This is a genomic window from Amphritea sp. 1_MG-2023 (assembly GCF_030547545.1).
Classification (GTDB): Bacteria; Pseudomonadota; Gammaproteobacteria; order Pseudomonadales; family Balneatricaceae; genus Amphritea.
Map to the genome: position 1 here is coordinate 57,672 of NZ_JAUOQE010000003.1, position 57,671 is coordinate 115,342.

Annotated in this window: 47 protein-coding genes (2 of these 47 cut by a window edge); 34 read left to right on the forward strand and 13 right to left on the reverse strand. The window is 46.9% G+C overall.

The features are described 5' to 3' along the window. The 5 genes in view from def to Q4488_RS03075 are tightly spaced (at most 41 nt apart) and all read left to right on the forward strand, a layout consistent with a single transcriptional unit that may run on beyond the window. Positions 1-370, forward strand: partial view of a peptide deformylase gene (def, locus tag Q4488_RS03055; protein ID WP_303579084.1) — the 3' portion only. 137 nt of this gene lie to the left of the window's left edge; the window shows 370 of its 507 coding nt (coding positions 138-507); the start codon falls outside the window, past its left edge; the stop codon is at positions 368-370. Between the two features lie 3 nt (positions 371-373). Continuing rightward, positions 374-1,339 carry a methionyl-tRNA formyltransferase gene (gene fmt, locus Q4488_RS03060; RefSeq protein WP_303578988.1) on the forward strand — a complete coding sequence of 322 codons (966 nt, stop codon included), beginning with the start codon at positions 374-376 and terminating at the stop codon, positions 1,337-1,339. After that, a complete protein-coding gene (gene rsmB / locus Q4488_RS03065; protein ID WP_303578989.1) occupies positions 1,336-2,634 on the forward strand; it encodes a 16S rRNA (cytosine(967)-C(5))-methyltransferase RsmB in 1,299 nt (432 codons plus the stop codon). The genes fmt and rsmB overlap by 4 nt, the downstream gene beginning before the upstream one ends. 41 nt (positions 2,635-2,675) lie before the next feature. Further along, entirely contained in the window at positions 2,676-4,052 is a 1,377-nt protein-coding gene (gene trkA, locus Q4488_RS03070) for a Trk system potassium transporter TrkA (protein WP_303578990.1), read from the forward strand. Between the two features lie 12 nt (positions 4,053-4,064). Further along, a complete protein-coding gene (locus Q4488_RS03075) occupies positions 4,065-5,513 on the forward strand; it encodes a TrkH family potassium uptake protein (RefSeq protein WP_303578991.1) in 1,449 nt (482 codons plus the stop codon). Positions 5,514-5,574: 61 nt separating this feature from the next. Here Q4488_RS03075 and Q4488_RS03080 read toward each other — a convergent pair whose 3' ends face one another. Continuing rightward, positions 5,575-6,459, reverse strand: coding sequence for a lysophospholipid acyltransferase family protein (locus Q4488_RS03080; protein WP_303578992.1), 885 nt, complete (start codon positions 6,457-6,459; stop codon positions 5,575-5,577). A 210-nt stretch (positions 6,460-6,669) separates the two neighbouring features. On the opposite strand from Q4488_RS03080, the gene glyQ reads away from it, so the two are divergent. The 5 genes from glyQ (at position 6,670) to Q4488_RS03105 (ending at position 17,389) form a co-directional block, all read left to right on the forward strand. Continuing rightward, a complete protein-coding gene (glyQ, locus tag Q4488_RS03085) occupies positions 6,670-7,644 on the forward strand; it encodes a glycine--tRNA ligase subunit alpha (protein WP_303578993.1) in 975 nt (324 codons plus the stop codon). Then, the gene (gene glyS / locus Q4488_RS03090; RefSeq protein WP_303578994.1) at positions 7,644-9,734 is read left to right on the forward strand and encodes a glycine--tRNA ligase subunit beta; all 2,091 of its coding nucleotides are present in this window, start codon (positions 7,644-7,646) and stop codon (positions 9,732-9,734) included. Before glyQ ends, glyS begins: the two co-directional genes overlap by 1 nt. A 108-nt stretch (positions 9,735-9,842) precedes the next feature. Further along, on the forward strand, positions 9,843-10,403 hold the full coding sequence (gene gmhB / locus Q4488_RS03095) for a D-glycero-beta-D-manno-heptose 1,7-bisphosphate 7-phosphatase (protein WP_303578995.1): 561 nt from the start codon (positions 9,843-9,845) through the stop codon (positions 10,401-10,403). A 24-nt stretch (positions 10,404-10,427) separates the two neighbouring features. Further along, entirely contained in the window at positions 10,428-10,712 is a 285-nt protein-coding gene (locus Q4488_RS03100) for a hypothetical protein (protein WP_303578996.1), read from the forward strand. Positions 10,713-16,417: 5,705 nt separating this feature from the next. Further along, positions 16,418-17,389 (forward strand): zinc transporter ZntB, encoded by a 972-nt coding sequence (locus tag Q4488_RS03105; protein ID WP_303578997.1) that lies wholly within the window; start codon positions 16,418-16,420, stop codon positions 17,387-17,389. On the opposite strand, the gene Q4488_RS03110 is transcribed toward Q4488_RS03105, so the two are convergent. Both Q4488_RS03110 and Q4488_RS03115 read right to left on the reverse strand, forming a co-directional pair. Continuing rightward, positions 17,386-18,540, reverse strand: a complete 1,155-nt coding sequence (locus tag Q4488_RS03110; RefSeq protein WP_303578998.1) for a DUF3095 family protein — start codon at positions 18,538-18,540, stop codon at positions 17,386-17,388. The genes Q4488_RS03105 and Q4488_RS03110 overlap by 4 nt on opposite strands. 242 nt (positions 18,541-18,782) lie before the next feature. Continuing rightward, entirely contained in the window at positions 18,783-19,535 is a 753-nt protein-coding gene (locus tag Q4488_RS03115; protein ID WP_303578999.1) for a zinc ribbon domain-containing protein, read from the reverse strand. 374 nt (positions 19,536-19,909) lie between these two features. Here Q4488_RS03115 and Q4488_RS03120 point away from each other — a divergent pair, with 374 nt between their 5' ends. Next, positions 19,910-20,656 carry an MBL fold metallo-hydrolase gene (locus Q4488_RS03120; protein ID WP_303579000.1) on the forward strand — a complete coding sequence of 249 codons (747 nt, stop codon included), beginning with the start codon at positions 19,910-19,912 and terminating at the stop codon, positions 20,654-20,656. 1 nt (position 20,657) lies between these two features. Next, entirely contained in the window at positions 20,658-21,290 is a 633-nt protein-coding gene (locus tag Q4488_RS03125) for a hypothetical protein (RefSeq protein WP_303579001.1), read from the forward strand. A gap of 116 nt (positions 21,291-21,406) precedes the next feature. Here Q4488_RS03125 and gyrB read toward each other — a convergent pair whose 3' ends face one another. The 4 genes from gyrB to dnaA are packed head-to-tail and all read right to left on the reverse strand — an operon-like array spanning position 21,407 to position 27,670. Next, positions 21,407-23,833 (reverse strand): DNA topoisomerase (ATP-hydrolyzing) subunit B, encoded by a 2,427-nt coding sequence (gyrB, locus tag Q4488_RS03130; protein WP_303579002.1) that lies wholly within the window; start codon positions 23,831-23,833, stop codon positions 21,407-21,409. 19 nt (positions 23,834-23,852) lie between these two features. Then, positions 23,853-24,941, reverse strand: a complete 1,089-nt coding sequence (recF, locus tag Q4488_RS03135) for a DNA replication/repair protein RecF (RefSeq protein ID WP_303579003.1) — start codon at positions 24,939-24,941, stop codon at positions 23,853-23,855. A 42-nt stretch (positions 24,942-24,983) separates the two neighbouring features. Beyond that, the gene (dnaN, locus tag Q4488_RS03140; RefSeq protein WP_303579004.1) at positions 24,984-26,087 is read right to left on the reverse strand and encodes a DNA polymerase III subunit beta; all 1,104 of its coding nucleotides are present in this window, start codon (positions 26,085-26,087) and stop codon (positions 24,984-24,986) included. A gap of 29 nt (positions 26,088-26,116) precedes the next feature. Continuing rightward, the gene (dnaA, locus tag Q4488_RS03145) at positions 26,117-27,670 is read right to left on the reverse strand and encodes a chromosomal replication initiator protein DnaA (RefSeq protein WP_303579005.1); all 1,554 of its coding nucleotides are present in this window, start codon (positions 27,668-27,670) and stop codon (positions 26,117-26,119) included. Between the two features lie 525 nt (positions 27,671-28,195). Between dnaA and rpmH the strand changes: the two genes are divergently transcribed. The 5 genes from rpmH to Q4488_RS03170 all read left to right on the forward strand — a co-directional run bounded on the left by rpmH (position 28,196) and on the right by Q4488_RS03170 (position 33,960). Further along, a complete protein-coding gene (gene rpmH / locus Q4488_RS03150; RefSeq protein ID WP_215954020.1) occupies positions 28,196-28,330 on the forward strand; it encodes a 50S ribosomal protein L34 in 135 nt (44 codons plus the stop codon). Between the two features lie 22 nt (positions 28,331-28,352). Beyond that, the gene (gene rnpA / locus Q4488_RS03155; RefSeq protein ID WP_303579006.1) at positions 28,353-28,739 is read left to right on the forward strand and encodes a ribonuclease P protein component; all 387 of its coding nucleotides are present in this window, start codon (positions 28,353-28,355) and stop codon (positions 28,737-28,739) included. A 19-nt stretch (positions 28,740-28,758) separates the two neighbouring features. After that, the gene (gene yidC, locus Q4488_RS03160; protein ID WP_303579007.1) at positions 28,759-30,432 is read left to right on the forward strand and encodes a membrane protein insertase YidC; all 1,674 of its coding nucleotides are present in this window, start codon (positions 28,759-28,761) and stop codon (positions 30,430-30,432) included. 288 nt (positions 30,433-30,720) lie between these two features. Next, the gene (gene mnmE / locus Q4488_RS03165; protein WP_303579008.1) at positions 30,721-32,088 is read left to right on the forward strand and encodes a tRNA uridine-5-carboxymethylaminomethyl(34) synthesis GTPase MnmE; all 1,368 of its coding nucleotides are present in this window, start codon (positions 30,721-30,723) and stop codon (positions 32,086-32,088) included. Positions 32,089-32,784: 696 nt separating this feature from the next. Further along, the gene (locus Q4488_RS03170) at positions 32,785-33,960 is read left to right on the forward strand and encodes a TauD/TfdA family dioxygenase (RefSeq protein ID WP_303579009.1); all 1,176 of its coding nucleotides are present in this window, start codon (positions 32,785-32,787) and stop codon (positions 33,958-33,960) included. Between the two features lie 64 nt (positions 33,961-34,024). Here the strand turns inward: Q4488_RS03170 and Q4488_RS03175 are convergent, their stop codons facing one another. The 5 genes from Q4488_RS03175 to Q4488_RS03195 form a co-directional block, all read right to left on the reverse strand. After that, a complete protein-coding gene (locus Q4488_RS03175; protein WP_303579010.1) occupies positions 34,025-35,020 on the reverse strand; it encodes a GlxA family transcriptional regulator in 996 nt (331 codons plus the stop codon). Between the two features lie 78 nt (positions 35,021-35,098). Further along, positions 35,099-36,760 (reverse strand): BCCT family transporter, encoded by a 1,662-nt coding sequence (locus tag Q4488_RS03180; RefSeq protein WP_303579011.1) that lies wholly within the window; start codon positions 36,758-36,760, stop codon positions 35,099-35,101. Between the two features lie 120 nt (positions 36,761-36,880). Continuing rightward, positions 36,881-37,852, reverse strand: a complete 972-nt coding sequence (locus Q4488_RS03185; RefSeq protein WP_215954027.1) for a 3-hydroxyacyl-CoA dehydrogenase NAD-binding domain-containing protein — start codon at positions 37,850-37,852, stop codon at positions 36,881-36,883. A 21-nt stretch (positions 37,853-37,873) separates the two neighbouring features. Further along, positions 37,874-38,764, reverse strand: coding sequence for a 3-keto-5-aminohexanoate cleavage protein (locus Q4488_RS03190; RefSeq protein WP_215954100.1), 891 nt, complete (start codon positions 38,762-38,764; stop codon positions 37,874-37,876). Between the two features lie 221 nt (positions 38,765-38,985). Continuing rightward, positions 38,986-39,942 (reverse strand): GlxA family transcriptional regulator, encoded by a 957-nt coding sequence (locus Q4488_RS03195; RefSeq protein ID WP_303579012.1) that lies wholly within the window; start codon positions 39,940-39,942, stop codon positions 38,986-38,988. 139 nt (positions 39,943-40,081) lie between these two features. Here Q4488_RS03195 and Q4488_RS03200 point away from each other — a divergent pair, with 139 nt between their 5' ends. The 15 genes from Q4488_RS03200 (at position 40,082) to Q4488_RS03270 (ending at position 53,862) form a co-directional block, all read left to right on the forward strand. Continuing rightward, complete coding sequence (locus Q4488_RS03200) at positions 40,082-40,558, forward strand: thioesterase family protein (protein WP_303579013.1); 477 nt, start codon at positions 40,082-40,084, stop codon at positions 40,556-40,558. Between the two features lie 497 nt (positions 40,559-41,055). Then, the gene (trxC, locus tag Q4488_RS03205; RefSeq protein ID WP_303579014.1) at positions 41,056-41,493 is read left to right on the forward strand and encodes a thioredoxin TrxC; all 438 of its coding nucleotides are present in this window, start codon (positions 41,056-41,058) and stop codon (positions 41,491-41,493) included. Between the two features lie 969 nt (positions 41,494-42,462). Beyond that, positions 42,463-44,352 (forward strand): tRNA uridine-5-carboxymethylaminomethyl(34) synthesis enzyme MnmG, encoded by a 1,890-nt coding sequence (mnmG, locus tag Q4488_RS03210; RefSeq protein ID WP_303579015.1) that lies wholly within the window; start codon positions 42,463-42,465, stop codon positions 44,350-44,352. Further along, positions 44,352-44,978 carry a 16S rRNA (guanine(527)-N(7))-methyltransferase RsmG gene (gene rsmG, locus Q4488_RS03215; protein ID WP_303579016.1) on the forward strand — a complete coding sequence of 209 codons (627 nt, stop codon included), beginning with the start codon at positions 44,352-44,354 and terminating at the stop codon, positions 44,976-44,978. Before mnmG ends, rsmG begins: the two co-directional genes overlap by 1 nt. 2 nt (positions 44,979-44,980) lie before the next feature. Then, positions 44,981-45,787 (forward strand): ParA family protein, encoded by an 807-nt coding sequence (locus Q4488_RS03220; protein WP_303579017.1) that lies wholly within the window; start codon positions 44,981-44,983, stop codon positions 45,785-45,787. Positions 45,788-45,790: 3 nt separating this feature from the next. Then, positions 45,791-46,681, forward strand: coding sequence for a ParB/RepB/Spo0J family partition protein (locus tag Q4488_RS03225; RefSeq protein WP_303579018.1), 891 nt, complete (start codon positions 45,791-45,793; stop codon positions 46,679-46,681). Between the two features lie 155 nt (positions 46,682-46,836). Next, entirely contained in the window at positions 46,837-47,253 is a 417-nt protein-coding gene (locus Q4488_RS03230; RefSeq protein ID WP_303579019.1) for an ATP synthase subunit I, read from the forward strand. 16 nt (positions 47,254-47,269) lie between these two features. Further along, on the forward strand, positions 47,270-48,106 hold the full coding sequence (gene atpB / locus Q4488_RS03235; protein WP_303579020.1) for a F0F1 ATP synthase subunit A: 837 nt from the start codon (positions 47,270-47,272) through the stop codon (positions 48,104-48,106). Between the two features lie 61 nt (positions 48,107-48,167). Further along, complete coding sequence (gene atpE, locus Q4488_RS03240) at positions 48,168-48,404, forward strand: F0F1 ATP synthase subunit C (RefSeq protein ID WP_215954036.1); 237 nt, start codon at positions 48,168-48,170, stop codon at positions 48,402-48,404. Positions 48,405-48,467: 63 nt separating this feature from the next. Next, the gene (locus tag Q4488_RS03245) at positions 48,468-48,938 is read left to right on the forward strand and encodes a F0F1 ATP synthase subunit B (protein ID WP_303579021.1); all 471 of its coding nucleotides are present in this window, start codon (positions 48,468-48,470) and stop codon (positions 48,936-48,938) included. Positions 48,939-48,950: 12 nt separating this feature from the next. Continuing rightward, on the forward strand, positions 48,951-49,490 hold the full coding sequence (locus Q4488_RS03250) for a F0F1 ATP synthase subunit delta (protein WP_303579022.1): 540 nt from the start codon (positions 48,951-48,953) through the stop codon (positions 49,488-49,490). A gap of 15 nt (positions 49,491-49,505) precedes the next feature. Beyond that, positions 49,506-51,050, forward strand: coding sequence for a F0F1 ATP synthase subunit alpha (atpA, locus tag Q4488_RS03255; protein WP_303579023.1), 1,545 nt, complete (start codon positions 49,506-49,508; stop codon positions 51,048-51,050). A 74-nt stretch (positions 51,051-51,124) separates the two neighbouring features. Further along, positions 51,125-51,988 carry a F0F1 ATP synthase subunit gamma gene (atpG, locus tag Q4488_RS03260; RefSeq protein WP_303579024.1) on the forward strand — a complete coding sequence of 288 codons (864 nt, stop codon included), beginning with the start codon at positions 51,125-51,127 and terminating at the stop codon, positions 51,986-51,988. A gap of 37 nt (positions 51,989-52,025) precedes the next feature. Then, positions 52,026-53,402: a F0F1 ATP synthase subunit beta gene (atpD, locus tag Q4488_RS03265; protein ID WP_303579025.1), complete on the forward strand. Its 1,377-nt coding sequence runs from the start codon at positions 52,026-52,028 to the stop codon at positions 53,400-53,402. 34 nt (positions 53,403-53,436) lie between these two features. Beyond that, on the forward strand, positions 53,437-53,862 hold the full coding sequence (locus Q4488_RS03270) for a F0F1 ATP synthase subunit epsilon (RefSeq protein WP_303579026.1): 426 nt from the start codon (positions 53,437-53,439) through the stop codon (positions 53,860-53,862). A gap of 180 nt (positions 53,863-54,042) precedes the next feature. Here the strand turns inward: Q4488_RS03270 and Q4488_RS03275 are convergent, their stop codons facing one another. Beyond that, a complete protein-coding gene (locus tag Q4488_RS03275; RefSeq protein WP_303579085.1) occupies positions 54,043-54,783 on the reverse strand; it encodes a TrmB family transcriptional regulator in 741 nt (246 codons plus the stop codon). 138 nt (positions 54,784-54,921) lie between these two features. Between Q4488_RS03275 and glmU the strand changes: the two genes are divergently transcribed. Both glmU and glmS read left to right on the forward strand, forming a co-directional pair. Then, positions 54,922-56,289, forward strand: a complete 1,368-nt coding sequence (gene glmU / locus Q4488_RS03280) for a bifunctional UDP-N-acetylglucosamine diphosphorylase/glucosamine-1-phosphate N-acetyltransferase GlmU (protein ID WP_303579027.1) — start codon at positions 54,922-54,924, stop codon at positions 56,287-56,289. A gap of 12 nt (positions 56,290-56,301) precedes the next feature. Then, positions 56,302-57,671: the 5' portion of a glutamine--fructose-6-phosphate transaminase (isomerizing) gene (gene glmS, locus Q4488_RS03285; RefSeq protein WP_303579028.1), read on the forward strand. Its footprint extends 460 nt past the window's final position; the window shows 1,370 of its 1,830 coding nt (coding positions 1-1,370); its start codon is at positions 56,302-56,304; the stop codon falls past the right edge of the window.

Sequence of the window (57,671 nt, forward strand, 5' to 3'; positions counted from 1 at the left end):
CCTAGCTGCAACACAGGTTAATGTTCATCAGCGTATCATTACTATAGATACCTCTGAAGAGAAAGATAACCCTCTCGTGGTGATTAATCCGCAGATAGAGGTGCTAGCCGATGAAACAGAACGTATGCAAGAGGGCTGTTTATCGGTGCCTGGCTTCTACGAAGATGTGGTTCGGCCGAATAAAATTCGTCTCACCGCACAGAATGAGCGGGGTGAAGAATACACTTTAGAGGCAGACGATCTATTAGCCGTCTGTATTCAGCATGAGATTGATCATCTTGAAGGCAAGCTATTTGTCGATTATATCTCACCACTGAAACGTAACCGTATCCGCAGCAAATTGGATAAACTTCACCGACAGAAGGTCTGAAGCATGTCCGAAACAGCGAAACCATTGCGCATCCTGTTTGCCGGCACTCCCGATTTTGCCGCCGCCAGCTTACAAGCTCTTATTGACGCGGGTCATCAGGTGATCGGCGTCTATACACAGCCCGATCGTCCTGCTGGGCGAGGTCGAAAGCTCACCCCGAGTCCGGTTAAAAAAGTCGCCCTAGAAAACAACCTTGCCGTTTATCAGCCGCTTAACTTTAAACAGGCCGAAGACCGTCAGCAGCTCGCAGCGTTACAGGCAGACCTGATGGTGGTGGTTGCGTACGGCTTATTACTCCCCAAAGCCGTGCTCGAAGCCCCTCGATTAGGTTGTATCAACGTCCATGCTTCGTTATTACCTCGCTGGCGTGGAGCGGCTCCGATTCATCGTTCATTACTGGCAGGGGATAGTGAAACGGGCGTCACCATCATGCAAATGGATGAAGGCTTGGATACTGGTGCCATGCTCCTCAAGCGCACCTGTCCGATACACTCATCAGACACCAGCGGCGAACTGCATGATCGCTTAGCCATCATTGGCGCACAGGCTTTATTAGACAGCCTACCCGACATTAGTCATCAAACCATTACCCATGAGATTCAAGACGATAGTCAGGCTTGCTATGCGCATAAACTAGAAAAAGCCGAAGGCTTAATCGACTGGCAAGCATCGGCCAATGATATCGCGCGACATGTTAAAGGCCTGTCTCCTTGGCCCGTTGCTTTCACGACCCTTAATGGTGAAACCCTGCGCGTGTGGTATGCCGAAGCCACCGCTGAAACCAGTACCGCGACTCCCGGCAGCGTGATCGGCTGCGACAAAAAAGCGATTATGGTGGCGACTGGCAAAGGCACCGTCAGGCTCCTCAAGATTCAACTGCCTGGCAGTAAAGCGATGGACACTAGCGCGGTGCTCAACTCGAAAAAAGAATTATTTAGCAACGGCACTGTATTGGGTCTGGCTAAATGAATATTCGCGCGATTGCCGCTCGCGCCTTGGGGCCGGTTATTGGACGTAAAGAGTCGCTGAACACCGCGCTTCCTCGGGCGCTGCAGCACTGCCATGAGAATGACCGAGCACTGCTACAGCAGCTATGTTATGGCACCATGCGCTCGCTACCTAAGCTCGCCTGTTTAGCCGATAAGCTACTTAAAAAGCCCTTCAAACCTCAAGATCAAGACCTATACGCTCTGGTATTACTCGGCTTCTATCAGCTATTAGAGATGCGAGTACCGGCCCACGCAGCCATCAGCGAAACAGTGGAAGCGGCAGCCCAACTCAATAAAGGCTGGGCGAAAGGGTTGCTTAATGCATTGCTACGCACCTTACAACGGGAACAGGACACACTCTTTGAACAATTATCTGAGCAACCTGAGTTTCGTTATAATCACCCTCAGTGGATGATCGCCAAGCTACAGCATAATTGGCCCGATCAATGGCAAGAGGTTGTCACGCAAAATAATCAGCAGCCACCGATGACACTGCGGATTAATAAACGCAAAACCAACCGCGAAGCCTACCTGCAACAACTGCATGATGCCGATATAGCAGCATCCGCGACGCCTTATTCCAACGTCGGCATTCAATTGGCGTCACCGGTGGACGTCTCGATACTACCCGGCTTTGAATACGGTTTTGTCAGCGTTCAAGATGAAGCCGCTCAACTGAGCAGCACATTACTCGATCTTCAGCCCGGCCAACGCGTGTTAGATGCCTGCGCCGCCCCTGGGGGTAAGCTTTGTCATATCCTTGAACATGAGCCAGATCTGGCTCATGTGACCGCAATCGAGCTTGAAGAGAGCCGCGCATCAAGAATTCAGGAAAACCTACTACGGCTTAACCTAGATGCCGACGTCATTATTGACGATGCCGCCAGCCATACTTGGTGGGATGGCGCTCAATACGATCGCATTTTGGTTGATGCCCCCTGCTCAGCAGCAGGCGTTATCCGCCGCAACCCAGATATCAAACACTTACGTCAAAGCGAAGACATTAAAACGCTAACCGAGATACAACTATCTATTTTAGAAAATTGCTGGAAACTGCTAAAACCTAGCGGTCGACTACTGTATGCTACCTGCTCAGTGTTTCCTCAGGAAAATGAACGGGTGGTAGAACGCTTTACCAAAGCACACGCAGATGCATGTCACCTCCCAATCGTCGCAGAGTGGGGCATAGAACGACCATTTGGCCGTCAGCTTTTTCCACAGCCGCAGGGACATGATGGCTTTTATTATGCAGTACTTTTAAAAGATCAGAGTTAGGACAGGTGATCCCTGCCAACTGATCGGAGAGTTATTAATATATGAAAATTATTATTCTTGGAGCAGGCCAGGTCGGTGCCACATTGGCTGAAAATTTAGCCAGCGAAGCGAATGACATCACCATTGTTGATACTGACTTTAGCCGACTCAGAGAGCTTCAGGATCGCCTAGACATCAGTACCGTCGAAGGCAAAGCCTCGCATCCGTCTATTCTCGAACAAGCTGGGGCTCGCGATGCGGATATGCTGATCGCCGTCACTAATAGCGATGAAGTTAATATGATCGCTTGTCAGATCGCGCAGACCCTGTATAACACCCCGACCAAGATTGCGCGCGTTCGAGAACATGATTACCTGCTCAAAAACAAAGCAATTTTCACCGACAAATCCATTCCAATCGATGTCTTAATCAGTCCCGAAGAGCTAGTCACCAAGCATGTAAGGCGCTTAATCGAACACCCCGGCGCACTTCAGGTGCTCGATTTTACCGATGGTATTGCTCAGTTAGTGGCCGTTAAGGCTTACTACGGCGGCCCGCTGGTAGGCCGCGAAATATCCTATCTTCGTGCGCATATGCCTGCCGTGCAAACCCGCGTTGCGGCTATTTTTCGCAAAGATCGGCCTATTATTCCGAAGGGTGAAACCGTCATAGAGGCCGATGATGAAGTCTTCTTTATCGCAGCCAAAAAAGATATTCGCTCAGTGATGAGCGAACTGCGCCGACTCGATCGTCCCTATAAACGAATTATTATTGCTGGGGGCGGCAATATTGGAGCCCGCCTAGCGCAAAATATCGAAGCTAAATATCAGGTCAAAATTATTGAGCGCGACATTCGCCGCTGTAATAGCCTCGCCAAACGACTCGATAGCACCATCGTCTTGCAGGGTAGCGCCTCCGATAAAGAACTTTTGCTTGAAGAAAATATAGAAGACACCGATGTTTTTTGCGCGCTAACGAACGATGATGAAGCCAATATCATGGCCTCAATGCTCGCTAAACGCCTCGGCGCACGCACCGTGATGACACTGATTAATAACCCTGCCTATGTTGATCTAGTGCAGGGTGGGGTGATCGACATTGCGATTTCGCCGCAACAAACAACGATTGGCAGCCTCTTAACACACGTTCGCCGTGGTGATGTGGCTGCCGTCCACTCTCTGCGTCGCGGTGCAGCAGAGGCGCTTGAAGCCGTCGCGCACGGTGATAAACGTACGTCAAAGGTGGTTGGCAAGGCGATAGAAGATATTGATCTCCCCACCGGCACCACCATCGGCGCCATCGTCCGTAATGATCAATTTCTCATCGCGCACGACAACATCATCGTCGAAAATGGTGATCATGTTATTCTGTTCTTGGTTGATAAACGTAAGATCAGTGAAGTCGAACGTCTATTCCAAGTCGGCCTTGGCTTTTTCTGATCGGAGACAATAATGCATTACAGGGTAATTCTCCGAATTCTCGGCCTACTGCTGATGATATTCAGCATCACTATGCTGCCACCGCTCGCGATATCCTATGGTTATCAGGACGGCTCTCATTCAGCCTTTATTTTTGGTTTTATCATCACACTGCTGACCGGCTTCGTGATCTGGGCGCCGGTTTATCGGGTGAGAGAAGACCTACGTACTCGAGATGGCTTTCTGATTACCGTATTATTCTGGGTGGTACTTGGGTTGTTTGGTGCCATTCCGTTTATGCTGTCACACGACCCAGGATTATCGGTTGTTGATTCGGTCTTTGAATCACTCTCAGGGCTCACTACCACCGGCGCCACCGTCATAACCGGTATTGATGCGCTACCTGAATCGATCCTTTTTTACCGGCAGCAACTTCAATGGCTCGGCGGTATGGGTATTATCGTCTTGGCCGTTGCCATCCTGCCAATGCTCGGTATCGGTGGCATGCAGTTATACCGCGCCGAAACCCCGGGCCCCGTCAAAGATAGAAAGCTCACCCCCCGTATTACAGAAACAGCTAAAGCCCTCTGGTATATCTATCTATCGCTCACCGTCGCCTGTGCTGTCGGTTACTGGCTAGCCGGCATGACCGTATTTGATGCCATTAGTCATAGCTTTTCTACCGTCGCCATCGGTGGTTTCTCAACCCACGATGCCAGTATCGGCTACTTCGATAGCCCATTAATTGAAGCGATCTGTACGTTTTTCATGGTCATGTCGGCGGTCAACTTTGGCTTACATTTTTTTGCTTGGCGTCAGCGTACACTTAGCCATTATTTCAAAGACCCAGAGTTCAAGCTCTACCTAACGATTCTCTTCAGTATTACCTGTCTTTCAGCCGTGGTACTGATGACCACAAGCACCTATCCGCCGGGCGAATCGATTCGTAAAGCCATTTTTGAAGTCGTTTCAATTGCCACGACCACCGGCTTTGCGACAGCCGACTTTGCAAAATGGCCGGTCATGTTACCTTTTTTACTGTTCATGGCGGCCTTTGCCGGAGGCTGTGCGGCATCAACGGGCGGCGGTATGAAAGTCATCCGCGTCTTACTGATCTTGAAGCAAGGGCACCGAGAGATAAAACGACTGATACATCCAAACGCAGTGATACCCGTTAAGCTGGGTCGAGATCCTATTCCCGATAGAATCCTGGAGGCTGTTTGGGGATTCTTTTCAGTCTACCTAATCGTCTTTATTGTGATGCTGATTATTCTGCTCGGGACAGGACTCGATCAAGTAACCGCGTGGTCGGCTGTTGGCGCAACACTCAACAACCTCGGCCCCGGTCTTGGCGCAGTCGAAACGCATTACGGCGATCTTAACGAGCCCGCTAAATGGGTGCTCACCTTTGCCATGCTGCTAGGACGCTTAGAGGTATTTACATTACTGGTTTTATTCACGCCTTCTTTCTGGAAGCGCTAACCCTTCGAATAAAAAAGGGGCTCAATATAGGCCCCTTTTTTAACTCTCACACAGCCACTCTTCAATACAATCGAGAGCCATCCGAGCGATGTTGAAATCGCTTATATTCCCACTGATATTGCTCAGGCACTTGACGCACACATTGTTCTACCGCGGCATTCATGGCCGTGGCCGATACCGTTAGATCCTTGCTATTTATATCCTCGGAGACATTAGCGAAGAAAATCTCAAAGCCTTCAGCATTAGGTAAACGTTGCGCATAAGCAGCCACCACCACGGCCCCCGTTTGTGCAGCCAATTGTGGCAACAGTTTCATCGAATAAGCATCTTGACCAAAGAAGGGGACAAAAACCCCGCTGCCTTTATCGGCTTCTTGATCGGGCAACACGCCTAACACTTCGCCGGCCTTGAGCGCTTTCATCGCCATACGCACCCCCTTGATGTTGGCCGGAGCAAGTTTCGATCCCATCCGAGCGCGCTGCTTTTTAATCAACCGATCCATCAGCTCAATCTTCGGCGGACGATACATAGAGGTGAGGGGATAATGAATACTCAAATACAGCCCCAAGACCTCCCAGTTACCTAAGTGAGGTGCGATGAGGATCACCCCTCTACCCGCCGCTACCGCCTGAGTCATAATCTGCTCATTATGCACCGCGTGAATTTTCTTAATCACACGATCTGGGCTCCACATCCAAGCCATACCCATCTCGCCCGCGAGCTTGCCGGTTTCCAATAAGCTTTCTTTCACCAGCTGATCTTGCGCGGCACTCTCCAATTCAGAGAAACATAAGTTGATGTTCGCTTGCGTGATTCGATAGCTTTTTCCTTGTTTCCGATAAGCGCGTAAGCCGACCCATTCGCCCACCTTTTGCGCCAACGAAAAAGGAAGCATAGCAAGCAGATATAACACAGCGACAGAAAGCCAACCTTTGAGATGTTTCACGTGAAACCCTTCTATACAACAACATAATGAATTGAAAAATCATCGCCGCTAAAACAGATGATCATGAATCAATTATATAATGCCCACTGAACAAATGACTAACACCGACCAGTCTGCGCAGAAAAAACAGCGCTAATGCACTAACAGAGCGCTCTTACTGTTAGTAATTCGTGTATAATTTCGCTCTATTTTTGTACAAACAGATTCATAATGGTGATCTCAGTGACAGATAAAGCGAGACCGGATGCCAGCACCTTTCAAGGGCTGATCCTGGCACTGCAAGAGTATTGGTCAGAGCAGGGCTGTGTAGTAGTGCAACCACTGGATATGGAAGTTGGCGCAGGCACCTTCCATCCATCAACTTTTCTGCGCGCTATCGGTCCCGAAACATGGAACTCCGCATACGTGCAACCGAGCCGTCGCCCCACTGACGGACGCTATGGTGAGAACCCAAACCGCCTACAGCATTACTATCAATTCCAGGTAGTGATGAAGCCATCACCTGACAACCTTCAGGAACTCTACCTCGGCTCACTAGAGCGAATGGGCCTAGACTTGAATGTGCATGATGTCCGTTTTGTAGAAGACAACTGGGAATCGCCAACACTAGGTGCTTGGGGACTGGGCTGGGAAGTTTGGCTCAACGGCATGGAAGTCACACAGTTTACCTATTTCCAGCAAGCGGGCGGTCTTGAATGCTACCCTGTTACCGGTGAGATCACTTACGGCCTAGAACGTATTGCGATGTATCTGCAAGATGTCGATAGCGTGTACGATCTGGTTTGGTCATACAACCCAGACGGCAGCCCGGTGACCTACGGCGACGTATTCCATCAAAACGAAGTTGAACAATCAACGTATAACTTCGAACACGCCGATGTGCCACAACTGTTTAAAAGCTTCGATCATCACGAAGCCGAATGTAACAAGTTACTAGCACTGGACACACCGCTACCGTTACCGGCCTATGAGCAAGTATTGAAAGCCTCGCATACATTCAACCTGCTCGATGCTCGCCATGCGATCTCTGTCACCGAACGTCAACGCTACATCCTTCGAGTACGCACCTTGGCGCGCGGCGTTGCACAGGCCTATTTCAATACCCGTAAAGGGCTTGGCTTCCCACTGGCCGAAGAAAGTATTCGTAACGAAGTTTTAGCCGCCTGCGAAGAGGAGAGTAAGTAATGACCGATTCCGTTAACCGTCAGGACTTCCTGTTCGAACTGGGCACCGAAGAGCTCCCCCCTAAAGCGCTGAAGACATTATCTGCCGCATTGGAAAAAGAGATCATCGGCGGCATTAAAGAACTATTTGGCAAGCAAGCTGATGCGCTATTTAATGGCACAACGGTTCACTCCTATGCCGCACCTCGTCGCCTTGCTGTACTCATCAACAGCCTCACTGACGAAATCCCTAGCAGCACGTTTCAAATGCAAGGCCCGCCAGCACGCATCGCATTTGATGAGCAGGGTGCCCCCTCTAAAGCGCTATTGGGCTTTGCTCGTAAGTGCGGCACCGAGGTAGAAAACCTCGAAGAGATCGACGGCAAAATGTGCTTTAGCCGCTCACTGCCGGCCAAAGCCATTGCCAATGAGCTGCCTGCGATTATCGAACATGCGCTGAGCAAACTTCCCATTCCTAAGCGGATGCGTTGGGGTGCATCACACACGGAATTCGTTCGACCCGTGAAGTGGTTAGTCATGCTCATGGGCGATCAGGTTATCGAATGCGAGATTCTGGGCTTAAAAGCAGGCCGTAATACTCGCGGGCATCGCTTCCATTACAATCAGCAGATTGAACTGAATCAAGCTAGCGAATACCTGGAAAACCTCGAAAGTGTGGGCATGGTCATCGCCGATTTCGATGAACGCCGTGAAAAGATTCGCGCACAGGTTGAAGCTGAAGGAGAGGCTGTTCAGGGGATAGCACAAATTGATGAAGCACTGCTAGACGAAGTCACGGCTTTGAACGAGTGGCCGGTAGCGCTCACCGGACGCTTCGATGAGCGTTTCCTCGATGTGCCTGCTGAAGCATTGATCTCATCGATGAAAGAACATCAGAAGTATTTCCACCTGACTGACAACAATGGTCAGTTGATGCCTTTCTTTATCACCATCGCCAATATCGAATCGACCGACCCCGCGCAGGTTATTTCTGGCAACGAGAAGGTGATTCGACCACGCTTAGCGGATGCGGCGTTCTTCTTCGAGACCGATAAAAAGCGCACGCTTGAATCACGCATCGACGATTTAAAATCGATCGTTTTCCAAAAAGAGCTTGGCACCCTACATGACAAAGCCGTTCGCGTTGCGGTTTTGGCTAAGCACATTGCCGCTCAACTAGGACAAGATCAAGCGAAGGCCGAACGCGCCGCCATGCTGGCGAAAACGGATTTGATGACCGATATGGTCTACGAATTTACCGACCTTCAAGGCTTAATGGGCTACCACTATGCGCTGAATGATGGTGAAGATGAAGGCGTTGCTCTAGCACAAAACGAGCAATACATGCCACGCTTCGCTGGCGATGAACTGCCTCAGAGCGAACCAGGTATCGCGGTTGCATTGGCCGATCGTCTCGACACGCTGACCGGCCTATTCGGCATCAATCAACCGCCAACAGGTTCGAAAGATCCGTTCGCGCTTCGTCGTGCATCCCTAGGTGTTTTGCGTATTATTGTTGAGCGCCAACTCAATCTTGATCTAGAAGATCTGATTCAGGTAGCCGCCGATAACTATCGAGATCTACCCGCACAAGAGGGATTAGTGGCACGCATCACTGACTTCATGCTAGAACGATTCCGCGCTTGGTATGACGATGAAGGGATTGCGATTGAGGCTTACTTGGCGGTTCACGCACTGCGCCCAACTCGACCACTGGAGTTCAATCAGCGAGTACAAGCGGTAAGCCATTTCCGTACGCTGAACGAAGCTGGCGCGCTTGCTGCAGCCAATAAGCGTGTATCCAACATCTTGAGCAAGCAAACGACTGACGTTGCCGACAACGTCTCTGACGCACTACTGCACGAAGATGCCGAGAAAGCGCTGGCCTCTGCCGTTGCAGAGAAGAGCATTCAACTTGCGCCACTCTTTACTCAAGGCAACTTCAAAGAAGTGCTGGAGCAACTTGCCGAGCTACGTCCGGTAGTCGACAAGTTCTTTGACGAAGTCATGGTAATGGCGGATGATGAAGCAGTTAGAAATAACCGCTTGGCTCTGCTTAAACAATTGCGCAACCTGTTCCTCGGCGTTGCCGATATCTCAGCCCTTAGCTAAACACGCTTAGCTAAAGCGCAAGTCACTTAGCACAGTCAAAAAAGCCGGTTATTAAACCGGCTTTTTTATATCTATTTTTACATCGATAGCAGTGAGATTAATCAGATCGTGAACAAGTTAGTTATCTTAGATCGGGACGGCGTCATCAATTATGATTCCGACAACTACATCAAATCCGCAGAAGAGTGGCAACCATTACCCGGCAGTATCGAAGCGATCGCTCGACTCACTCAAGCCGGCTTTGATGTTTGTATCGCCACGAATCAGTCTGGCCTGGCGCGGGGCTATTTCGATATTACCGAACTTCACCGAATGCATCAAAAAATGGTTCAACTAATTGAAGAGCAGGGCGGACGCATTACCAAAATAGAATTCTGTCCCCATTCGCCAGATGATAATTGCTATTGCCGTAAGCCAAAGCCAGGGCTTTATCAGCATATCTTGAGCTGCTATCCAGATATCAACCCGGCCTATGTTTATACGGTTGGCGACTCGTTGCGCGATTTAGAGGCCTCGATTGAAGCCGGCTGCCCACCGATTTTAGTTCGCACCGGCAAAGGCGAACGCACCATCGCCAAAGGCGGGATACCGGAGAGCACCGTTATTGTCGATGACCTTGAAGCCGCCGCTTTACATATCATCTACGCTAACAACATAACCGAAGACTAAACGTTTCACGTGGAACATTGAGGCATGGTCAACAAACCTAACACTCAAATAGCGATGCGAGCACTGATAGCAGAGATCCGCACAGAGATCCCTTTCGATACGCCGGTAGAGCGATTATGTAACGGCCCCTGTACCGGCTGCGCCAAGAAACTGTTGGATTATCTCGATACTCAGCTCGAAGAAATAGAGGCTGACCTCCTTCATGAACACATACCGACACTAGGTGAAATCAATCGTTTGAGTAAAACCGCACGTAAAATCTACGCAGCGCTGAACAAGAATGGACTCATCTTTGACAACCATGCTTAGAGAAATACTTAGATGGATACTTAAATTAGATACTTCGAGAAATACTGAGAACAATACACCGAGCAACGCAGAATAAAACAGAAGCTAGATCAGAAAAAACTGAGCTAAGCGCGTAGAAAATATCACCCAACTCGTCAACCACCGTTAATTGAATCGGCCATCTTTCGAACAGCCTCCCGTGAAAAAACAGACAGCCAAAATGCAAATTGTGAGATGACTGAACGGTTCACTCTAGCGTATGGGTTTCAGATCTAAGCGTCGCTGAAGCCATTCAACATTAGCACCAGCGCGAACCCCTGACCCTCAATAACCGCTCAAGCATAAAAACAGTAAGCACATTAGAACAGTGCCGGTTAAGCATATTACAAAAGTAATGGTTATCTTTGCTATCGGAGTTTAAGAGCCGTTATTGAACACAGCAGCCAGATCGTTACACCAAGCGAACACCTCTTTCCCCTGAAGCTCAATCACAAAGTTCTAAAGATTATTCGCAACACGAACACTGCAGATACGCTAGGGCAGAATCGCAACGTCAACACGTTTTTGATGCTCAACTCAGTGACAATGAGATAGAAAAACAACCCCTGAGTAATCGCTACAATATAAGCGCCAGTATTCAATTACCACCAATCCACGATGAACATCACTAACGGTGGTGACGCTTAATTAGAATACAGCCCTGAATAAACCAACCCATTTAACGGGACCCAATCGCTCGGTTATGCGTATTAAGAATTGGGAATGTTCGGAATGTGAGGTTCGAGGTTATGACCCCTAGGCAATCTCAACTGATCTATATCGAGAACGCTTTTTTACAATCTACTTTAACCTACCTCAAGAGCAGACAACCGATTAATGAAGCAGCGTATAAAGCTCTAAATAAAAGCTCCGAATAAAAGCTTCGAATAAAGCAGTGAACCAAACATCTCATGGCGTACTAAATTAACTAGGGATAACATACCGGTCAACGCATCGAAGCGAAAAAATAAACTGTCGTCGTGCCTCTATGGAATGCCCCAGCAAAAGTTGATTCACTCAACGATGCTCAATGAGGCTAGGTCGGCATCACAAAGATCCACTGAATCCGATAATATCAGTGTCACAGGACAGCCTGATGCATCACTATCAGCACTCCATCTAAAGCCCGGCAGTGTACTTATAATCTTTCGATAAGCTAATCACTCAATAGACATTCAACGCGATGCCCCTGAAACGCACGCTCCGATTTAACCCCTCCATCATCTTCAATGATTAGCCTAAATCAATGTACTCAAGTCAGCACAGCCAATCCATTTATACTCAAGCTCAACCAGATCACTTGGGGTTAATGATGCCCCTTTGATACTAGACGACTTGTTTAGTCGAACACACTCTTTCACCGTTTTCCTGCACTGACTACCACGCCTCAGCAGACTAATATCAAACATTGACCTGAGCCAACTCATCACCCTATAACGCCCCCTATAGACTCGTTACAAACAACACTCATCGAACAGGCTAGCCAACTAATGTATTCGATTGCTGACTGACGAAGCGCCACTATGAGATCAAGAAAAACTATCCACATCTCGTATCATCGATAGTGCTTCACGTGAAACATAGTCAGCCGAGTTAAGAGCTTTGATCACTAATCGCGACGATATAAGTGGAGATCAAAAATAGTAGATGCATTAAGTATCGGCTCTAAGGGTCCGTATTAAAGGGTTCGCATTAAAGGGGCGGCTTTAAATAAAGAGTCATCTTAATCCAAGAGAAGAAGCCAATGATAAGGGGGGTACTACGAGCCAGCCTTGAATGCTTCATCGGCTAGAGCCTGGAGCAACAAAACAGCCCGATTATAGCAGGGCAATAAAAATGCCATAGCAGAGCAAGCCTTAAAGCAAAACGAGCCAGCGCAGGTTAGCTGTTCGCTAATATGAAGCTCTGCATTACCGAGAGAATAGGGCGCTGAATTTCGATTACCGGAATGCAGCAGCAACTGAATTTTGTTACGTCTGAATTAGAATGAAAGCGAGCAAGCACTCTGAGTATTTACTACATATCGGCTCGTCAAATGAACGAATTGAAGTGTGGCCATCGAATGAATGCCGCTAGTGAAAGGCGTCAACACCACCTTACCTTCAGCAGAAGGGACCACCATATCAGTCGACTTTTATGACTCCTGACATAGCATAGCCGTCAGACCTGTCTCATCCCACGTAGCCATCGTGGCAGCAAAACAAACCTAAGAGGCGAAGTCGGTAACTTATAGAACACCTGCCATATTGATATCAGTAACCTCTTTGAAGAGGGCATCGCATCAAAGTCTACTGCTGAAAAAGCCGCGCAAAATCACTCCGTTCGACCATACCTCTGTATGGTTAACCTAGTCCCTAAATAGAGCAAGGGTAGAGATGTAAATAAAAAAGACAATCGACAACCCTCCATTTCAAATCGCCAACAGATGTAATGAGAGAGATCACCCATCGCCACCTGTGACTCGTATCTGTGAACGAAACCGCTGCGCAGTGATACGTTATATCACTCGACTGGTAGCCACTTAAAATACGCCCGCCATTCAATTTTCTCGGCGTCAGCAGACTCGATAGAAAAGACCACCGTAAAACGCTTAAAAAAACCAGCGAAAAGCCCTGAGAAAAAGCCTAAAAAAACCTAAGCTAAACCATCAAGAAAAATAAAAGAGCGAGCTTTGCAGCAGCCGATTTGAGATTACACGGTCATCACTTGCCTCCTACAAACAGAAAAGCATTCACGATACGCTTCATGGTGAGTCAACCTAATATCCGAATAGGTGACCATTTCTAGGCTGGGTACGCTGTGATAACGGTTGAGTTTTTCCCGCTGTTTTTGATTCCACAGGCTAGAACATCGGTCGATCCCAGCGACAAAATCAGCGCAGCACCTGTCGATACCTTTCCCGAAACGTGACCCGTATCGGTTGTATACCATAACGCTGCTCATCACCAATTGAGAGCAAACGATACAGATTGAGCACGATGAAGAAACCCATACACTTGGCGTTCTTCGATGCAACCTGCATACAGATATCTAATAAATACCGTATTGGATAGCGTGACGACTGACGGGAAAACAACTCTCAAGACGATCCGTATTCAACTGCCGGATTTCTTGATACTGATTAAAGGCATCTTGTGTCGCGCCTTTTCACTCAGAATAAAGAGTAAAACGCTCTACATTGAAGCTCATTAAATATCACCCAAAGCAAAACCATAGCGCCAATACGTCGCCATAAAGTGTGTGACAAAGTACGAGGTGATCGATAGCTTAAATCTAGATTGCTGCATCACGCTAGCCTAAGGCTAGCCAAAATAATCGTCATCACAATCACGATCTAAAGCTCTACGGCTAAGCTCTGCGGTTAAGCTCTTCCGTTCGGCATTATCAATCGGCGAGTAGGCACGTAGCCTAGTTTACTGATTAAACCCAGACGAATATCAATCGCGGAGCACTGACATTCAGCCGATATATAGTGACGATGCTCTTCAATGCCTCCCGTTGCGGCAACGACAAGCTTGTGCTGAGCAGCAGCAAAAACTCGGCATATCTGCACAACGGTAACGTTATATCGCTGACCTTATCTGATGAATAAATCCATACGAGCTGCCCCTAGCCGCATCTACATATTCAGTCACCGAGCCCCTGACTCATGAGAACAATCGGGACAAGCCTGTCTGTGCTAAGCCTGCCTGTGCTAAGCCTGTTAGTGTTGAGAAGCCTCTGTTGCTATACAGGGCCGTTCTACGAACGGGTTATTCATTAGCATCAAACAGTTCGCTAACCTCTCCGCCTCTAACTGATGGCGAGTTGCATAAATAACCCAAGCATCCTTCTCGGGACGCCAAGCTTAGTTTCGAACCATACCGTTAACAATCGTTTTCGCTATCTTCACTCAGCACCGTTTTTGTCTTATCGACTTATCGACAATACTCAACTCGGCGTTGCTAATACAGGCTGACGCAGCAACCTGTCACAGTAGGCTGCATTGCCACAACCGGCAGATCCGATTGTCACGATGGATCATCAGTGCCTATTAGCAGCACGGCAAGATAAAGCCTGATTCTTTAGCCGCTGTTCTTTATCTCCTATTCTTAAGCTTCTCGTCTTAAGCTTCTCGTCTTTAGCTCCAATTATTTAGCATCTCGGCTTGAACATTGGCGTTTCTAAAATGACCTAAATACAGCGCCAGCATGAGACAACCTTTAGCGTTAACCGAAGCATACAAAACCCTAACAATAGCGGGCCGAAGAGGGGTTAAAATGAGGAGCATAATGAATGGTTTAATGAAGACCTTAATGAACAACCTAATGAAGCGTTAAAAATCGGCGACTCCCAGTCTGACAAAAAGAGCTGCTAATCCTGTGGAGCAGATCGCCTTTGAGTAAGCTTGAACGGCCTTACTGTTCTATTTTATTAGGTCTTTCAATCGATAATCTCATCAATACGGTGACCTCGTAGACAATAGGATCGCCGATCCTTAAGGCTAATCGCGCGGCCCATATTCACCCGATGCCAACACCACCTAAGTCGCCATCATCAGCTATCCCACTTCGGGGCTATGGAAGGTGCGAATAAGTCCGATATGCTCTCTGCGGACATTAGAATGGCCAGATACGCGAAAGCCAGTGCAGCGAAATGTCTGGACCTTTTCAAGCTGGCTGACAAAGTAGATGAGAGATCCTCTGTAAAAAGGCATAAAAGATCTCCGTGAACCTACCCATCGACGCGAAAATCTATCAGGCGAAATCGTTTAGTAACGACGAAAAGATACCTCGTCAATACGAGGAATAGATCACAACATCGGCGCAAACATCCCAGTGTGCTAAATCAGTCAGTACAGCATTCGCATCGAAAAGCGAAAAGAACAATGGCCTATAACGTCAGCAACCCTATAAATTTATTTGCTTCGAGCGATATCATCAAACAGCAAATCGCCATCAGCTGATGGCTTACATAGATGCTTTCAAATATTCGGCTCATCATATGGACGATCGCTTTCCTTCGATAAACATCGGATGAGGGCGCTACCGGCGTATTTTAAAACGCACCTCAGCAGCGCTAGCCACTCTTGCGATAGGAAAGACGCTATTGAGTCAGCACCACGACGAAAAAGGTTTAGCGAAATAAACAAATACTCACTCATTCATCGGTGACCGCCTTCGGTGACGACACTGATGACTAAGCTCGTTCGAATACAGCAATCGCGACAGTGAACCATCATGACAAGTCAGACTCACGGACCAATGAAGCCGTGAAGATTTTTGATGTTCGACTAATGATTGCAAAAGGCTAGCTATTGCAACCGACTAGTTATTTCAACTAACTCACAGTACATACCCCATGCAGCGTATTGAGACATCGAAACAACCGTTAATGATATATAAAAAAGCAGATTCACCTAAAAACTGAGGCTCTGAAATGCCATATAATCGCTTTTTAAGGTGATGCTAATGCAATTCAATGGCTTATCAATAAAACCCAACAGGGGCGATATTAAGCAGCTTAGAGAAGAGCCCTAAAATCAACAGTGTCATCCCTGGCTGAAATTTCACCCAAACGGCCGCGATTCAGGCCTTTTAAGCCAACATCCTATTAACCACTGGTATAAGCGACTTTAGCGCTGCTATTCTGTCAATCAAATACAAGGCGGCCTAATCACCGTCAAGCCTGCTGAGTTCGAGACGCTTATGAAAAATACCGGATTGGTTTATGGTTATTCTCTGGATGGAAAGGGTGGGGGGGAGATACTCACCGTTGACGATATTTATCACCCCTTACCCAACGATAGAGTGAACTGGCTTCATTTTGATTATACCCATGCTGAGACGCAACAATGGATCACCGAACACAGTCAGCTTGATCAAGTGGTCATTGATGCGCTACTCACCGAAGAGAGCCGGCCTCGCTCAACGCAGGTCGGTGATGGTTTATTGATCGCCTTACGGGGCGTTAATCTCAGCCCCGATTCTGATCCTGAAGATATGGTGGGCATTCGTATATGGATCGATAAGCATCGCATTATCAGTACACGTCGGCGACATATGTTGGCAGCCAAAGATATGACCGAGACTCTCGCGGCAGGAACGGGGCCAATCAGCTCGGGCGATTTTTTAGCGATGCTCTCGGCAGCGCTGATGGTACGTATGCAAGATACCATCAACGATACCGAAGATTCTGTCGACTCTATCGAAGAGGAGTTAGTCAGCTCCAGCAGCTACGATCTCAGAAACAAGATCTCAGCCGTGCGCCGCATTGTAATATCGCTACGGCGCTACCTCGCACCACAGCGCGATGCGCTCATACAAATGCATCAAACCCGCGTGTCATGGCTGACCGAAGCAGACAAACAACAACTGCGTGAAGTAACCGATACTCTCATCCGCTATATTGAAGATCTCGATTCCGCGAGGGATCGTGCCGCCGTCGCTCAGGAAGAGTTGACTAATCGGCTCGCCGAACAGATGAACAACCGCATGTATCTTCTCTCCTTGGTTGCGGCGGTGTTTTTACCACTCGGCTTCCTAACCGGCTTGCTGGGTATTAATGTCGGCGGTATGCCTGGAGCAGAAGACCCCTCAGCCTTCTGGATCGTCAGCGGCTTTATGTTCATTACCGTAGCGGTGCAGGTATGGTTATTTAAACGTAAAAACTGGTTTTAATCGGTCACTTTAGCGAGCCTAGCACTAAGGGCGTTCTTTAGTTTCTTAGCCGCTAGGGCATAACCACCATCCGTGCCATCGACAAAATGCAGATGTCCGCCATCGGTCATGCTTTCAACATAACAGGTCATCTGCGCAGCGTCAGAGACCTGTATGCCGTAGGAAACTTGATCTGCTAGACTCGCCGAATGCAGATACTGCTCTATTGCCTGATACTGATTTATGGAACAGTTAAGCACCATTCTCAGCGTGTCATCAAACTTTTTAAAATCGCAATGTAGCGGCGTGTGTTCGATATATTGCTTGACGCTAGGTATCAGCTTAAACAACCCCAAATTGAAGAATGGCACCGCCATGAAGATGGCAAAAATCTCTTTAATAAAAGCACGGTTAAAGCCACCATCAGAGATCTTAATCTGCCGCTTTAAGTTTTCCAATACGGAATAATAGCGTGCATTTTCCATCCGTACTGGGTTCGCATTTTCAAAAGAACCAAGAATACGCTTAAGCTGGGTAATAACTTCAGGTAGTACTCGATTGTCGTCCTCAACCGGCTGAATCAAGATCGACAACGTCACTCCTTTACCCGATGGGATCGGCTTCCAGCGGCAAGTCAAACCCGCAAAAATCTCAGTACTCTCAAAGCGTGCCGCAGGTTCACAACGATACATTGAATCGCTTTTCAGTAATGTTTCTGCCAGCGATATGCCACCACCTTTAAACATCGCCTGCGCGATCCCAATGCCCGATACGTATTTTGCAACCTGTAGCTCTTTACCCCTCGAACGCAGCTCTTTTACCGACACCATCCCCGTATGAAGTTCTAAATTAAAAATCTCTTTGGCGTAATAACTCAGTGACTGCAACACCTTAAGTGTTGCCTCGCGCAGGCTTTTGTTAATTAACACCACCGCGCCATCACCGCCAAAAATAAACGGCAGGTCATGATCAACTAAATTGAGATGAGCCGTAATCGCCGCCGCACCAATAAAATTAACATCGCGATAATTACCTTGCTCTATCGCTTCGGTTGACCCGCGCACATCGACCACTGATACATACCAATCATCGGGCACAGAACAATAGACGCTGTCATCAACAAGCTGAGAGATATCCGTAAAGCCGGATAACTGACAATAAAAGTCTTCCATCGGTGAGCGCCATTACATCATTAGAAGGCACCATCTTCGGTGAGAAGAGCAGGGCAGACAAGCGCTATACCCACCACTTTGTTGATTGCCGATAACAAACTGATAAAGAGCTTAGATTAGATGGGAATAACTTGAGGGGTATAAATGCAGCTAAATGAATCGCTGATTGGCATACGCGTAACGAAAAAACGCATACTTAAACTACTAGGCTAGGTATGCGCTTAGATACATTTAATCGATGTTTAGCAGTTTTCAATCGCGCTAGTTAGCTGCTGAATGACCTTTTTAATATCACCCGCTTTCGTATATAGCACCATCTTCGCACCACCCACTCCCGTAATGGTGAGTGCAGCCTTACGAGATAAAAAGCCCAAACACAGCAGTGCGCCTCCGACGATATAGAGTACAGGAACGTTGTACTGATCTGCTGCCACAAGCGCGCCGACGCCAATTAAATAGAGCCATATATGGCTGAAATATGACGCTTGGCTAAACTCAGCAATCCTTACTGGGTTAATAGAGAAGTGCATATCCTGGAAAAAATTGCGGCCTTGATACACCACTAATTTGTTAGGATCGACGACCTGATGATAACGCTGAGTCACCTTATCCATATCTTCATCAACGTCTGTTACATTACCCGTGCTCGCAATTCTTCCGGCATCCGTGTGAATAAAGGCCAGCACAAAGAAACCCACAACGGTAACCCCAACAGCTAAAGGCCACTCCATCTTTAACCAAGCATAAACAACCACAGCGAGTATCGGTACGCCAATTAAAAGATAAACCCAGTTACGGGTTTTTAAACAAGAGAGTGCGGCAATTTCAGCCAGCACTAAATTAGCGCCACCGGCTTTAAAGATCTCCGCTTTTTCTGTTTTAACCGCTTCAGTAACAACAGCCTGAGTGGCCGTTAGCGGATGACCGCAGGATGGACACGCAACAGCAGCATCTGAAATCTGTTTACCGCACTCGTAACAAGCGACTAAAGCCATAACTTTTCCTTAAAATAATGTTACCCAATGATGGGGATATAAACCTCATCAACGTAGCAGTTTGTGCACTGCGGAACAATATCCCGTGAAGGGGAGAACAAGATAAATTAGGAAGACTTACGCCTACTTGCGTTACGTCACTGTTTTTATAAGATCAAACCAAACAGGCGCAAAGGATAGCGGCAACAGCTGCCAGCGATTAAGTCATAACTTAACCGGACTGGCAGCCACCAATCTATGTTCGTTATTGCAATCAAAGCACCGATAGCGATAATCAAGTACAGATCTGACTGACTTAGGGCGGCCTCGATCTGCAGCTAAGTGCCTCTTTTCTTAATAGCCTCACCCATATAATTTCATAAACAGAAAAACAGATGACCAAGCAATCAGGATCAAACACACCGAATAGCTTCAGTCTACTGGTGCTAGGCGTTGCCGGCGGGGCAGGCCATATTTACAACGGCAGTTGCAGCAGTAGTTTTGTTATTCTAAAAAATGACCAACCTATTTGCCTTGTCGATCTAGGCTTGGGGGTTACCCGCACACTCAGTAGCTATGGCTACACACTGCCCGACACTCTCATTATCACCCATAACCACACCGACCATGCCGGTGAGTTACCCGTGGTTCTGCGAGTTGAAGCGGCACAAGATCGACTACTTAATATTGTCGCCGCCGCGCCGGTATCAGAAAGACTTCAACAGCACCGTATGGCCGAACACGCCGAACTTTTTCAACCGGCCGAATTGGCCAACTGGTTAACCGCTCAAGTCGAAACCCCGATACCATTGACCGATGGGCTGGATATTAGCTTTCATGCCGCCAAACACTCGGAGCTCTGTTATGGTTTCGTGATCTATCGTGATGGCACTCCGCTAATCGGCTATACCGGCGACAGTGGTTATTGCGCCGAGCTATATGAAACAGTAGCGGATTGTCGCGTTTCAATCTTTGATGCTCGCCCCAAAGGAAATCCCTGGCACGCAGGCCTTGATGAAGTAGCACCTTTTTTGACCGAACAGACTTATATTATCGGCCATGATCTCGATGCCGAGCAGACCCCAACAGACAGTCAACTGTTAAAGCCCGGCCAGCTAATTACAATCCCAGAGAGCGATTAAGATGCCATTTGCAGAACTTGTTAAGTTAATTATTCAAGGCATCTATATGCTGTCTCCCTATTTTTGGGTCGATAGTTATCTGAAAAAGCGCGAGTTCCAATTTCAGGAGGGCAGCGAGGAACAGAAAAAATGGCGCAGTTGGCGGTTACTGATTTCTGAAAAATACATTGTCTACTGGTTATTCGCCGCCATCGCACTGTTTATATTAACCCCGATATTGCCTCAGTGGACGGCAGGGTTATTACTGCTCAGAGCCTTAGGCATCATCAATAAAGAGCTCGGCGTAATTCTATTTGGCACCTGTAAGATAACCGAAGGCACAATGGTGGCTGCCTCGGGCAGAGTGATCGTGCTGGGATTGGTCAACTTTCTAACTGGCATGTTCCTCTTTGTTAGCGCCTATGCGCTGATCTGCTCGTTTGAAGCGATACCGGCCTACACCGAACTCAACCTGCCACTGTGGGCGCTCATACAGGGGATGAGTGTGCAATTTACCCTCTCCAACGCTTTCCCACCGGCCGATCTATTAACCTGGTTTATCACCTTATTCCACAGCGGTTTCTGCTTTATGTTTGGCACCATCGTGATCTCGATGTTCGTCTCACTGCTGAATATTCAGCCATTACAAAAGTAAGCGGCGATAGAAGAAGGGACTGCTCGTTTAAAGCGCATTGAGAATGAGTATCCAAAAAAAAGCAGCCAATTGGCTGCTTTTTAGTCTTAGTTCACACTAAATCAGGTAAAAACCTATCAAATATCCAAGTTGGATACGTTCAGCGCATTGGTCTCGATGAAATCACGGCGCGGTTCTACTTCATCGCCCATCAGGGTGGTGAAGAGCTGATCGGCGGCAATGGCATCATCGATAGTCACACGTAGCATACGGCGCTGTTCGGGATCCATGGTGGTTTCCCATAGCTGTTCTGGGTTCATCTCACCCAGTCCTTTATAGCGCTGAATGTAATAGCCGCGCTTAGACTGTTCCATCAACCAGTTTAGGCCGGTAGTAAACTCGGTAGTAGGGAGTGTCCGTTCACCGCGTTTAAAGTAGGCGGTTTCTTCTAGCAGACCCTCGAGAGTATCACCCAGATTGGTTAATGCGGTGTAATCTTTCGATTCAAAGAACGACTGATCGAAGGTGTAGTTGTGGCTAACACCGTGCTGCACTACATTCACACTCGGCAGGTAGGTGCCTTGACGTTCGGGATCTTCCGCCGCTGATGACGTAAACACATCACCGCCGTCGAGACTGTCACCGAGATCATCACACACTTTATCGATCCATTCGGCAACGGTCTGCTCATCGCTTAGCTGATCCAGCGTCAAGCGTGGGGTATAGATCATCTGTCGCAAAATTTGTTCAGGATAGAGACGTGACAAACGCGCCAGCATCTTATCAACCGCACGATAACGATTCACAATCTCTTCAAGGCCGGTGCCGCTAATCGCTGGCGCATCGGCATTCACATGCATCGATGCGTTTTCTAGCGCCCCTTGTAGAAGGTAGTTTTCCAACGCTTCATCATCCTTAAGGTATTGTTCTTGCTTACCTTTTTTGATTTTGTAGAGCGGTGGCTGAGCAATAAATACATGCCCACGTTCGATAATTTCTGGCATTTGCCGGAAGAAGAAGGTGAGCAGCAGGGTACGGATGTGTGAACCATCCACGTCGGCATCGGTCATGATGATGATGGAGTGGTAACGCAGCTTATCCGCATTAAACTCTTCGCGTCCAATGCCTGTACCTAGGGCCGTAATCAGGGTGCCAACTTCGGCGGAGGCCAGCATCTTATCGAAGCGGGCTTTTTCAACGTTAAGTATCTTACCTTTAAGCGGCAAAATCGCTTGAGATTTACGGTTACGACCTTGCTTAGCAGAACCGCCCGCAGAATCACCCTCCACCAAGTAAATTTCAGAGAGGGCGGGATCTTTCTCTTGGCAGTCGGCGAGTTTACCGGGCAGGCCGGCGATATCCAATGCCCCTTTACGACGCGTCATTTCACGGGCTTTACGCGCCGCTTCACGGGCACGGGCGGCATCGATCATCTTCGAGACGACGGCTTTAGCATCCTGTGGATTTTCTTGCAGGTAATCATTCAGCTGTTCATACATCGCTTGCTCTACCGCGGTTTTCACCTCGGAAGACACCAGCTTATCTTTGGTTTGCGATGAAAACTTAGGATCAGGCACTTTCACCGAAACAATAGCGGTCAAACCCTCACGGCAGTCATCACCGGTGGTGGCTCCCTTGGCGTTCTTGTTGAGCTTCTCTGCTTCAATGTAGTTGTTCAGGGCGCGAGTGAGGGCAGTACGAAAACCCGAGAGGTGAGTACCACCGTCACGCTGAGGAATGTTGTTAGTAAAGGAGTGAATATTCTCCTGATAGCTGTCGTTCCACTGCATCGCTACCTCAACACCCACACCATTTTCATGCATCACGTTGATATGAAACATTTTATTCACGGAGGTTTTATTGGTGTTAAGGAAATCTACAAACGAGCTCAGGCCGCCTTCATAGGCGAACAGTTCCTCTTCACCGCTGCGTTCATCTTTCAGACGAATAGCAACGCCGGAGTTGAGGAAGGAGAGTTCTCGCAGGCGTTTAGCCAGAATATCAAATTTGAATTCTAACTGATTGTGGAAGGTCTCTTCAGAGGGCCAGAAACGCACGGATGTACCTGATGTTTCGGTCTGACCGACCACTTTCAGAGCTTCATCCGGTACCCCGTGACGGTAAGTCTGCTCATATACATCACCTCTACGGCGAATCGTTAGCCTAAGTTCGGCGGAAAGAGCGTTAACCACTGACACACCCACACCGTGCAAACCACCGGACACTTTATAAGAGTTATCATCGAACTTACCGCCGGCATGTAGCACGGTCATAATAACTTCAGCCGCGGAGACACCTTCCTCTTCGTGCAATTCGGTGGGAATACCCCGACCATTATCGGAAACGGTGACACTGTTATCGGGGTGAATCACCACTTTAATTTCGCTACAGTGGCCAGCCAGGGCTTCATCGATTGAGTTATCCACAATCTCGAAAACCATATGATGCAGACCAGTACCATCGTCGGTGTCGCCTATATACATTCCCGGGCGCTTACGAACCGCATCCAGCCCTTTTAGGACTTTAATACTGGAAGAATCGTATTCCTGATTTTCGCCGCTCATTCAGATCTCCTGGCTGTACTTACTGAGTGCTAAACGCACCCTCTTGTATATTGAAAAAACGTAATTCGGCTTGGTTAGACCAATAACCGCTGAGCGCATCTTTATCCACACTGGTGATAAAGCATTGACTCGCCGCCTTCTCTAAATAATGACAGAACAATCGACTATGATGCTGATCTAGTTCTGACGGAAGGTCATCAATCAGATAGATGCAGGCCCGACTGTTCAACTTGTAAAACAAAACGCCCTGCGCTAGCTTGAGGCTGCTCACCACTATCTTCTTCTGTCCTCTTGAGAGACGTTCGGCAGCGGTGTGGCCATCAACTTTGAGGCGCAGGTCAGCCCGTTGTGGTCCAGCGCTGGTATATCCCTGACGCAGATCGCGTTCAAAGTTATCATCCAGCACCTGATCGAGGCCGCGTTTTTTGTCCCATCCGGAACTAAAACTAAGATCGATGCTAATGCCATCCAGCAGATCAGCAAGGATCACATCAAATTCGGGTTTCAACGCTTCAATATACTGTTCGCGAAGCGTATTTAGCTGTTCAGCATAGGTAATAAATTCTTGGTCCCAAACCGCCCGAATACGTTGCTCAATTTTACCATACTTCAGTAGAGAATTTCGTTGTTTTAATACCCGCCTAAAGCCCCGCCAAAGCCTTATAAATTCAGGATTTGAATGAAATGAGCCCCAATCTAAAAACTGTCGTCTAATCGCTGGGCTACCTTCCAAAATCATAAAGGTTTCGGCATTAATGACCTGAATCGGTAATAGCTCTGCCAAGGTAGTGATATCGATATTATTGCCGGCATAACGGATACGACAATCGCTCTCTAGAGTGCGCTCGACACCCAACGGCTGACTCATACCGATACCCATCGCATCGAGCTGAGCAAACACCGTGCATTGCTGTGCGCCACTCTGAATGAGGTGATTCAATTTATTGGTACGAAAAGAACGGCATAACCCCAACAGGTGAATCGCTTCCAAGACACTGCTTTTGCCGCTGCCATTGGGGCCGTGAATGATATTGATACCGGGTGAGGGCGATAGGCTCAGCTCGCTCAGATTGCGAACCGCTTGAATATTCAGTTGGGTTATTGGCATATAAAGGAGGGTAGAAGTAGGGGCCTAAGGCCCCTGACAGGATTACATCCGCATCGGCATGACAACATAGAGAGAGTTGGCATCATCGAGCCCCTCAATCAATGCACTGCTGTTTGAATCGGCTAACGTGAAACGCACCACCTCAGAACTCACGATCGATAACACATCCAGCAGATAATTTACGTTAAAACCGATCTCCAACGTGTCGCCTTCATAATCAACCGCAACGGTCTCTTCTGCTTCTTCTTGCTCTGGGTTATTCGCCATCACTTGCAGATAACCGTTAGTCAGAGACAAGCGCACGCCACGGTATTTTTCGTTCGATAGAATCGCGATACGGCTAAACACCTGACGCAGTTCTTGACGCGTACCCAACATAAACTTATCGCCACCTTGTGGGATAACGCGCTGATAATCGGGGAACTTGCCGTCAACCAGTTTAGAGGTAAAGGTAAAATCACCGGCATGCGCACGGATATGATTGGCACCCACCACCAGTTTTACTTCATCATCACCACTTTGCAGCAAACGCGCCAATTCAAGAATACCTTTACGTGGCACGATAAACTGATGATTCGCTGGACCATTGGTATCAACTTCCGCCACGCTAGTGGCTAGACGGTGGCCATCGGTTGAAACAGCGCGAAGGCTATTTTCAGTGATTTCCAGCAACATACCGTTAAGGTAGTAACGCACGTCTTGCTGCGCCATCGAAAAACCGGTCTGATCGATCAAATGACGTAACTGACTCTGCAGTACATTGAGCTCGAATGATTCAGGGCTATCCTCAACATTCGGGAACTCAGCCGCGGGCAGGGTAGAGAGAGTAAAACGGCTGCGACCCGCTTTAATGACCATCTTTTGGCCTGTCAGAGTCAACTCGATCTGGGCTGAATCTGGCAGAGATTTACAGATATCCATCAGTTTCCGAGCCGGCACAGTGATCGACCCCGCTTCAGCAGGCTCATCCAACTGCACCCGACCCACCAATTCGACTTCCAGATCGGTGCCAGTCATCGATAACTGATCACCTTCAGCAACCAGCAGGATATTGGAAAGCACTGGCAAAGTCTGACGACGTTCCACTACCCCTGCAACTAGCTGCAACGGTTTAATTAGCGCTTCTCGCGAAATAACAAATTTCATCTTTTGCTACCCTTAATTGATCAGACTCTTTACGCCGTCAGATGACGTAAAAGGTTCTGATAATCCTCTCTTATATCCGTATCGGTCTCACGCAGCGAAGCTACTTTACGACAACCATGCAATACTGTTGTGTGATCCCGTCCACCAAACGCATCACCAATCTCAGGTAAACTGTGATTGGTCAGCTCTTTCGACAAGGTCATAGCAACCTGTCGCGGTCGGGCTACAGAACGACTGCGCCGTTTCGAAAGTAGATCCGATACTTTGATCTTATAATAATCGGCGACAACCCGCTGAATATTATCAATACTAACCTGTTTATCCTGCAATGCCAGCAGGTCTTTGAGTGATTCTTTAATAAAAGGCGTGGTTATTGCGTTACCGGTGAAGTGAGCATTTGCAATCACTCGCTTCAATGCGCCTTCAAGCTCCCGTACGTTGGAGCGAATTTTTTGTGCTAAGAAGAAAGCAGAATCATCCGGCAGACGTACCTGCGCTTCTTCCGCTTTTTTCATCAGAATCGCCACGCGGGTTTCCAGCTCTGGCGGTTCAATGGCGACCGTTAAGCCCCAGCCAAAACGAGATTTGAGTCGTTCTTCAACACCATTAATCTCTTTTGGATAACGATCGCTGGTCAGAATCATCTGCTGCCCACCCTCTAACAACGCGTTAAAGGTGTGGAAAAACTCTTCCTGCGAACGCTCTTTACCGGCGAAAAACTGAATATCATCGATCAACAGCGCATCCACTGAACGATAATAGCGTTTAAAGTCATTAATCGCGTTCAGCTGCAACGCCTTCACCATATCGGCAACAAAGCGTTCGGAGTGCAGATAGACAATCTTCGCTTTCGGATTGCGCTGCAGCATCTCCATACCCACCGCATGCATCAAGTGGGTTTTACCTAAACCAACACCACCATAGATAAACAGTGGGTTATAAGAGCCACCTGGGTTATCCGCCACTTGCTGTGCCGCCGCCAGTGCCAACTGATTGGATTTACCCTGCACAAAAGAGTTAAACGTAAATGACTGATTCAGATTAGATTGATGTCGCACACTGCCTTCAACATTGACATTACGAGAAGGCGAGCCAGACATCGTCGTCGGTGGCGTTATAATTTCACGATGATTAATCGGCTGGAAACTACTGTCATCAATCGCCAGCTGATAAGGGGGATTTTCTTCTACTGGCGGATTTAGCGGCGCGACCGTTTGAGAATTGAGCGCTGCAGGGGACGAGGTAAAAGACTCTGCTGCCGCGAAATGGTTGTCTACCCGACGCGCTGGCGCTGGCGGAGGTGCAGGACGAGCCGGCCGTTGTGAAAAGCCCTTACCGCGTCCAGCAATATCAATACTAACCGTCGCCGAGATATTACCACTCACGGCATTAACGACTTCGCTAATGCGCTTGAGGTATTTATCACTCACCCAGTCTTTAACAAAACGATTAGGCGCTAGCAAAACTAAGCCAGCATCAGACTCCGAAGACACCTTAAGAGGCCTGATCCACGTATTGTATTGTTGTGAGGGGAACTCAGCCTGTAGATTTTGAAGACACTGTTCCCACAACTCAGCCGGCATCGCTAGTCCTTAAACATCCTTAATGATCACTCTATAGTAAGACGCGCTATATAAGTGATCTCAAGAATGAGATCATATACATAAAAATTATCAGCAGATAATACCTTGTAACAGCCTGCTTATCCACAGTTACAAGCAATCTGTTGCTAATTTCTTTTTATTCTTATTTTTCAGCAACTTAGAATAATAATTACATATTTTACCGGAAATCAGCCGAGCGTTTAAAAACTATCCATACCTTAAATACAGTTAATATTCAGACCTATCAACAGGCTATATAATTGATATTTATTTGATTTTTTAAGTTAATAACAATTATACCTACAGATTCAAATTAAAAATGACCTGTTTTTAGCTGCAGCCCAGACACCCTCTAATTTTCGCTGATTCAGCTTTTTTAAATTTATTGCCTGTTAAGGTTTGCAATACCAATATGTTTTCCCTATAATTTCGCGTCTGTTTTTGAGCGTGGGATTCAGCCAACCTTACTGATACCACCACACTGTAAGTAAGTAGGACTGACCAATGAAAAGAACATTTCAACCAAGCAACCTTAAGCGTAAACGCACTCACGGTTTTCGCGCTCGTATGGCAACTAAAAACGGCCGCGTTATTATTAACCGTCGTCGTGCTAAAGGCCGTAAGCGTCTGTCAGCGTAATCTTACCTGTCAGGCTCTCTGAATGAATGAATTCAGCTATCCCCGTCAGTTGAGACTTTTGACTGGTGGGGATTTTAAACAAGTATTCAGCCGAGCTAGTCTCAAGGTCTCAGATAAGCATCTGTTGATTCTTGCACGTCCAAACGAGCTAGAGCATTCCCGCGTTGGCTTTGTCTTCTCTAAAAAAAATATCCGTTTAGCTGTTAATCGTAACCGCGTTCGGCGTATTATTCGCGAGTCTTTCCGTCTCAATCAGCACAAGCTACCGAATGTTGATATCGTCATTCTCGCCAGACCGGGTCTGGGTAATCTCGATAACAGCGAAGTTCAGGCGCTTATTTCACGCAGCTGGAATAGATTGATTGGCCGGGCCAAGGCAAAATCCGACAAAACAAAATCAAACTCATAACTTGAATGGTCCAGAAACCATGGATGTACAGCGCATTATATTGATCGCAGCACTGGCAATAATCTCCTATATGCTGGTGCTCCAATGGAACCAAGATTACGGGGTCAAACCTGTACCGGTTGCTCAGGTCGAATCTGTTTCAGCTTACCAAGCAAAAGCTGAATCGGTCGGTACTCATGAAAGTAGTGACCTGCCAACCACAGAAAGTGCCACCTCTGCGAATACGGATCTGCCTGAAGCTAAAGCTCTGGCAACCTCAGCACAGCAGCAACTGGTTTCCATTAAGACCGATGTGCTTGAAGTGCTGATCGATACCAAGGGCGGCGATATCATCGAAGTGGCGCTGTTGAAGCACAAAGCCGCTTTAGATAATGATCAACCCTTTGTTTTGCTGGAACAGAATGGTAACCGAACCTACGTATCTCAAAGTGGTTTAATTGGTAAAAATGGCTTAGATGCAAGTCCTGATGGCCGGCCACAATACACCACAACCAGCAATAGTTATCAGCTAGAGGGCGATGAGCTGACCGTTGATCTGGTGCATACCGGCGATGATGGCGTGGTTGTTACCAAACGCTTCCGTTTTACTGCGGGTAGCTACACGGTGGCGCAAGATTTTCTCGTGAGTAACGGCTCAACGGAAAATTGGCAGGCTAAACTATTTGGTCAGATTAAACGCGATGGCTCTTCAGATCCTTCCCAGACCACCAGTATGGGTATGCAAGCCTTCCTCGGGGCCGTTTTCTCAACCACTGATGAGCATTATGAGAAAGTAACCTTCGATGATATGCAGGAAGAAAACATCAAGAAGGTCAGTCAAGATGGCTGGGTTGCGATGTCTCAGCACTACTTCCTCAGCGCTTGGATTCCAGCGGCTGGTGCCGAATATAGTTATAGCAGTCGCGTGAGCAAAGGTAACTATATTGCTGGTTTTGTCTCACCTGAATTTAGTGTAGCGCCAGGCGAAACGAAAACCGTGACCGCAGATTTTTATGCAGGCCCTAAAGATACCGATCTGTTAGAGCAAGCGGCACCTAACCTAGAGTTAACCGTTGATTACGGCATTCTCTGGTTCATCGCTTCACCACTCGCTTGGTTGCTAAAAGCCATTCATGGCTTTGTGGGTAACTGGGGTGTTGCAATCATCTTTATTACCATCGTTGTTAAAGCGCTGCTATTCCAAGTGAATGCCAAAGCGTTTAAATCAATGGCGAAGATGCGGAAATTTGGTCCAGAGATGACCCGTTTGAAAGAACTTCACGGCGATGACCGTCAGAAGATGTCTCAAGCGATGATGGAGCTCTACAAGAAAGAGAAGATCAACCCACTGGGCGGCTGTCTGCCAATTGTAGCGCAGATGCCGATCTTCATCGCTCTGTACTGGGTATTGATGGAATCAGTCGAACTCCGTCATGCGCCATTCGCATTATGGATCAATGACCTGTCAGTGATGGACCCATACTTCATGCTGCCGATTCTGATGGGCGCAACGATGTTTATTCAACAGTTGTTAAACCCAACGCCTCCAGACCCCATGCAGGCGAAGATTATGAAGATGCTTCCGATCGTCTTCACCTTCTTCTTCCTGTGGTTCCCTGCTGGTCTAGTACTGTATTGGTTGGTTAACAACATTTTGTCGATTACTCAGCAGTATATAATCAACAAGCAAATTGAAGGCGAAGGCAGTAAGTAAGCCTTCACTCACGATTAAAAAGGTCTCTTCGGAGGCCTTTTTTTTGCTTGACGCTAGGATTGTCGCCGTTACTCAATCTCATAACACAACGGCATACGACGCTCCTGCTTTTAATCGGCTTCGCTCACGAACACTTAACTGAAACACAGACAAGTAAATCGGTTTACAAAACTATTTCGAGCCATCAGCCGGTCACGCTTTTTGTAACTTTCGCACCACGAGCGACACTGCTTATATGCTAAAATTCCCAACTTCAACTATACCGTTCAAGCATCTTCCGAGGTTACGATGACGCTGATTAACCAAGACACAATCGCTGCCCAAGCGACGCCTCCCGGACGCGGTGGTGTCGGTATTGTTCGCGTTTCGGGTCCGCTAGCCGCCACCATTGCCGAACAGATCGTTGGCTTTATTCCACAGCCACGTTATGCTCACTATGGCCCGTTTTATGATACCGAGAAGCATGAGTTAGATCAGGGCCTGGCCCTCTATTTTCCCGGCCCCAACTCGTTTACCGGCGAAGATGTACTCGAACTTCAGGGCCATGGCGGGCCTATCATTATGGACTTTATTCTGCGTCGAGTAATTGAGTGTGGTGCCCGCCTAGCTAACCCCGGTGAATTTTCTGAACGCGCCTTTCTTAATGACAAACTTGATTTAACTCAAGCGGAAGCGATCGCCGATCTGATCGACTCAAGTTCTGAACAAGCCGCCCGCTGCGCACTCAAGTCACTGCAAGGCGCTTTTTCTGAACGCATCCATCAACTCGTTGAAACCCTCACTCGATTGCGTATCTATGTTGAAGCGGCGATCGACTTCCCCGAAGAAGAGATCGACTTTCTCGCCGATGGCAAAGTAGCGGGGGATCTACAACAGATCATCGATAAACTATGCGAAGTGAAACAGGAGGCAAGGCAGGGTAGTCTGATCCGCGAAGGCATGAACGTGGTCATCGCTGGACGGCCTAACGCGGGCAAATCCAGCCTCTTAAACGCCTTAGCGGGTAAGGAATCCGCCATCGTTACCGATATTGCCGGTACCACTCGAGATGTGTTGCGAGAGCACATCCATATTGATGGTATGCCGCTGCATATTATCGATACCGCCGGTTTACGGGATGCTCCTGATGAAGTCGAACGTATCGGTATCAGTCGAGCCTGGGATGAAATTCAGAAGGCCGATAGGGTACTATTGATGGTCGATGGCAGCACCACCGCCACCGACGATCCGCAACAGATATGGCCTGAGTTCGTTAGCCGCTTAGAAGATAAGAGCAAGATCACGGTTATCCGTAACAAGTGCGACCTCACCTCAGAACAACCGATTATCGGTGAGCATCATGGACATACATTGATATCGCTATCTGCCAAAGCCGATATCGGTGTTGATAACCTACGCCAACACCTAAAAGACTGCATGGGTTTTGCCAGCACCACCGAAGGTGGCTTCCTTGCCAGACGCCGTCATATCGATGCCCTTAACCGAGCTGAAAGCCTGCTATTAACCGGTCAAGAACAACTGATCTATGGCGGCGCAGGGGAGCTACTCGCCGAAGATCTACGTCAAGCGCAGCAGCACCTCAGTGAAATCACCGGTGAGTTTAGCTCTGATGATCTATTGGGAAGAATCTTTAGTTCGTTCTGTATCGGCAAGTAAACCGAACCAAGGCTTGTTTTAACGATCGATAACAAGGGAAAGTGCGAATAAGTCCGTTATGTTCTCTGCGGACATTAGAATGGCCAGATACGCGAAAGCCAGCGCAGCGAAATGTCTGGACCTTTTCAAGCTGGCTGACAAAGTAGATGACCATTCTAATATCCGCCCTTCGGGGCTTTCAGAGAAGCAGGATCTCAGCGTTAACATTTTTCGACGTACAACCAGTATGCCTGTAACTGTTGCCTTGATCTCCAGCTTCTCTGTCAGCCAGAGGCGTAATTGACTAATTCGCACCTTCCCAAGCCTTGAGGTTTAAAAACGTACCTGTCAATAACGACCAATAACAGTACGAAAACTCTTATCTCCAACGGTTTTCTGACTTTAAAACCCTATTAACCCACTCAATATCGTTATTTTTTGTCTACTCTGCGCAGCTGATTCTCTATTGAGAATAAATAAGAAGAGGGTCGTTAACAGCGATAGACTAATCAATATTCTCTGTGGCCGACTAAAACAAGGAAAAACATCACTTACCTTTTCTGCATAAGTACATTAAGCATGAATAAGTAACTTTGATCAAAACGCCGTTTATATATAAAAACAAGTCGATTGCGTATCACAGGCAATGCTTTACCTCAGTATAAGATGATTCCACGATTACATAAAAAAAACGTCGAATCTTATTAGGATAGTCTAATGCAATCACTTGATAACTCTTTAGAAATAGCATCCTTTACGCCCTATCATATTAAACAACTCCCTATCGACGTGAGCCTCAATGATGCGTCACTGACGATTACATGGGATGATGATCATAAGAGTGAGTTTCACTATTTATGGTTGCGTGATAACTGTCACTGTTCTAAATGCATTGCTCAACTCACCAGAGAGCAAATGTTTGAGATCTGTGATGTCCCACTAGAGATAAAACCGGCTGAAGCCTATATATCTGATGAACATCGGTTAGTTATTACATGGGATCATCAAGCGCATATCAGCCACTTCCACCCGGGTTGGTTACGCAGTCATTGCTATAGTGAAGCGAGCCTACAAGCCAAACAGTGGCAGCCAAAGATATGGGACAAAGCACGTATTCAGGCAGAACTGCCTAAGCATCAAGCCAAAGAGATCCTACAAGATGACGCATCGCTGCTTAACTGGTTAAGAGAGCTAAGAGATTACGGCCTGACGCTTGTCGAACAGGTCTCAACCGAACCCAATTCTTTAATTAACGTGGCTAACCGAATTTCATTTATTCGTGAAACTAATTTTGGCACCATTTTTAATGTGCAAGCAAAGGCCGATGCCAACAGTGCAGCTTATACGGATTTACGACTCCCCTTACACACCGACTTACCAACGAGAGAATTGCAACCCGGCCTACAGTTTCTGCATTGCTTAGTGAATGATGCTGAAGGAGGGGAGTCCATCCTGATTGATGGCTTCAAAATTGCTCAACACATGAAAGAACATTACTCAGATGACTTTCACAGCCTGAGCACCTTCCCGATGTCGTTTTACAATAAAGACAAGCTCACTGACTATCGCTTTCGAGGCACAGCCATTGTGACAGATAGTAATAATGAAGTCGTAGAGGTCCGCTTAGCCAACTTTTTGAGAGGCCCTATCGATGTGCCCGCCCATCAAACAGTTCCTCTCTATCAAGCTTACCGACGCTTCATTGCCTTAACTCGAGAGCCTCAGTTTCAATTCTTTTACCGCCTGAATGCCGGTGACCTCATTGTGTTTGATAACCGTCGTGTATTGCACGCGCGCAACGCCTTTAATTTAGAAAAAGGGCACCGACATCTGCAAGGTTGTTATGTTGATCGCGATGAATTGCTCTCGCGTATCCGTGTGCTAGAAAGATAATAACGGGCACAATAGCAATCAATCTTCAAGGTTGTTCCCAATTCTGGGAGCTCAACCTTGAAGATTATTTAATCATCGAACGATATTTAGACGCGGTCATGCCGTAACGCTCTTTGTAACGACAACTAAAATGAGCCGTTGAACTAAAACCTGTGGCCAACGCAATTTCTGTCACGCTTAAACTACTGTCTGACAGTAAATGTTTACCATGCTCAACACGTAAACCTAAATAGTAAGCAGCAGGGGTGCACTTAAAATATTGCATAAACAGACGCTCTAACTGCCGACTGGAAATACAGAGAAGAATCGATATCTCTTTCGTCGTCAGCGGGTTTTCAATATTTTCAGACATTAGCTTCAATGCCTTAAGAACTTTTGGATGATGAATATTCATTCTTTTCATCCAATCCATTTTTTGATTATCTGAACGATTGCGCATGCCATTCTTAATCAATTGATCGCATACTAATTTAGCTAAATCAGAGCCTCCGTATTCAGCAATTAGATACAGCACCATATCGCTGGCCGCCGTACCTCCAGCACAGGTAATGTAATTGCCATCGATCTCAAATAACTCATGGGTTACCTCAATTTGGGGATACCTTTCCTGAAATGAGGGTAGCGCCTCCCAATGGAGAGTGACTTTGCGATGATCTAACAATCTAGCCTTTGCTAATAGATAACAACCGGTATCTAAAGCGCCAATGATGCCACCTTGATGCTGTAGCGTTCTGAGCCATTGAATCGTTCTCTCATTGATATGGCGTTCCGGGTGAAAACTGGCATTAACAAACAGATTACGGGGTGCGCTAACTTGCTGAAAATGATGACTCGGTTGCAGCGCCATGCCATTGCTGGCCGTCACCACTTCGCCACCATCACTTAAACATTGCCAACGAAAAACCTCTTTTTCAAGTAAACGGTTAGCAATACGTAACGGCTCAATCGCCGATAATAAGGACACCATGGCGTACTCTGGTAAGAGCAAAAACGATAATGTAAAAACACCGTCATCATCAGCCACTAATGTCGATAGTGCGATTGGAGAATCACTACCCATAACTTTATCTCACATCAAAAAAAACGACACGTAAAAATCACGTGTCGTATTGGCAAAAACCGATCAAGCTCGATCTAATCAATCTAATACAGCTTGCGATTCCACTAGTTTTTTTGGCTCAGTCAGTAACGATTTTAAGACCCCTAACGTCATGATAATGATAATAAAACTTAAAGGTAGAGCAGCCGCTATATTAGCCGTTTGCAGGGCGCTTAGCCCTCCCGCCACCAACAAGGCAGCAGCCACAAAACCAATAACAATACCCCAAAAAATACGGAATGCTTTGGGTGGCTCTTCATTACCTAAAGACAGAATAGTCGTTAATACCAATGTACCGGAATCTGATGACGTTACGAACCAGCTCATTAACAAGAAGACCATCATCGCTGAGACAAGCCAACCCACCGATCCATCACCGAAAATACCATCGGAACTAGCAAATAAAGCCGCAGGCAAGTTCCACGCATTTACCAGATCAATAATCCCAGCGGTACCAACACCGTTATCGGCAGCCAACTCTTGATAGAGCGCTGTACCGCCAAAGATACCTAACCAGACAAAGATAATAACGGTCGGCACTAACAACACACCTATCACAAATTCTCTCATGGTACGGCCACGTGAAATACGCGCAATAAACAAACCAACAAAAGGAGCCCAAGCTAGCCACCAGCCCCAATAAAAGACAGTCCAGCCATTTTGCCACTTCGCTGGGCCTTCTTCTTCAGGAAACCAAAGCCCCATAGGCACAAAGTTAACTAAATAATCGCCCAAAGAATCCATAAAGATGCCGACTAACCAACTCGTTGGTCCTCCGAATAAGAAGAATGCGACCACCACAAGGGAGATAATAATGTTCCATTGGGAAATAATGCGAATACCTTTACCCACGCCCGATAAAGCAGACAGGATCGAGATAATGGAAATGATAACAATTAAAACCAACTGTGTGGTCAAGCCAGAATCAACGCCAATCAGTCGCTCTAAACCAACCGACATTTGACTGACGCCTAAGCCCAAAGATGTCGCGACACCAAAGACACAGCCTAATACGCCGAATATATCCACCGCATGGCCTATCGGCCCATAAATACGGTCGCCAATAAAGGGATACAAAGAAGAACGTAATGCGAGTGGTAGTTTTTTACGGTAGGCAAAGTAGGCTAACGACATTCCAACAATCACATAGACGGCCCAACCATGGAACCCCCAGTGAAAGAATGTCACTCTTAATGCATCGACAGCACGTTCATAACCCATTTCCCCAGCACCGGCTAGGTCGGCATAAGGATTATTGGGATAACCAAAAGCGCCGCTGTTATCGAGGTAAAAAATAGGTTCAGCGACACCAAAAAACAAGATACCGATACCGATACCCGCTGAAAATAACATTGAAAACCAAGCAAAATTACTAAAATCTGGACGACTGTCGTCGTCTCCTAAGCGAACACTACCGAAACGACTAAAGACAACAAACGCACACATGGCAATCAAGAAGACGATGGTTACCATGTAATACCAACCAAAAGTCACTTCAATCCATGTTCGAATCGTGCCAAAAAGCGATCCCGCTAGCTCCGTATTCGTTCCAGTAAACAGTACAAATAGCAGGACTAGCAGGGTAGACGAAATTGTCATACCTTTATGCATGCCTTTAAAAAGGCCATGTTTTGCTAATGTATCCGATTTAAACACCCCTGATTCAGATGATTCAAAACCGGATTTAAGATTAGACGACATAAGCGTATTCTCCGTTTTTATAGTGAGGCTTTTTGTGATTTATTTTCTGTTTATAACAACGCACCTTTGTCGAGAGCATCCTTGCTTGTAAAACATCCCATAACGGAAAAGTCCGCTAACTTAACGCTTAATACCTTTTTCTTCGCGGTATTCGTTGAGTGTCTGCATAATGCGAATTAAACAATCATCTCGTTCTTGAATAAGCTCATTAATCGAGGCACCGTTTGCCTGCGTTAAACAACCTTCAACCATGTCATCTTTGAGTTTTTGTGTTAATTTCGGCGCTTTCAGACGGGTCCAAGGCTCTTCTAAGGACTCTTCAAAATGATCCAATAAATGTGCCATCCCCCCCTGTCCACCACCGAGATGATACGTCAAACAATGGCCCATGATTGCCCAACGCAAGCCAGGCCCATAAGCGATCGCCTTATCGATGTCTTCCACGGAACATTCGTTATTCGCCACCATATGTAGTGCTTCTCGCCACAACGCTTCCTGTAGACGGTTACCAATGAAGCCCGGCAGCTCTTTATCCATTTTAGCGACTTGTTTTTCGGTGAATTCATAAAATTCAGCCGTCCAATCCACGACGTCCTGACTGGTGCGTTCGCCACCACAGACTTCACAAAAAGGCACTAAGTAGGGCGGGTTAAACGGGTGTCCAACCACAAAACGTTCTGGCTGAAGTTCAAGATTAACCGCCATATCCGTCATAGCAAAACCCGAGGTGCTCGAAATAATAACCACCTCCGGTGGCGCAATTCGATCAAGCTCGGCGAATAATTGCCGTTTCGCATCCAGTTTTTCTGGCGTACTTTCTTGAATCACTTGGACGCTGTTAGCCAGTTCTTCTAGTGAATCAACAAAGCGTAAATTCTGTTTACTGGCACCTTCACGAAGGCCTAATTTGGTGATGGTAGGCCAGATGTGGTCAACCATCGCTAATAGCTTTTCTTCGGAATTAGGGCCTGGATCATAAGCAACCACTTCCATGCCCATGCGTAAGTAATGCAGTGCCCACGCACCACCGATCACTCCCGTACCAATGACACCTACTTTTGTTACTTCGTTTGGATTAGGACGAGCCATCATTCATCTCCTACACTTTAAATATTATTGAATGCCACTTAGGCCAAGTTTTTCACGAGCTTCGGTCGGATTAAGAATACGAGCACCCATGTTTTCAATAATATTGACTGAACGTTCAACCAACTGACCGTTGGTCGCGAGCACGCCTTTTCCTAGATACAAATTATCTTCTAACCCAACGCGCACATGGCCACCTAATAACGCCGATTGTGCAACCCAAGGCAATTGGTTGCGGCCTAATGCAAAGGCGGTCCAATTTGTATTCGCCGGTAGCATATCAACCATCCCTTTTAGCAAAGCAAAGTTGGGTGGTGTTCCCCAAGGAATGCCTTGGCACAACTGGAACATAGCATTATCATCCAATAGGCCTTCTTTCATCATTTGTAGGGCGAACCAAAGGTTGCCGGTATCGAAAATTTCTAGCTCAACGGTGACCCCTAATTCTTGAATACGAGCGGCACCAATGCGCAGCATCTCGGGCGTCGACACATAGACTAGATTGCTATCACCAAAATTTAAGGAACCACAATCTAAGGTACAAATTTCAGGTTTCAACTGTTCGATATGTACCAAACGTTCATGAGCACCGACTAAATCAGTATCCTGAGTAAAAGCCGTCGGGTTCTCATCTGGGCCGATATAGAGATCACCACCCATGCCTGCCGTTAAGTTAATAACGATGTCGCAGCTAGAGGCTCTTAATCGCTCACAAACTTCGGCGTACAGCTCAACACGTCTAGAGCCTTGAGTCGTCTCAGGATCTCGTACATGGATATGAGCAATAGCCGCTCCGGCATTCCAAGCTTCAATAGCAGAATTGGCTATTTGCTCAGGCGTCACAGGGACATGTTTATTACGTTCTGCGGTATCCGCTGCACCATTTATAGCGCAAGTGATAATGACGTCTTGATTCATCATTCAAAGCTCTTTTATAAGTTCAATACACACTAAAGCGACGCTACTGTGATCGCTCTAACCATCAACAGTTATAAAAGTTACAGATTAAATGAGTTCAATTTTGTCTAAAGACGATGACTCTTAGCTTAAAAAAACAGCATTGACCAAGTAGCACGCTAAATAACACCTAAAGATAAAGCCCGAAGATCTCGCGGGTGAATAGGTGAATGAACAAACCGTTAGCGTTCATCGCTGGGTTTTTTACAAAAAGTCTGTTGATAGCTACGGGTAAAATGGGACAGCGAAATGAAGCCACATGCCATCGCAATCGAGGTCACACTGCTTCGGGTTTGCTGTAGCATCCAACGGGCTTTTTCTAGCCTTAGGTTGCGATAGAAAGACTTTGGCGTCTGCTGTAAATGACTCTTAAATAGACGCTCTAACTCCCGGCCCGAAATGCCGAGATGGTCGGCAAGCTCCGTTATTAACAGAGGCTCTTCAATATTTTGCTCCATGAGCTGAACCGCTTCTATTAAATGAGGATTGCGAGTGTCTAATCGTAATTGCATCGAACGGCGCTGCGGCTCCGTATGAGCTCTTTCATGGGTATAGACCAACGCATCCGCGACCTGTGAGGCTAACGCTTTACCATACTGAGTCGAGACCAAATAAAGCATCATATCCAATCCAGACAACGCCCCAGGGCAAGAAAAGCGTTTTCGGTCTATGACGAGTAACTCTTGAACAAAAGTTACTTTTGGAAAAGTCTGCGATGCACTTTCATGGTTCTCCCAATGGATAGTGGTTCGGTAACCATCTAATACACCCGCAGCCGCGGCAATATAAGCTCCCGTATCCTGGCAGCCAATGTCCGCACCAAAGTTATTCTGCTGTCGAATAAAACCGAGTAAAGCCGCCGTTTTCGATAACCAAGGATCACGTCCCGAGCAAATAATCAGCGTTTCACATTTATCGACATCCTTAATGCTCACATTGGTCATAATCTCTATATTGTCACTGCTACGAATTAAGCCTCCGGATTCAGACACGAGAAACCATTCGTACAGATCATCATCACTAGTCCCGTTCGCATGCCGTAAAGGACCTAACATGGAGGTTAGGCCAAACAATGAAAAACCCGGAAGCAATAAAAAATGAATTTTTTGTGGCCCAGCCTTTAATCGATCACCAAACACCTAGCCCCCTCGTATTTACAGACTGAGCTTAATTTCAGTCTATAAAAATCAATTAGTATGCGATTTTAGTCAATTCTATTTAACATTACATTTTATGATTGGCCACTGAACTCCCACTTCTTACTGTTTAGGAATCATAATGTCGCAACTAATAAATTTATTTGAAAGTGATGTACTCACGGATTGGATAGACTATAACGGTCATATGAACGATGCCTACTATGTCGTCGCTTTTAGTCAAGCTATTGACGCTTTTATGGTTCACATTGGCCTAGATGAACCTTTTCGAGCAGAGCATCAGGTTTCTATCTACACCCTACAAAGCATGGTGCAGTATTTAAAGGAAGTGAGTGAAGGTGAACCGCTTATCATCAAAGGCCAATTGCTCGAGAGTGACAACAAAAAACTGCGTCTCTATATGACCATGTTTCATGGCCAAACCCATGACGAACTAGCCACAATGGAAACCTTACTGCTTCACATGAATATGGAACTTCATCGAGCGGCACCGTTTCTAGCTAGCACCCAGGCCATTGTCGATAACATTCAAGCATCTCATAATGAACTGGAAACACCCGTCACAGCGGGCAAAGGAATTAGCTTAAAACGTAAGTGAGACCTCGGTATTAAAAGCGCTCAAAACACAAATGAGCGCTTTACTTGCTATACCGCTGAACAGTATCAGCTCTGAAACGCATACAATATTTCGCCTAATATAGGCGAACCCTTTTTACCTACTCGTCGAATGCAGCAGCTCAGGCTCAAATGACCCCGATATCACTAACCATAAGCCGTCTATGACTAGGGAATAACCGCTAGACTTAGCTGTCCATATCGCTAATGCATGCTGGTGGCTAATCCCGTCCACCTCTGATGGAAACAGAGTAAACTCACACAAAATAATCCAAAACGTTAATACTAATGCCAAGCAAACCGGTTGAACCCGATGCTTAGCATTTCTACGTTGGCTCTTTATCGATAAGAAATACGCTACCCTGATCTGACATTTCGGAGTAAAGTCTTATATAGCACATTGCTAATATGAGTAACCTATTGAGAAAAACCGCTCGATAGGCTAGATCACTAAGTACGTTTAGTTAGTAAGGACTCACTATGACTACCAGTATCTGTTGTCCCAACTGTTCAGCCACCAATAATGTTCCCACTGCACGACTCGGTGATGGTCCCAAATGCGGTAAGTGTAAACAACCGCTGTTTCAAGGAGCTACCACCGCTCTAACCGCCGCGAATTATCAGAGCATGATTAACCGCAATGATATTCCTGTGTTAGTCGATTGCTGGGCGAGTTGGTGCGGCCCCTGTCAGCAGTTTGGACCGACATTTGAACAGGCCGCAGGGCAGTTTGAACCCAAAATCCGATTAGTAAAACTCGATACCGAAGCAGAGCAGACCATCGGTGCTCAATTACAGATTCGTTCGATCCCAACATTGATTCTATTTAAACAAGGTAAAGAGACCGCGCGAGTCAGTGGTGCGTTACCCTTGAGTCAACTAAAGCAGTGGTTAATTCAAAATGGCGTCGATCTTTGAGCACCGCTGTATAACGTCAACTTATCCACCTGTAAAACATAGACTATAAGCTGTCGATAACGACCACAAGTTACGCACAGCTTATAATCAGTCTATCCCCTCGACTATCCTTCCTCTTTCTTCATTATTTTACCCACAACTCGAGCCGCACAACGACAAACGCATTAATCACTTATATATCAACAAGTTAAAAAAATAAAGCGAGTCTAACCTTTTTGTTTACTCACAAGCAACTGGGGATAACCTTGGGATTAAGCGTCTATAAAGTGTGAAGAAACAGTGTTTATTTTATTATTGATCAATACACCTTAATCGTCGTCGAATGACAGCTAATCGCAGGCACAATTGAGTTATACACCGATAAATAGCCATAAAAACTGTTTAAGTATCTGTTCTACTTGGATATTATAGCGCCGTGACTTTAACACACTGAAACGCGATCAGTTGTTTAGGTAAACTTCACTGAAAAAGTTATCCTCATAATGAAGATATCTAGGCGAAGAAGGTTAGTCACCATTGAGAGACTAAAATTTAACCTAAATTTTTATCCACTCAATCCTGTGTGTAAACTGTATAACAATGCATGAGCAACCGGTTGATGCTCCTGTGAATAAAAACACCTGTGTATAAGATGCCTAGTTACGCACAGCTCTGTGACACCCTATCCAGCGCTTAATCGCAGTTATACAACAGCCTTTTATGGCTTGTAAGTACATGAATTATATGAATATATACGTGTTATCAACTAAAAAGTGGCTGCTTAATAATAACCATAATCATAAAAAACATCTTTAAAGAACATATTTAATTAATAGTTAATAAGAAGTTAAAAAAAAAATCTTTAGTCAGTGTTCAAAGTTTAACCATTTCTATATTTGCCCCTTAGGTTTATACTTAGCGCCTTTTTCTGAGCCTCTGCCTATCGGCATAAAAATACAGGCTCTCTTTAATTAATGATGAGGTTAAACAGTGGACTATCCTGACCACTTTGATGTGATTGTAATTGGTGGAGGCCATGCCGGAACGGAAGCTGCTTTGGCTGCTGCACGTACGGGTGTTAAAACACTTCTGTTGACCCATAACATAGAAACCTTAGGGCAGATGTCTTGTAACCCTGCTATCGGTGGTATCGGTAAGAGTCATCTGGTTAAAGAGATCGATGCTTTAGGCGGCGCTATGGCTATCGCCACAGATAAAGGGGGGATTCAATTTCGTACCCTTAATTCCCGTAAAGGACCTGCTGTTAGAGCAACGCGTGCACAAGCCGATCGCATACTCTACAAAGCCGCCATTCGTGAAATTCTTGAAAATCAGCCAAATTTACAACTGTTTCAACAAGCCGCTGATGATCTGATTGTTGAAGGGGATTCTGTTAAAGGAGTGGTGACTCAGGCAGGTTTACGTTTCTTTGCCAATAATATTGTGTTGACGGTGGGTACGTTTCTCGGGGGTAAGATACATATTGGCCTAGATAACTATGCTGGAGGCCGCGCAGGTGATCCGCCATCGGTTGCTTTAGCCGATCGATTACGAGAATTACCATTACGGGTCGATCGATTAAAAACTGGCACACCACCGCGAATCGATGCTCGCAGTGTCGATTTCAGTTTAATGCAGGTACAACCCGGAGATACACCCACACCGGTGATGTCGTTTATGGGATCTCTCGCCGATCATCCTCGACAGATCAGTTGCTATATTACTCATACGAATGAACGCACCCATGATATCCTGCGTTCGGGTTTAGATCGCTCGCCGATGTATACCGGTGTCATTGATGGAGTAGGACCACGTTACTGTCCATCTGTTGAAGATAAAATAGTCCGCTTTGCCGATAAGACCAGTCATCAGGTGTTTGTCGAACCGGAAGGACTAACGACGCATGAGCTCTACCCAAATGGCATCTCGACCAGTTTGCCGTTTGATATTCAGTTAGCTGCAGTGCGATCTATCAAAGGCTTTGAACAGGCGTTTATTACGCGGCCGGGTTATGCCATCGAATATGATTACTTCGATCCGCAAGATCTTAAGCACACGTTAGAAACTAAAGTTATCAATGGTCTCTACTTTGCCGGTCAGATCAACGGTACGACCGGCTATGAAGAAGCTGGGGCTCAGGGGTTACTGGCGGGCGTTAACGCTTCTCTGCGCGCTCAGGAGAAGGATCAGTGGTATCCTCGCCGTGATGAAGCCTATATCGGTGTGTTGGTTGACGATCTGATTACCATGGGCACTTCAGAACCTTACCGTATGTTTACCAGCCGAGCGGAATACCGGTTGATTCTGCGTGAAGACAATGCGGATCTACGCCTGACTGAAAAAGGTCGTGAGCTTGGCCTCGTCGATGATGAGCGTTGGCAACGTTTCTGCGATAAACGCGAAGCCGTTGAGTTGGAAAATCAGCGCCTTAAAGAAACTTGGATACAGCCCGGCACGGCCGAAGCTGAACAGTTAAATACACAACTACAGCAGCCTATAAATCGGGAATATAACCTTCAAGACCTAGTGAAACGGCCTGAACTTAACTATGCCAAGGTTGCCGGTTTGAAAGGCACACCCGTTACCGATCCGCAGGTAGCTGAACAGGTTGAGATTCAGATTAAATATGCCGGTTATATTGACCGACAGAAAGGTGATATCGAAAAGGTTCGTCGTCAGGAAGACACGCTGTTACCGATCGATTTTGATTATGCGTCGGTGGGTGGTTTATCCAATGAGCTAACCGCTAAATTGGAACAGGTTAGGCCCGAAAGCATTGCCCAAGCAGCGCGGATTCAAGGGATGACACCCGCAGCGATCTCGTTGCTATTGATTCACCTGAAGAAGAAACAGATGACCGCTAAAAAGGCGCTGAATTGATGCAGCAGTACCGTAATCTACTTGAAAAACAGTGCCAACAGATCGATATCAAACTTAGCGATGAGCAGTATGATCAGTTGCTTAAGTACCATGCTTTGCTGATTAAATGGAATAAAGCTTTTAATCTCACGGCGGTTCGGTCACCTGAAGAGATGATTAGCCGACATCTCATCGATAGTTTGAGTGTCTTGCCTTATATTGAGGTAGAACGTTTGATTGATGTGGGTAGCGGTCCTGGATTACCGGGGATTCCGTTGGCTATTTGTCGGCCGGATCTGCCGATCACATTGCTCGATAGTAATATCAAAAAAAGCCGATTTCAGTTTCAAGCTAAAGCTGAATTAGGATTGGACAATATTGATGTGATTCATGATCGGGTTGAGAAGTACACGCCTGACGTCCTGTTCGATGGGGTGATCTCAAGGGCCTTTGCTTCCTTACAAGATATGCTCCATTGGACTTCACATCTGTGTGCTGAAGAGGGTGTTTTTCTTGCAATGAAAGGCATGTATCCTACTGAAGAAATTGAGTTATTACCTGAGTCCATAAATCTGCGCCAAAGTGTCCGGTTAAATGTACCCGGCACCGACGGCGAGCGGCATCTGTTGATGTTAGGGAGAACTTGAACGTGACCAAAATATTAACCATCACCAACCAGAAAGGTGGCGTAGGCAAAACAACGACCTGCGTTAATTTAGCTGCATCGTTAGCGGCTACCAAAAAACGGGTGCTGATGCTTGATATGGACCCTCAAGGCAACGCGACAATGGGCAGCGGCGTTGATAAGCATCATTTGAAAAACTCCGTGTATGAAGTGCTTATCGGTGAAGCCACGCTAGAAGAATCCATCATCAAAGGAGCTCCTGCTGGTTATGATTTAGTTGGTGCTAATGGCGATCTGACGGCCGCCGAAGTTGAACTGATACAGTTACCTCGACGCGAATTCAGAATGAAGATGGCGCTAGAAAAAGTAAAAGATAATTATGATTTTATTTTGATTGATAACCCGCCGTCGCTCAACTTACTTACCGTGAATGCCTTGGCTGCCTCGAGCGGTGTCATTATTCCGATGCAATGTGAATACTATGCCTTGGAAGGGATTAGTTCGTTGGTTGGAACGATCAATAAGATCAATAAACGCTTGAATCCGTCGCTCAAAATTGAGGGTATTTTGCGCACCATGTTTGACCCCCGAATGAGTCTGACCAAAGATGTGTCAGATCACTTAGTCGAATTTTTTGGTGATCAAGTTTATCGCACGGTTATTCCTCGTAACGTTCGCTTGGCCGAAGCGCCGAGCCATGGATTACCAGCATTGATGTATGATAAAAATTCGCGGGGGGCGGTGGCTTACCTCGCGTTGGCGGGTGAACTGATTCGTAAATCGAGTCAAGATGATAAACAACAGGCAGATAAACAGGAACAGGAAGACTGATTGATGGCGGCTAAAAAGCGTGGTTTAGGACGGGGACTGGATGCATTGTTATCAACCAGTACTAAATATGCAGAGGAAGCTGTAGTAACCGAGGTCAGCCAAGCGGGCAGTGATGGCTATTGTTTGATGCCTGTTGATCAGATTCAGCGAGGAAAATATCAGCCACGGCGGGATCTTGAGCCTCAAGCATTGGAAGAGTTGGCAAACTCTATCCTCGCTCAGGGGGTGATGCAACCGATTGTGGTGCGGCCTGTTGGCGACAATATTTATGAAATTATAGCGGGTGAACGTCGCTGGCGAGCCAGTCAGATGGCGGGCCTCGAGAGTATTCCAGCGGTGGTGCGTGATGTGCCGGATGAAGCCGCGATTGCGATGGCGCTGATTGAGAATATTCAACGTGAAAACCTGAATCCGATGGAAGAAGCGATTGCGCTGGATCGCTTGAAGATTGAATTCGATCTGACGCAGCAAGAAGTGGCTGATGCCGTTGGTAAATCCCGTTCAGCGGTGACTAACCTTCTGCGCTTGATGCACCTCAGTGAGGAAGTCAAAAGAATGCTTGAGTATGGTGATCTCGAAATGGGACATGCACGGGCGTTGTTGACTTTAGAAACAGACGAACAGCTAAAAGCGGCGAAACAGGTGGCGGGACAAGGACTTTCAGTCCGTCAAACTGAAGAATTAGTCCGTCAGTTACGCGAACCGGTGACGGACGTGAAGCCGGCTCCCGAGGCTAAGAAAACGAATCCTCAACTCGATCAACTGGCCAGCGAGCTATCGCAGCGCTTTGCCGCAAAAGTGGCAATCAATCAGAACCCTAAGGGCAAAGGTAAGATAACCATTAATTATGAATCTGCGGATGCTTTAACGGCCATTTTAGGTCACTTACGGTAATAAAGTATCAACTACTCACGATCTATTTAATACATTAGTGTAAAACCCTTATTGACTGGTTGAGTCTGAAGCCTTAACCCCATATAATCTGCTCGCTGATTAGGATGACCTATGCGAAATACGGCAGTTAAAGAGCGAAGAATTCGAACGTATCTGTGAAACAAGCAAAAAAAGCACGGCCTGGCGCGAAGTTTACTCAGTGGACACGAGCGAAGGTAAAAAGAGTTTTTCAGATACAGATAGTGGCGATAGTCGTTATCACGTTAGCAGCAATGTTACACAGTCTCGTTGCTGCTTACTCGGCTCTACTCGGTGGCATTGTTTATTTGCTGCCGAATGCGTTTTTTGCTTGGCGAGTCTTGGGTAGTCAGAGTGACACGCCTCGGGGTGTCCTGGCTGATATGTATATCGGTGAAATATGGAAAATGCTGATAACGATCCTCTGCTTTGCAGCGGTGTTTATCTTGGTTCAACCCCTGAGCCCATTTCCCTTATTTCTGACTTTTATTTTGCTTCAGATACTAAACTGGTATTTGCAAATGAAAGTCGATGACCGATTCCTGAAACTTTGAAACGAGAGAACTGAGAATGGCGAGTAGCGGTGACACATTAACATCCTCAGAGTATATATCCCACCACTTGACGAATCTGACTTTCGGCTACCATGAGGGTACCGATAGCTGGCGATTTGTTGATACCTCAAACGGTATCATGCCTGCAGATTTTGGCTTCTGGGCAATTCACGTGGATACAATGCTCTGGTCTATTGGACTGGGTTTGTTCTTTATCTGGCTGTTTAAGAAGGTTGCAAGTACAGCAACGTCTGGCGTACCGGGTAGTGTTCAAAACTTTGTCGAGTCGATTGTTGAATTCGTTGACGACAATGTAAACAGTATTTTTCATTACAAAAATGCGCTAATAGCCCCCTTAGCCTTGACCATCTTTATCTGGATATTCCTGATGAACTTGATGGATCTAGTGCCAGTCGATTGGGTGCCTTTCATCGCGCAAGAAATGGGCGTTGGTTACATGAAAATGGTACCGACAACCGATCCAAACGCAACGCTGGGTATGGCTTTCAGTGTCTTCTTCCTGATCGTTTACTACAGTATTAAGCAAAAGGGTGTTGGTGGATTTTTAGCAGAGCTGTCTTTCATGCCTCTGGGTAAATGGTTCTTACCATTTAACCTGTTCCTTGAGGTTGTCGGATTGTTAGCAAAACCGATCTCTCTGGCACTGCGTTTGTTCGGTAACATGTATGCAGGTGAAATGATCTTCATCCTAATTGCTATGTTACCTTTCTGGGCACAATGGTTGTTGTCTGTGCCTTGGGCTCTCTTTCATATTTTAGTTATCACTCTGCAAGCCTTTATATTCATGGTATTGACGATTGTCTACCTGGCTATGGCTCACGATGATCACTAAGTAGTGTGCGGGTTTAACTTTAACTTTAACTTTAACTTTGAAACTTTAATGGAGAAAACTGATGGAAATGGCTAATGCTGTAGTATTTCTAGCTGCTGCGATACTGATGGGCCTGGCTGCGATTGGCGCTGCTGTTGGTATCGGTAACTTGGGTGGTAAATTCCTAGAAGGCGCTGCGCGTCAACCTGAGTTGGTACCTTTACTGCGTTCTAACTTCTTCATCGTAATGGGTCTGGTTGATGCGGTACCTATGATCGGTGTTGGTCTGGGTATGTACCTGATGTTCGCTGTTGCGTAATTCTCGGATAGAAACTATCTACATCGAGTTACAACGTAATAATGAACAGCGAGGGGTAATGGCGTGAATATTAACTTAACCATCATCGGTCAGGCCATCTCATTCGCAATCTTTGTAATGATCTGCATGAAGTATGTATGGCCACCGATTACTGGTGCCCTAGCAGAGCGTAAAAAGAAGATTGCTGATGGTCTAGACGCTGCTGACCGCGCTCAACGTGATTTGGAACTAGCTCAAGAAAAAGCTATGTCCGATATGCGTAAGAGCAAAGAAGAAGCCGCCGCCGTCATTGAACAGGCTAATAAGCGGGCTAATCAGATCGTTGATGAAGCTAAAGAGAAAGCGCGTGAAGAGGCCAATCGCCTTATCACGGCTGCTAAAGCTGAAATCGATCAGGAAGCCAACCGTGCCAAAGAGACTCTCCGTGCTGAGGTTGCTACGCTAGTAGTTGCCGGTGCTGAGAAAATTCTTGAAGCGTCTGTTGACGCTAATGCGCACGCACAGCTTGTTGAAAAACTAGCTGCTGAGCTTTAAGCGAGGTTTACGATGGCTGAACTCAATACAGTTGCTCGGCCTTATACCAAAGCCGCTTTTGAGCACGCTGTAGCTAAGGGAAATCTTGATCAGTGGTCTGATATGCTGGCAACTGCAACCGCAGTCGCTCAGCATGAGACGATGAAACTGGTACTGGATAACCCAGGCTACACACGTGAGCAAAAAGCTGAGGCAATGATCTCTATCTGCGAAGAGCAGATGGAAGATCAATCAACAAAGAACTTTATTACTTTGTTGGCCGAAAATCAGCGCTTGGCTTTGTTACCAGAGATCTCTGTACAGTTTGAACAGTTGAAAGCAAATCAACAGCATACTGTTGATGTGAATCTGACAACTGCCTTTGATCTGGGCGAGCAGCAGCAACAAAAATTAACTCAGGCACTGAGCTCCAAGCTGGGCCGCGAAGTGAGTCTGACTACCGCAGTGGACAAGTCCATTATCGGTGGTGTGATCGTTCGAACCGACGATATGGTTATCGACGGCTCTATTCGTGCTCGACTGGCTAAGCTAGCCGAAGCAATGAACTCCTGAGTGTGAGGATTAAACATGCAGCAACTGAATCCATCTGAGATCAGCGAGATTCTTAAGAGCCGCATCGAGAAACTTGATGTCTCTTCTGAAGCACGTAATGAAGGTACTATCGTCAGCGTTTCTGACGGTATCATCCTGATTCACGGCTTAGCTGACGTAATGTACGGGGAAATGATTGAATTCCCTGGCGGTATCTACGGTATGGCGCTCAACCTTGAGCGTGACTCTGTAGGTGCTGTTGTACTGGGTGACTATCAGGGTCTGGTAGAAGGTATGACCGCGCGTTGTACTGGCCGAATCTTGGAAGTACCTGTTGGTCCGGAACTGCAGGGTCGTGTTGTAGACGCCCTGGGTAACCCGATCGACGGCAAAGGCCCAATCGAAACAAAACTGACTGACGCTGTTGAAAAGGTTGCACCGGGTGTAATCGAACGTCAATCAGTTGATCAGCCTGTACAGACTGGTCTGAAATCCATTGACGCCATGGTGCCAATTGGCCGTGGTCAGCGTGAGCTGATCATCGGTGACCGTCAGATTGGTAAATCTGCGATCGCGATTGACGCTATCATCAACCAGAAAGGCACCGGCGTTAAATGTGTCTACGTAGCGGTCGGACAGAAGCAGTCGACTATTGCTAACGTGGTCCGTAAGCTGGAAGAGCACGACGCAATGGCACATACCATTGTTGTTGCCGCTGGCGCATCTGATCCTGCAGCGATGCAGTTTCTAGCACCATACGCTGGTTGTTCTATGGGCGAATACTACCGTGACCGCGGTGAAGACGCTCTGATCGTATACGATGATCTGACTAAACAAGCTTGGGCTTACCGTCAAATCTCCCTGCTGCTGCGCCGCCCACCGGGCCGTGAAGCATACCCAGGTGACGTATTCTATCTTCACTCTCGTTTGCTGGAACGTGCTGCGCGCGTTAACCCAACCTATGTTGAGAAATTTACTAACGGTGAAGTTAAGGGCCAAACCGGTTCTTTGACTGCATTGCCAGTAATCGAAACACAAGGTGGTGACGTATCTGCATTCGTACCAACCAACGTTATCTCCATCACTGATGGTCAGATCTTCTTGGAAGCGGACCTGTTTAACTCAGGTATCCGTCCGGCGATCAACGCTGGTTTGTCTGTATCCCGTGTAGGTGGTGCCGCTCAGACTAAGATCATCAAGAAGTTGGGTGGTGGTGTTCGTTTGGCTCTGGCTCAGTATCGTGAACTGGCGGCATTCGCTCAGTTTGCCTCTGATCTGGATGATGCGACTCGTGCTCAACTTGAGCATGGTCAACGTGTCACCGAGCTGATGAAGCAGATGCAGTACTCACCAATGTCAGTTGCTGACATGGGTTTGAGTCTGTTCGCTGCAAACGAAGGCTTCCTAAACGATATCGAGCTGAACAAGATCCTTGATTTTGAAGCGTCTTTGATCGCTTATTTCAACAGCGAGTATGCTGATGTAATGGGCAAGATCAATGAAAGTGGCGCTTTCAACGATGAGATCTCGTCTCAATTTAAGGCTGGTATCGAAAAGTTCAAATCTACCCAAACTTGGTAATCGCTCATTAGAGTCGGGGTCTGTATAAGTCATTATGCAGGCCTGAACTAAGTAAAGGTTTAATAGGTGGAACTATGGCAGCCGGAAAAGAGATAAAGACACAGATAAGCAGTATTCAGGGCACACGTAAGATTACCAGCGCTATGGAAATGGTGGCTGCATCTAAAATGCGTAAGGCTCAGGATCGCATGCAGGAAAGCCGTCCTTATGCTCGGAATATCCGTAGCGTAATTCAGCACCTGGCGAAATCCAATCCTGAATATAAGCATCTGTATCTGCAACAGCGCGAAGTAAAGCGTGTCGGTTTCATTGTATTAGCGACTGACCGTGGTCTCTGCGGTGGCTTGAACATCAATGCGTTCAAAGTAGCAGTTGCCAAGATGAAAGAGTTCAAAGAGCAGAATATCGAAATTGATATCTGTGCGCTGGGCTCTAAGTCTGTAAGCTTCTTTAAAACATTTGGCGGTAATGTAACCGCAGCAAAAGCTGGTTTGGGTGATAAGCCTGAAATCGTTGAGCTGATTGGTACCGTTAAGGTGATGTTGGATGCTTATGATGAAGGCAAGCTAGATATGTTGTTCGTCGTATCTAACGAATTCGTTAATACGATGACGCAAAAGCCACAAGTAGAGCAAATTCTTCCGCTGAAAGCAGAAGATGATGATGACCGTCTTAACCATCACTGGGATTACATCTACGAACCCGATGCAAAAGAGCTGTTGAACGGCTTACTGGTTCGTTACATTGAGTCCCTGGTCTATCAGGCCGTGGTTGAGAACAATGCCTGCGAACAGGCAGCACGAATGCTGGCGATGAAGAATGCAACTGATAACGCCGGTGACCTCATCGATGAGCTGCAAATGGTTTATAACAAGGCTCGTCAAGCTGCGATTACTCAAGAAATTTCTGAGATCGTAAGTGGTGCTGCTGCTGTATAAGGCAGTTAACAGGTTTAAATGTTAAGAGGATCCGAACATGAGTAGCGGACGTATTGTTCAGATTATCGGCGCTGTCGTTGACGTGGAATTTCCACGCGACAATGTACCGAAAATCTATGATGCACTGACTGTTGAGTCTAAAGGACTCACACTGGAAGTTCAGCAGCAGCTGGGTGATGGTGTGGTACGTGCAATCGCTATGGGTCAGACGGAAGGCGTAAGCCGTGGTCTGGACGTAGTTAACACTGGTGCGCCAGTTTCTGTACCCGTTGGTACAGCGACACTGGGTCGTATCATGGATGTATTAGGTAACCCAATCGATGAGTGTGGCCCTATTGGTGAAGAAGAGCGTATGCCTATTCACCGTAAAGCGCCTTCTTATGCTGATCAAGCAGCGTCTAACGAGCTGTTGGAAACCGGTATCAAGGTTATCGATTTGGTATGCCCATTCGCGAAGGGTGGTAAAGTTGGTCTATTCGGTGGTGCCGGTGTAGGTAAAACCGTCAACATGATGGAACTGATCCGTAACATCGCGATCGAGCACTCTGGCTTCTCCGTATTTGCGGGTGTAGGTGAGCGTACTCGTGAAGGTAACGATTTCTACTACGAGATGAAAGAATCCAACGTATTGGATAAAGTATCTCTGGTATACGGTCAGATGAATGAGCCTCCAGGTAACCGTCTACGTGTTGCGCTGACAGGCCTGACAATGGCTGAGAAATTCCGTGACGAAGGTCGTGACGTACTGTTGTTCGTTGACAACATCTACCGTTACACACTGGCAGGGACAGAAGTATCTGCACTGCTGGGTCGTATGCCTTCTGCGGTAGGTTATCAGCCAACACTGGCGGAAGAGATGGGCGTTCTGCAAGAGCGTATCACCTCAACTAAGACGGGTTCTATCACGTCTATTCAAGCGGTATACGTACCAGCGGATGACTTGACCGATCCATCACCAGCGACCACCTTCTCGCACTTGGATGCAACTGTTGTATTGTCGCGTCAAATTGCTGAGCTGGGTATCTATCCTGCGGTTGATCCACTGGATTCTACTTCTCGTCAGCTGGATCCACTGGTTATCGGTCAAGAGCATTATGATACTGCTCGTCAGGTACAGGGTGTTCTACAGCGCTATAAAGAGCTGAAAGACATCATTGCTATCCTGGGTATGGATGAGCTGTCTGAAGAAGACAAGCAGGTCGTTACTCGCGCACGTAAGATTCAGCGCTTCCTGTCTCAGCCATTCTTCGTAGCCGAAGTATTTACCGGCGCTCCAGGTAAGTATGTTTCTCTGAAAGACACAATTACTGCATTTAAGGGTATCCTTGCTGGTAATTATGATGATCTGCCAGAGCAAGCGTTCTATATGGTTGGCGGTATCGACGAAGTGGTTGAAAAAGCTAAGAGCATGTAAATGCGCTTAGTTAACCTTTTAAAAGGATAACAACATGGCTATGACTGTTCATTGTGACATCGTGAGTGCTGAAGAAGAGATCTTCTCTGGTCTTATCGAGTTCGTTTCAGTGACAGGTAGCCTGGGTGATCTGGGTATTTACCCGGGTCACGCTCCGCTTCTGTCGGAACTGAAACCAGGTCCTGTAGAGCTAAAGAAACAGGGTGGTGAGCAGGAGATTTTCTACGTTTCTGGTGGATTCATTGAAGTTCAGCCGCATAAAGTCTCTGTCCTAGCGGACGTTGCACTGCGTGTCGGTGATATCAATGAAGCTGCTGCAGAAGAAGCGAAGAAACATGCTGAAAATGCGATGGCTGATAAGAGCAGCGAACTGGATTATTCCCGTGCGACCGCTCAATTGGCTGAAGCTGCAGCTCAACTGCGTACTATTCAGCAGATTCGTAAGAAAATGGGTAAATAACCCAGTTTTACTTAACTGCTACTCGAATAAAAAACAGCCTCCGGGCTGTTTTTTTGTTTAAAAATTGCCTGTTGCTGATTCGAACACTTCAAGCGCGTCTATTTAGGTCATTCATCAAGCCATCTTAATAGCGTCGAGAAGTTGTTGTATAACGCTAGAGAAGGGCCATCGAACCTCTATCTAAAGCAATCCCCATAGCGTATCAAAGATAATCTGCTGGGCAGCGGCTACCTCTTTTGATTCGATCACCACGGCGGTAGGGTAGTTAGCTGAGGCTAGCGAAATAATGGCGCATTTGGGCGGATAAACAGCGATATAAGCGGCATCCACTTTCCCTTCCGTTTTAATCCATTTACGGGCACTTAGCTCGGCATCCTCACCGCCGTCACCAATCGCAATTACCTTAACCTCAATACCTTTTTGGATCCGTTGTGAGGTAAAGTTAGGGAAAGGTCGGTACAGATGATTACGAATGGGCTTTGACGAAAACACGGAATAGCGTTTTGGTTGCTGGGCTTCAACGGTATTGAGAATATCCCGTAGTACCTGTTCGATACCGCTATCGCCTTCATAATAACTCACATTGGCGGTATTAAAATCGGGCATCAGGTGATGTAGTTCGGGCACGATTTTCGTTTTAAGTTGATCAATCGCTGAATTGAGTGAGTGCCGACGTTCTTCTGCCAATTGCAGTAGCACCTCGGGCTCCCTAGCACTGAATAGGCGACGTTTCCCTTTGGGTAGGTAAGTGACAATCCCTTTTTGCTGCATGCCTTTCAGGCAGTCGTAGGTTGTTCCTCGGTTGATGCCCGCTTGTTCGGCAATGGTACGGATGGCGCTCGGCCCGAGCGAGAGTACAGCACGATAGATAGTGATCTCACGTTGAGTCAGACCGAGTAGTTCAAACAGTTCATCATTCATAGTTGTCAATTTTTCTCTGACATTTAATGTTGCATCTAAGGACAGTTAGATTAAAGTTCTGTTAAATAGCCGTTTGTGTCAACAGTCGTCGATATAACATATAGATCTACACTGTCATTAACTAGGGAAACCTCTGATTTGAATACCCTCGATATCGTTATTCTGGCCGCAGGCCAGGGTAGCCGGATGAAATCATCTTTACCTAAAGTGCTGCATACCATTGGTGGTAAGCCAATGCTTCAACATGTGATTGATAATGCATCCTCATTGTCTGAGGCGAAACTACATATCGTGATCGGCCATGAAGCCGAGCATGTCAAAGCAGCATTGTCAGGACAGGATGTTCAGTTTGCCCTACAAACAGAGCAGCGGGGCACCGGTCATGCGGTGGCTCAAGCCCTGCCTAATATTGCCGATGATGGTGTCGTCTTGGTGCTGTATGGCGATGTGCCGTTAACTCAGGCTGAAACCATGGCTGAATTGGTCAAAATCGCTCAACGCGGGCAGTTGGGTTTGTTGACGGTTAATCTTGACGATCCGACAGGCTATGGGCGGATTGTGCGCAGTGATGCCGGTGATGTGGTGGCTATTGTCGAACATAAGGATGCTAGCGAAGCACAACGCGCGATTACTGAAGTGAATACCGGTATTTTGGCGTTATCTTCAGAGCAGCTTAATGATTGGATTCCACAGCTCTCTGCCAACAATGCGCAGGGGGAATACTATTTAACCGATATTATAGCGATGGCCGCCGAACAAGGCGTACGCATACAAGCGATACAACCGCGCACAACGCAAGAGGTGCAAGGGGTTAATAATCGCCTACAACAAGCTGAGTTAGAACGTTGGTATCAGCGAGGTCAGGCGGAAGCCTTGATGTTAAATGGAGTTTCTCTGGCCGATCCCGCGCGGCTAGATGTGCGCGGTGAAGTCAGTGTCGGGCATGATGTGACTATCGATATTAATGTCATACTCGACGGTAAAGTGGTGATTGGCGATAACGTTACGATTGAAGCCAACTGTATTATTAAAGATTCTCAGATTGGCAGCGGTACGCATATCAAGGCTAACTCAATACTGGAGCAAGCCGAAGTGGCCGAGCACTGTGATATTGGGCCTTTTGCGCGGTTACGTCCCGGCACTCAATTAGCTAGCCACGCTAAAATAGGTAATTTTGTCGAAACCAAGAAAGCTAATATTGGTGTGGGCAGTAAAGTCAGTCATTTGAGTTATATTGGTGATGCCGAGGTCGGCGCTGGCGTTAATATCGGTGCCGGCACTATCACCTGTAACTACGACGGGGTTAATAAATTTACCACCGAGATTGGCGATGATGCCTTTATAGGCTCTAACACGGCCTTGGTGGCACCGGTCAAGATTGGTGCCGGTGCAACGATTGGAGCCGGTTCAACGATTACCAAAACGGTCGAGGACGAGCAGCTCGCGATTACTCGCGTTAAACAGGCGCATCTAAATAACTGGCAGCGTCCGGCTAAAAAATCATAAGGAAACAGAATTATGTGTGGAATAGTAGGTGCTATCGCCAGCCGGAATATTTCAACGATTCTGTTGGAAGGGCTTAAACGATTGGAATATCGAGGCTATGATTCTGCCGGTATGGCGGTTTTAAATAGTCAAACCGGGCAGTTGGATTGTCTCAAGCGGGTGGGTAAGGTGGCTCAATTAGAAGCCGCTTTGAGTGATTTACCCTTACCCGGTCACTTGGGCATTGCTCATACTCGCTGGGCAACGCATGGGAAACCGGAGCAACGCAATGCCCATCCACATCTGTCGGCAGAACGTATTGCGGTGGTTCATAACGGCATTATTGAAAACTACTCGGCACTGAAAGACGAATTGAGTGCGGCGGGTTATGAGTTTCTGTCCGATACCGATACCGAGGTGATAACGCACCTGATACACCGAGAAGTGGTGGCGGGTAAAAGCCTGAAACAAGCCTTGAAAGTCTGTTTATCACGGTTGGGTGGCGCCTATGCATTGGCGGTGATCGATCGGCAACAGCCCGATCTGTTATTAGCTACGCGAATGGGGAGCCCGCTGGTTATTGGGGTGGGTAGCGAAGAAAACTTTATCGCATCCGATCCATTAGCGCTGTTACAGGTGACCGATCGCTTTATCTATCTGGAAGAAGGTGACCTAGCCACCATTAGTCGTACCGATGTTCAGGTTGATGATGCGGCTGAAAAACCGGTTCAACGAGAGATTCAGCGATTTGAACATGGACACGATGCGGCGGATAAAGGTAGCTACCGTCACTATATGCTGAAAGAGATCTATGAGCAGCCGCAGGTGATTCGTCAGGCGCTTGAAGGACGGATTCATCAGGGCCATGTGCTCGAACAGGTTTTTGGTAGTGATGCTTCGGCGTTGTTCGATCAGGTAAAAATGGTGCAAATTATCGCCTGTGGCACCAGTTATAATGCCGGCGTGGTTGCGCGCTATTGGATCGAAAAACTGGTGGGTATTCCGTGTATGGTGGAAGTGGCCAGCGAATTTCGTTATCGAAAAACCGTGTGTATGCCGGGCACGCTATTTATCACCCTATCTCAATCCGGTGAAACGGCAGATACACTGTCAGCCTTGAGAGAAGCGAAAGAACAGGATTATGTTGGCTTTTTGTCGATCTGTAATGTGGCGGGCAGTTCGTTGGTACGTGAATCGGATTTAGCGTTGATGACCAATGCCGGTCCTGAGATCGGTGTCGCCTCAACCAAAGCCTTTACCAGTCAGTTGGTTGTGTTGATGCTAACGACGTTAGTGTTAGGCCGTCGTTATGGTTTGGAGGGTGAAGCTGAGATCGTTGCACAACTGGAACAGTTGGCCGGTTTAACCGAACAGGTGTTAACACTGGATGCACAAATTCAGAA

Coding starts and splice junctions, on each gene's coding strand:
- Q4488_RS03270 (WP_303579026.1), top strand. CDS start 53,437: ATGGCTATGACTGTTCATTGTGACATCGTGAGTGCTGAAGAAGAGATC.
- glyS (WP_303578994.1), top strand. CDS start 7,644: ATGACCGATTCCGTTAACCGTCAGGACTTCCTGTTCGAACTGGGCACC.
- Q4488_RS03275 (WP_303579085.1), bottom strand. CDS start 54,783: ATGAATGATGAACTGTTTGAACTACTCGGTCTGACTCAACGTGAGATC.
- Q4488_RS03100 (WP_303578996.1), top strand. CDS start 10,428: ATGGTCAACAAACCTAACACTCAAATAGCGATGCGAGCACTGATAGCA.
- rsmB (WP_303578989.1), top strand. CDS start 1,336: ATGAATATTCGCGCGATTGCCGCTCGCGCCTTGGGGCCGGTTATTGGA.
- trxC (WP_303579014.1), top strand. CDS start 41,056: ATGACTACCAGTATCTGTTGTCCCAACTGTTCAGCCACCAATAATGTT.
- glyQ (WP_303578993.1), top strand. CDS start 6,670: ATGGTGATCTCAGTGACAGATAAAGCGAGACCGGATGCCAGCACCTTT.
- Q4488_RS03175 (WP_303579010.1), bottom strand. CDS start 35,020: ATGGGTAGTGATTCTCCAATCGCACTATCGACATTAGTGGCTGATGAT.
- rsmG (WP_303579016.1), top strand. CDS start 44,352: ATGCAGCAGTACCGTAATCTACTTGAAAAACAGTGCCAACAGATCGAT.
- Q4488_RS03200 (WP_303579013.1), top strand. CDS start 40,082: ATGTCGCAACTAATAAATTTATTTGAAAGTGATGTACTCACGGATTGG.
- Q4488_RS03225 (WP_303579018.1), top strand. CDS start 45,791: ATGGCGGCTAAAAAGCGTGGTTTAGGACGGGGACTGGATGCATTGTTA.
- atpB (WP_303579020.1), top strand. CDS start 47,270: ATGGCGAGTAGCGGTGACACATTAACATCCTCAGAGTATATATCCCAC.
- yidC (WP_303579007.1), top strand. CDS start 28,759: ATGGATGTACAGCGCATTATATTGATCGCAGCACTGGCAATAATCTCC.
- gyrB (WP_303579002.1), bottom strand. CDS start 23,833: ATGAGCGGCGAAAATCAGGAATACGATTCTTCCAGTATTAAAGTCCTA.
- Q4488_RS03125 (WP_303579001.1), top strand. CDS start 20,658: ATGCCATTTGCAGAACTTGTTAAGTTAATTATTCAAGGCATCTATATG.
- dnaN (WP_303579004.1), bottom strand. CDS start 26,087: ATGAAATTTGTTATTTCGCGAGAAGCGCTAATTAAACCGTTGCAGCTA.
- atpD (WP_303579025.1), top strand. CDS start 52,026: ATGAGTAGCGGACGTATTGTTCAGATTATCGGCGCTGTCGTTGACGTG.
- atpG (WP_303579024.1), top strand. CDS start 51,125: ATGGCAGCCGGAAAAGAGATAAAGACACAGATAAGCAGTATTCAGGGC.
- Q4488_RS03075 (WP_303578991.1), top strand. CDS start 4,065: ATGCATTACAGGGTAATTCTCCGAATTCTCGGCCTACTGCTGATGATA.
- atpA (WP_303579023.1), top strand. CDS start 49,506: ATGCAGCAACTGAATCCATCTGAGATCAGCGAGATTCTTAAGAGCCGC.
- Q4488_RS03250 (WP_303579022.1), top strand. CDS start 48,951: ATGGCTGAACTCAATACAGTTGCTCGGCCTTATACCAAAGCCGCTTTT.
- rpmH (WP_215954020.1), top strand. CDS start 28,196: ATGAAAAGAACATTTCAACCAAGCAACCTTAAGCGTAAACGCACTCAC.
- Q4488_RS03170 (WP_303579009.1), top strand. CDS start 32,785: ATGCAATCACTTGATAACTCTTTAGAAATAGCATCCTTTACGCCCTAT.
- dnaA (WP_303579005.1), bottom strand. CDS start 27,670: ATGCCGGCTGAGTTGTGGGAACAGTGTCTTCAAAATCTACAGGCTGAG.
- mnmE (WP_303579008.1), top strand. CDS start 30,721: ATGACGCTGATTAACCAAGACACAATCGCTGCCCAAGCGACGCCTCCC.
- atpE (WP_215954036.1), top strand. CDS start 48,168: ATGGAAATGGCTAATGCTGTAGTATTTCTAGCTGCTGCGATACTGATG.
- Q4488_RS03105 (WP_303578997.1), top strand. CDS start 16,418: ATGAAAAATACCGGATTGGTTTATGGTTATTCTCTGGATGGAAAGGGT.
- rnpA (WP_303579006.1), top strand. CDS start 28,353: ATGAATGAATTCAGCTATCCCCGTCAGTTGAGACTTTTGACTGGTGGG.
- Q4488_RS03185 (WP_215954027.1), bottom strand. CDS start 37,852: ATGATGGCTCGTCCTAATCCAAACGAAGTAACAAAAGTAGGTGTCATT.
- Q4488_RS03110 (WP_303578998.1), bottom strand. CDS start 18,540: ATGGAAGACTTTTATTGTCAGTTATCCGGCTTTACGGATATCTCTCAG.
- Q4488_RS03120 (WP_303579000.1), top strand. CDS start 19,910: ATGACCAAGCAATCAGGATCAAACACACCGAATAGCTTCAGTCTACTG.
- Q4488_RS03115 (WP_303578999.1), bottom strand. CDS start 19,535: ATGGCTTTAGTCGCTTGTTACGAGTGCGGTAAACAGATTTCAGATGCT.
- Q4488_RS03190 (WP_215954100.1), bottom strand. CDS start 38,764: ATGAATCAAGACGTCATTATCACTTGCGCTATAAATGGTGCAGCGGAT.
- fmt (WP_303578988.1), top strand. CDS start 374: ATGTCCGAAACAGCGAAACCATTGCGCATCCTGTTTGCCGGCACTCCC.
- trkA (WP_303578990.1), top strand. CDS start 2,676: ATGAAAATTATTATTCTTGGAGCAGGCCAGGTCGGTGCCACATTGGCT.
- recF (WP_303579003.1), bottom strand. CDS start 24,941: ATGCCAATAACCCAACTGAATATTCAAGCGGTTCGCAATCTGAGCGAG.
- Q4488_RS03180 (WP_303579011.1), bottom strand. CDS start 36,760: ATGTCGTCTAATCTTAAATCCGGTTTTGAATCATCTGAATCAGGGGTG.